The following is a 57,671-nucleotide window of genomic DNA, read 5'->3' as shown; positions in this document are numbered from 1 at the left end:
TGATGATTAGCCGTGCAGCAGGAATGCCAAAAATCCGCAAACAATGCTGGACAAACTCATCGACACTTAATGGGGAAGCCAGGTCGCCAACTCGACCCATTCCAACTTTTTCACCCGAAACAGGATCTGAGCCGCAGTCCACTAACGGGACCGTAGAATGAAGTTGCAACTGTTGGGCCAGCCAGTCATTCATCCCCCCGTTAGCGGTGTCCAGGTTAGTATGGGCAGCGTAGACGGTAATGTGGTGGGCCAGCAAATCAGCGTACATTTGATTTTGCGGGTTGCGAACATCTAGGTTCACTGCGGGATGAAACATCACCGGATGATGAGCAAAGATAAAGTCGACCTGACGATCAATTGCCTCTGCAATCACGGCCGGACGAACATCCAGTGTCGTCATCAAGCGATGAATTGGCTTGCTGGGATCGCCCACCTGCAAGCCAACATGATCCCACGATTCCGCCAACTTGGGCGACGCAAATTGTTTAAAACGCGAGATTAATTCTAATCCAGTCGTCATCCTAATACCTCCTCAATTAATGCCAAACGGTGCCGGAACTGTGCGATTTTTTCTGCTGGCGGCTGACTAGCAGTCTTCATCTGCGAAAGAGCCACATTCTCACGTTCGAAAACCTCTTGCCATTTTCGCTTAAAGACCGAACCCTGTTTTTCAATCAGCAACGGCCCAAATACCAGTTCTCGTTCGTCGTATTGAATCGGGATAATTGTCGGCTCGGCAACAATTATTTCATAGATATGCCCGTCTTCTTCCAGAATCTCTTCAGCATTAATCTGAAAGCGGTGGTTAACAAGCCACTGTCGCAGTCGCTCCTCACCAACATTCGGCTGGAGAATTAAGCGCTTGACGCCATCGAACTTATCCTGACCACGTTCAAGAATCGCGGCAATCAAGCTGCCACCCATCCCTGCAATGGTAATTGTGTCAATCTGGTCGTTTCTTTTAATCGCGTCGAGCCCGTCAGCTAACCGCACCTGGATTTGTGTATCTAACCCCTGGGCAGCCACCTCTGCTCGGGCATTCTGGTATGGGCCACGAGCGACCTCACCGGCAACCACGTAGTTAGTCTGGCCGTTTAACACTAATGCTGCTGCCAGGTAGGCATGATCGGCACCAATGTCAGCTACCCTGCTCTGTTTTGGAATGTAAGCAGCCACCCGACTGAGCCGTTTAGACAAATGATGTTCATCCACGCTTTATTCCCCCTTCCCTTTAAGTATACCTGATTACTTAACAACCAACATCTTTTAACAGTAAAAAGCGGTAAGCATTCTCACTTACCGTCGATGGTTTTAAATTAGTCCTTGTTCAACCATTGTTTCAGCGTTTTCAACCGTATTCCAAGCTGCACCCTTAAGCAAGTCGTCAGCCACAATCCACATGTTAAACGCACCTGGATTCTCGTAGTCCGGGCGAATCCGTCCAACAAAAGTCTCCCGCTTGCCAGTAGCCGTCAATGGTTGTGGGTAAAGCTGGTGCTTAATATCGTCTTGCAAAACAACCCCCGGAAAATCGGCAACAACGCGTTTGATGTCGTCAGCAGTAGCATCGCGGTCATCAACCGTGACGTAGACGCTTTCCCCGTGAGAAATTGGCACTGGCACGCGGACACAGGTCGCGGTAACCTTGATTGCCGATGCGTCCATGTCGTTTAGCAAAATCTTCTTTGTTTCGTGAATCATCTTCCACTCTTCGTGAGAGTATCCTGAATCTTCTAAGACATCAATTTGCGGCAAAAGGTTGAACGCAAGTGGGTAATGCTTCTTGTCACCCTTTGTTGGCAAAATCTTGGCGTCCTTTTGCATGTCTTCCCCGTTAATGTAGTCCTGGCTTTCAGTCAATAATTCATCAATTGCGCTTTGACCAGCACCACCAGCAGCCTGATAAGTCGACACAATGACCTGGTTTAAGCCGAAGTGGTCGTAAATCGGCTTAAGTGCCATCACCATCTGGATAGTCGAACAGTTAGGGTTGGCGATAATGCCATGGTGGTTTGCTAACTCCTGCGGGTTAACTTCCGGCACAACCAGCGGTACGTCTGGTTCCATCCGAAAAGCACTGGTGTTATCCACGCACACGGCACCACGCTTAACAGCTTCTGGTAATAGCTTCTTGGAGACAGAACCGCCTGCTGATGAGAGAACAATGTCAACTCCGTCAAAAGAGTCAGGAGTGGCTTCTTCAACCGTCACTGGTTGACCGTTGAATTCCAGAACCTTCCCGGCGGAACGCTTTGATGCCAGAAGCTTAATTCCCTTTACCGGGATATGGTCCAACTCCATCTGCAACTGCTCAATCATCCGCGTTCCGACAGCCCCGGTAGCTCCCAAAATCGCAACGTTATATTGCTTTGTCATAACTCTTCACTCCTGTTTAATTCAAATTATTCATAAAAGTCGTCAGGCGGCTGATGAACTCGTGCAAGTCTTCATCAGAAGCCGCGTAAGAAATTCGGAAGTAACCTTCACCACCCGGGCCAAAAGCGCTGCCGGGGATAATGCCCACCTTAGCTTGATGAGCCAGGTCAAGCCCGAACTGCCAGTCATCTTGATGATACTGAGCTGGTACCTTCACAAACATGTAGAAGGCTCCATTAGGCGTTGCCAAGTCAAAGCCCAACTGAGTCAAAGCGTTTTGTAAAAAGTCGCGACGCTTCTTGTACGCGGCTCGGAATGCTACTGGGTCGTCATCGCCATTGTTAAAAGCTTCAATGGCAGCGGCTTGTGACGTGTCAGTAGCCGTTGCAACTAAGAACCCATGCGCTTTGCTGGCCTGCTCCACGAAGTTTGCTGGGCCAGCTAAAAAGCCCAAGCGGTAACCAGTCATGGCGTGAGACTTCGACAGTCCATCGATAATGACCGTTCTTGACGGGATCATCGTGGCAATAGAAGCAGGTTCAACACCATCATAGGTGAGCGTCCGATAGATTTCATCGGCAATGACCATCAAATGGTGATTTTCAATGACGTCAGCCAGTGCCTGCAGCTGGGTAGCAGAATAGTTTCTGCCAGTCGGGTTGGTTGGGTAGTTGAGCATAACGGCCTTCACACCGTCCCCGGCACGATTAATTTCTTCTTCGAGCCGGTCTGGAGTAAGAACAAAGCCGTCATCACTAGTATCAACCAATACTGGCGTGGCCCCGGCGAGTTCAACAATCGGAAAGTACAAGGAAAAGGCTGGCGTTGGAATAATTACTTTGTCACCAGGGTTGAGCAGTGCCAGAATGGTCGCCGTCAGAGCTTCAGTTGCGCCGATTGTTACCACGATTTCATTTTCTGCCGAATAATCAAGTCCACGGGTTCGTTGCAGGTAACCGCTAATTGCTTTTCGCAACTCAAGTTTTCCCCTAGTCGTCGAGTAGTGAGAATCGTTGTTTTCGATTGACGCTACTGCTGCTTTTTTGACGTGTTCGGGGGTGTTGAAATCTGGTTCGCCTAGCGTCAATTTAAGGATGCCGGGAATTTGGCTAACTTCCATGTCAAACGCCCGGATCGCACTTGGCTTCATCTTTGTGATATCACGGTTAACCGTGTTGTGTAGGTCTGCTGCTAGTTCTGGCATCTGAACCAATCCTTTCCAGTACTTACAGAATGTTTTCTAAACCAACTACTAAACTGCCTAACTGCTGATATTTTTGCAGTGCCACTTTCACCCCGCTCATGAAGGAGTGACGATCAAAGGAATCCTGACGAATAGTCAATGCTTCGCCAGGCCCGCCAAAGAGCACTTGCTCGTGGGCAACGTATCCTGGCAAACGAACCGAATGAATATGAATTCCGTGATAATCACCACCGCGAGCATGATCAAGCGTGGAAACCTTGTCGGGGCTGCTCTCGTGTTCAGGTCGGTTTTCGTCGATCATCTTAGCAGTAGCCAGGGCCGTCCCCGACGGTGAATCAGCTTTATCGGCGTGGTGCATTTCAATAATTTCAACATCAGGGAAATATGTGGCAGCTTCCTTAGCAAACTTCATCAGGAGAACAGCTGACATGCCAAAGTTTGGGGCAATCAGGCCGCCAACCCTTTTTTGAGTAGCAAGTTCCTTCAGAGAAGCCACTTGCTGGTCGTTGAGGCCGGTTGTGCCAATAATCGGCACCATCCCATTATTGATTGCCGCCTGGGCGTTAGCAAACACCGCCGCCGGGACAGTAAAGTCCACCCATACGTCGGCAACCGGCCCGTCAACCTCGACAGCATCGTGGTAAAGCGTGGTTTGGCTGGATAAACCCTGAGCTGCCAAGTCGTCTTGACTAGCCGAAGGATCCAACACTGCACTGATTTCAAACCCAGCTAGTGAACGGACAAGGTCAACCACCTGGCGACCCATTGATCCGGTAAAGCCAGCAACTAATACTCTTGTCATAATTATTCCCCCAAATTTAATGGCAGTCCGATATCCAGCGAGCCACTTGCCAGTGACAACGCATTTTCAAGCTGCCGCTTTTCCTCATCATTGAGCGTCAAGATTGGCAAGCGACAACCACCGGTCGCAAATCCCTGCGCATTTAAGACGGCCTTCACTGGTGATGGCGACGGGAACATGAATAAAGCTGCCATTCGGGGAGTGAGCCACCGCTGAAGCTGGCCGGCCGCCGCTACCTTTCCAGCGTGCAGGTCATCAAGCATGGTCCGCAACTGATCACAATAGCAATGCGAAGCAACTGAGATCACTCCCGTGGCACCAAGTGCTACTGCCGTAAGCGCCTGAGCATCCTCACCGGTGAATACACAGAAGTCGTCGGCCTTATGATCAACAATGTATTCCAACTCAGGCAGTGACGCACACTGCTTAACTGCCGCAATATTATCGTGGTGTGACAGCTGAACAATTGTTTCCTGGTCCATCTTGACCCCGGTGCGTCCCGGAATGTTGTACATCACAAGCGGAATGTGGGCAGCATCAGCAATCGTCGTAAAGTGAGCAACCATCCCCCGCTGGTTTGGTTTGTTGTACGGAGGGACAACAACTAGGGCGTAATCAATCCCGTCGATAGCAGCCACTTCATTGGTAAAGGCTAGCGTTTCGGCAGTATTATTACTGCCAGTACCCGCGATGACTGGTACCCGCCCACCAACAATTTGGGCAAAGTGACGGTACAAATCTAGCTTCTCATCGTGAGTTAGTGTTGGCGTTTCTCCCGTTGTTCCACCAATGACAAAGCCATTGCTCCCGTGTTCAATAAGGTAGTTGGTCAGCTTGGTTAAAGCATCATAGTTAATTGTGCCGTCATCGCCAAACGGGGTGACGATGGCAGTTAGTAAGTCAGCATCTTGTAGTGCAACCATTTTCATCGTCCTTCTTTACTTGTTATTCTTAACGTAACTTTCGTGCATCCGGTACTCTAGAAACCCGGTAATTGCGTCGATACCCCGGCTAATCGAATTCTCCTTCGGTGTCAGCGTTGCCGAGTGGAGTTGTGAGTCGTCATCCACTCCCAACCAGAACATGGTTCCCGGAAACTTGGCTAACAAGAAGCCAAAGTCTTCGCCGGTCATTGCCGGTGGGGTCTCGACAAAGTTAACTGCCGGGGTTTTCTTCATGTACTGGATAAAGTGTTTAGTTAAAAGCGGGTTGTTTTCTACTGGCCAGTAACCACCCTGGTTAAGTTCCAGTTTTACCTGACAGCCAAAACTAGCCGCAATCCCGTCGCAGACTTCCTGGAGACGTTGGTCGATTTTTTCAATCATTTGCTGGGTCAGCCCACGAATAGTTCCTTCAATCCGCGCATGACCCGCGATAACGTTACGAATTGTCCCCGCTTCAACTTTGCCAAGGGTAATCACCCCGCTAGCGATCGGATCAATACTCCGCGAGATGATCGTCTGTACTTGCATAATCAGACTAGCAGCAGCGACGACCGTATCATTAGCCTGCTGCGGATAAGCCGCATGTCCGCCCTTGCCCACAATATCAATATTAACTTCGGTGGTCCCAGCAAAAAGGGTCCCCATTCGGCAGCCAATTGCGCCGGCTGGCAAGTGCGGGTTGTCATGCAAACCATAAAACTCGTCCGGTCGCCACTGACCATTAAAGAGTCCCAATTCGTAAGCCCGTTTGCCACCGTACTCTGCTTCCTCAGCCGGTTGAAAGAAGAAGAGAAGGTTATCAATTGGTTGGTGTTCACTGAAATAAGAGAGTAACCCGAGGGCAACCGTCATGTGAATATCGTGGCCGCAAGCATGCATGATTCCCGGATGTTGGGAAGCGTAGGATAATCCCGTCTTTTCCTCCACCGGAAGCGCATCGATGTCCGTCCGGTAGCCAATCGTCAGACGCGGCGCTTGACCCTCAACTAAAACCATCAATGCAGTTGGCAACTCCGGCATCTCGCGAATAGTCAAGTACTGCTGGTTAAACCCACTAATTACCTGTTTGAGGAAAGCGTGGGTCTCTGTTTCATGCAAGGCCAATTCTGGAATTTGGTGAAGGTGGCGGCGAATCCGAATTAGTTCGTCATTACTTAAGGTCATACCATCACAACTTTCTTAAGGAGTCTTCTAGTGCGGTCTTTCCCGTCGTCTTCTCATCAACGTTTTTGATAAACCGCGCCGGCACCCCAGCAACAACAGTATGTGGTGCTACGTCCTTAGTTACAACCGCGCCGGCTGCTACAACAGCTCCTTCACCGACGTGTACGCCTTCAATGACGACGGCGTTGGCGCCGACCAACACGTTATCATCGATCCGGACTGGCTGAGCAGACGCTGGCTCAATAACCCCCGCCAATACGGCGCCGGCACCAATGTGACAGTGCTTACCGACAATTGCACGGCCGCCCATGACGACTCCCATATCAATCATCGAATCGTCACCGATCACGGCACCAATGTTAATCGTCGCGCCCATCATAATTACCGCGTTATTACCGATTTCAACTTGGTCACGGATAGTTACTCCCGGCTCGATCCGGGCATTAACTTCCTTCATGTCCAATAACGGCACGGCAGAGTTGCGGCGGTCATTTTCCAGCCGTACTCCCGTCAATTGCTGCTGGTGTTCATCGAGAAATGGTTTCAACACGGCCCAGTCACCAAACAATACCCCGCTGTGCTCCTCAACGAAGGCTTCGATTCCGTCAGGGTACTTTAACCCAGACAAATTACCCTTCACATAGGCCTTAACCGGTGTCGCCTTCTTGGCGTTTGCGATGTAATTAATGATTGATTGAGCGTCCATTTGCGTCATTATTATTCACCATTTCCTTTCTTTTGATTCTTACAACGTATATGACTGATCAAGGTGAACCAAGTCGTCCAGTGTTTCACGCTTAACGACTAATTGCGACCGACCATCCTTAACAAAGACAATCGCTGGTCGTGGATTCCGATTATAATTAGAAGCCATTGTGTAACCGTAGGCTCCAGTATCGAGCATCACTAGGACATCGCCTGGCTTTGTTTTTGGTAGCGGCACATCATCAGCAAGGATGTCGCCAGATTCGCAGTACTTACCAGCTAGTCGCACGTGTTCGTCTGCTTTTCGCGCCGGATCTTCAGCAAAGACTGTTTCATACTTGGCCTGGTAAAGTGCGGGACGAATGTTATCACCCATTCCCCCATCAACACTCACGTAGGGCTTTAAACCTGGAATGTCTTTGCGCGAACCCACCGTGTAGAGGGTGTAGCCAGCTGGCCCAACGATGGAACGACCCGGTTCAATCCAGATTGCCGGGAGTGGCAAGTGCCGTCGAACAGCCTCTCTTTTAACTGTTTTGACAATGGCGTCAACAAACTCTTCCGGCCTGAGGGGATGATCACCACTGACGTAACGGATCCCAAATCCTCCGCCGACATTAATAATCTGCTCCTGATAACCGAAGTCCTGCTGCCAGTGATCTATCACATCCATCAGTTTCTCAGCAGCCATTTCAAAACCCTTCAGTTCAAAAATCTGTGAACCAATGTGGGCGTGAATACCGCACAGGTCCATGCGGGGGGTCTTGAGAACTTTTTGAAGTGCCCGGTCAGCCTGCCCCGATTCAAGGTCAAAGCCGAACTTACTGTCTACTTGTCCGGTCGCCGTGTACTGGTGAGTATGGGCGCTGATTCCCGGAGTAATCCGCAACATAACGCGGGCAGTGGCGTCATGATCTTGCAGAATTTTTGACAGAAGATCGATCTCATAAAAGTTATCCAGGACAATCATCCCAACGTGATGGTCAACCGCCATCACTAATTCTTGCTTTGATTTATTGTTGCCGTGAAAGGTTAAACGCGCAGCCGGAAAACCCGCTTGAAACGCGGTTTCCATTTCTCCCGCCGAAACGACGTCAGCATGAACGTGGTCGCCGGCTGGTTTGAGCAGTTGGTAGATTGCTTTGATTGCCAGTGCTTTGCTAGCGTAACTGACAACGTAGTCAACGTTATTTTCTTCAAAGACTTTTTTAAACCTGGCCACCTGTTCAGTAATCTGATTAACGTCGTAAACCATCAACGGTGTCTGGTACTGAGCTGCCAATTTCAGGGTGTCGACCCCGCCAATTGTCATGTGCCCAGCAGCGTTAACCTGCGATGGTTGCAGCTGTGCATTCATTTCCAACAACCCTTCTTTCTTCATTAATTGCTAATCAGTGTAAATATTTATCACGATCACGTCAAGAGATTTTTAATGATTTTCTCATTTTAGTTAGACGTTCAGCGGTTTTAACCCGTTTATTTTCTCATTTTAGGCTTGCGATCAATTCAAAAAATGATAAAATCCTTAGTAACTTAAATATACGGGTCCCGTCTGGGAGCCGCTTAATAAAGGAGGATGTTTTATGAAGGTCGTAAAGTTTGGCGGCAGTTCACTAGCTGATGGGGAGGCTTTTGCAAAAGCAATCAACATCATTAAGGCCGACCCCGAACGGTGGGTTGTGGTCACCTCAGCTCCCGGGAAGCGTAATTCCGCTGACCGCAAAGTCACTGACTTGCTGATTCAATACGCAAACGAGGTGATTGCCGACAAACCTGTCGACCAGACAGTTGCTGCCATTTTTCACCGTTATCAGCAGATCGGCGCTTTCTTTAACTTACCAGCTAGCGGTCTCGCACCTATCAAGGAAGCGCTGATCAACCTGCCACATGGTAATTATCCGGATAGTAACTATTTGATGGCAGCCTTTAAGGCCCACGGTGAACGACTCAATGCCCAGTTAATGGCCAAGATTTTAAACCACCTCGGACTACCGGCCCGGTACGTCGACCCGTCTACGGCTGGGATTGTCGTTAGTGGTACCCCAAATAATGCAACTATCTCACCCATTACTTATAAGAATCTTTCCCACCTCAACGTCAGTGACGATGAACGTTTGATTTTCCCAGGTTTCTTTGGCTTTACCCCTACCGGCCACATTGCCACTTTCTCACGGGGCGGTTCCGATATCACTGGCGCAATGCTCGCAAAGGGCCTCGGTGCGCGAATCTATGAAAACTTTACCGATGTTGACGCCATCTATTCTACTAACCCGCATGTTGTTGACCATCCGCGGGCAATTCACCGGATGACGTACCGAGAAATGCGGGAACTATCTTACGCTGGCTTTTCGGTTTTCCACGACGAAGCCTTAATTCCGGCAATTGAAGGGCAAATTCCAGTCAACGTTAAGAATACGAATAACCCAACGGCACCAGGGACAATGATTGTCCCGGAAAATGGTTTTGCCGCTACCCACGTGGTGACCGGTGTCGCCAGTGCTAAACATTTTTCAGCCCTCTACCTGCATAAGTACCTAATGAACAAGCAGTCGGGGTTCACCTTCTCTATCCTGCAGATTCTTGCTAAGTATGGCGTTTCTTATGAACACATGCCTTCGGGAATTGACGATATTACGATTATTTTTGATCGTGACAAGCTGACCGATGCTGTTATTGACCAGTTCTGTAATGAAATTCAATACGAAATTGATCCCGACAGGCTGGAGTGGATTGACGACTATGCCATCATTATGGTTGTTGGTGAAGGGATGGTTCACCGTGTCGGGACAATGGAAAGGATTGCCAACGCTGTTGCAAACGATGGTCTTTCACTGACGATGGTTAACCAGGGAGCATCACAGATCTCAATCATGATCGGTACCCGGCGGGCAGATGCGGATCAGGCAGTACAAAGTATCTATCGCGAATTTTTTGACAAGGAGGACGACTAATGGCTGAATTATTAAAGGTTCACGGTTCAATGAATCAGTTCTTCATCCTGGACCAGGACGAACTAGCAAGCCCCCTCACTGATGACCAGCTGACCAAGCTAGCTATTCAATTATGCGACGAAAATAATCATATCCTTGGCGGTGCCGATGGTCTGCTGGTTGTTGACCACGGAACCCATACTGGAGTGCGTGGCCGAATGCAGGTCGTCAATGCTGACGGTAGCAGGGCCTCAATGTGCGGTAACGGCCTCCGCACCGTCAGCCGTTACCTCAGCGAAAAGTACGGCAAAGATGACTTTGTAGTTCAAACGCGCGATGTTGACCTGCACGTTCGCCGCCAACCAGAATTAGCACCTGGAATACCAGCATTTGCCGTGGAAATTTCACCAGTGAGCTTCACTCCCGAGTCATTGCCTTACGCCAACCTTGGCCACCAGCGGCTACTGGAAACAGCGGTCCCGGAATTAGCACCACAGTTAAAGTTTACGGCACTCTCAATTCCTAACCCTCACCTGATTTCTTTTGTTTCGCAAGATATTCTGGACGGACCAACATTAGGTCAACTCGGGCAATTCCTGAACGGTGATAATCCTTACTTCCCAGACGGGGTCAACGTCAACTTTGCGCACATTGATGGCGAAAATCAGCTATTTGTGCAAACATTTGAACGGGGAGTGGGCTTTACTAATGCCTGTGGGACGGGAATGTCAGCCACCTCCCTCGCCTTTGTCCTTACCCACCCTGAGGATGGCCACTTTGATACTCCAATCAATGTTTTTAATCCGGGCGGGATGGTTAAAACAATTGTGCACCACGACCGTCAACGATACTGGGTTGAACTTATTGGTAACGCGACGGTGACTGCAAAACTAACAGTCGGTGACAGTATGCTGCAGTCTGATCAACTGACCGCTACTGATTTTAAAATTGATCAGACTAATGAGCAGGATTATTACGATCAATTTGTTAAAACTGTGGTGTCTCAACGTCATCAGTAAAAACTGCTCTTATCTACGCCTCCTCGCGATTCATTAGAAAACAAATGCAAAAGACCGTCGAGAACAATTATCTCGACGGCCTTTTAGATTTTGATTATTAGTTTTATTCCAAGAAATCCTTCAGTTGCTTCGAACGTGATGGGTGGCGAAGCTTCCGGAGTGCCTTGGCCTCGATCTGCCGAATCCGTTCCCGGGTAACCCCGAAGACCTTCCCAACTTCTTCCAGAGTCCGGGTCCGTCCGTCATCAAGACCGAACCGGAGACGCAGAACGTTTTCTTCACGGTCCGTTAGCGTGTCCAGCACGTTTTCCAGCTGTTTTTTCATCATTTCGTTAGCAGCATGGTCTGCTGGACTAGTGGCATCATGGTCCTCAATAAAGTCTCCCAAGTGACTGTCATCTTCTTCACCAATCGGTGTTTCCAGAGAAACAGGTTCCTGAGCAATTTTCAAAATATCACGGACCTTGCTCGTTGGCATATCCATTTCCGCGCCAATTTCTTCCGGAAGTGGTTCCCGGCCGAGATCTTGCAGAAGTTGCCGTTGAATTCGGATCAGCTTGTTAATGGTTTCAACCATGTGAACCGGAATACGAATTGTCCGGGCTTGGTCAGCAATCGCACGGGTAATAGCCTGACGAATCCACCAGGTAGCATAAGTGGAGAACTTAAATCCCTTGCGGTAGTCAAACTTTTCTACCGCCTTCATCAGTCCCATGTTCCCTTCCTGAATCAGGTCCAAGAACTGCATGCCACGACCAACGTAACGCTTTGCAATAGAAACAACCAGCCGCAAGTTAGCTTCAGCTAGTTCCTGCTTTGCTTCTTCATCCCCCTGCTCAATCCGTAGCGCTAATTCAACTTCCTGATCAGCCGTTAGCAAAGGAACCCGCCCGATTTCCTTGAGATACATCCGTACCGGGTCGTTAATCTTCACATTTGTTGGTGCCTTGGTATCCTTCATAGCCTTTTGTGAAAGCTTTTCGGTTGCTTTCAACGCCCGTGGGTCAGGATCGCCGTTGTCGTCCACAACGCTAATTCCAGCATCTTCGACGTTTTGGATTAAGTTGTCCATCCCGTCGGCATTTAACTCAAAAGGTTCAGCCAGAGCCTTGGTCAGATCATCATACTTGATTTGCTTTTGCTTCTTAAACTTGCGAATCAGCTTACCGACGGCGGCTTCATACTTCTTCTGGTCAAAGTCCTCCATGTTGGAAATTACGATTTCTTTTTTCTTTGCCATATCTAGCCAATCTCCTCCGTTTTGAGTTTTTCTCGCTGAGAAAAGAGGTCAATGAGTTCATTAACCAGTTTACTCTCTAAGTCATCATTGTGCACAGCACTAGCTTCTGCCAATTCTGCTTTTTTTTGCCTAATCCGCTCTTCAATTGGTTGCTGCTGGGTAACTACCTTCAGACAGTCAGTAATTCCCTGGTCATTCAGCACCTGTCCGCCCCGTCGTGACTCAATCTCCGATAACTGGGAAGCTAATCGTTGATCCGATAACCGTCCCATTACCCGGTCGACCGTCAGTTCTTTATCTGGTTCGGCCGCCTTGATTTTTGCAGCAACCTGGTAGATTTCCTGAAAGGCGGTCGTGACAAAGCGAAAGTTTGGGTAACGAACCACGGTTGCCCACGCTTCTGGATCGTGAAGCATCGTATGCAGCAGCAATTGCTCCGCTACTTCCAACCGGGTGAGCTTAACTCCCACCGGCGCACTCGGCTGATATACCTGCTGACTTGCGCCCGTTGTCAGACGACGACCATCCCGCTGTTTTCGCTGGTAAGGACGTCTATTAAGTCGTTTAAGTCGTTGAGGTTTGCTGGCAAGCAGCTCGCCTAACTGTTGGTTAAGCGCCGCACGGTCAAGGTTAAACTCAGATGCCAGCTGCCCAACATACATATCACGCGCCAGTGGTTCATTTACTTCAGCAATGACTGTTAAAGCCGTATTCAAGTAGTTGAGCCGGTCGTTTTGGTTGCTTAAGTCAACTCCTTGGCGAAGATAACGTAGACGGAATTCAGCTGGTGTTTCCTCGTTCTTCTGCAGGTACTCACGAAATTGCTCCCCACCATATTGCTGGACATACTCATCAGGATCAATGCCAGCAGGCAGCTGAACCACCCGTAGCTGTAATTCACGCTGACTCTCGTCTTCAAAGAGCTTCAGTGCTCGTTCAATTGCCTGCTGACCAGGACGGTCACCGTCATAACAAATATTAACCTGATTGGTGACCCGGCTAATAATTTCGACTTGCTCACCAGTCAAGCTGGTTCCCAACGAAGCAACACCATTATGAACGTTCGCTCCAAAGGCAGAAATGACGTCCATAAATCCTTCAAAGAGGTACAGCTTCCCGCTTTTTCGTGCCACCGACTTGGCCTGATCAAGGTTAAACAGAGTCGTACTTTTTTGGAAAAGCAGGGTTTCAGGACTGTTAAGGTATTTCGGCAAGTTCGCGTTTTTGGTCAATAGTCGCCCCGCAAAGGCAACTGGTTTACCACGTGAATCAAGTAGCGGGAACATTACCCGCGATGAGAACCGGTCGCTCAATCCATTCTGGCCATTGATAAAGAGACCTGACTGCTGCATCAGCTGAGGATCCACTTTCTTATCAGTCAAAAAAGCCTTAAGGACATGCTTTTGCGGCGCAAAACCAATATGAAACTGTTCGATTAGTTCCCGACTCATCCCACGACGGGCAAGGTATTTACGCGCAGGTTCTCCCGCTGGAGTATTCATCAAAATATGGTGATACAGGTTCATTGCCAGTTGGTGAACTTCAATTAGCTGTTGCTTTCTCTGCGCTTGTGGATCAGTAACCTGCTGACGGCTAACCGTCTTATCGGCCGCCGGCAGCTCAATGTTAGCCATTGCCGCCACTTCGCGAAGAGCGTCGAGAAAGCCCTCATTTTTGAGGTCTTCAAGGAAGTGAAAGACGTTTCCACCACGATGACAGCTAAAACAATAAAATAACTGCTTTTTTTCATCAACGGAAAAAGACGGTGTTCGTTCATCATGAAAGGGACATAAGCCCATCAGGGACTTCCCAGCAGGACGAAGCTGAACGTACTGGCCAATGACATCAACAATGTCGACAGAATGACGGACCTGGTCGATCAGTTCTCGCGAAATTTTGGCCAATTTGCTCCCTCCCTTTCAACAGCAAACAAAGGTCGCCTTCTTGTTTCGAACGCGACCTTTGTCCAATATCACTAATTGCAGATAGTTAACGCAATTATAATTAACTCAACGTTTAATTATTTTACTACTTGACAATTAATTCGTCAAGATTCCCGAACTCGTTAGTCATCGCAGCAATAATACTTAATTGCGATAAACGGTTATGCTTAACCGCTTCATCCTTAGCCATGATCATGTTTTCTTCGAAGTAATCGCTAATCAAATCATGGAGTGCCAATAACTCAGCAAAGTGTTCATCCAGCGTTTGCCCGCTGAATTCCTGCTGGAGTTCTGTCGTTTTATCCCATAATGACTTTTCAGACGGGTTTTCAAATAGTTGCGGGTCTACCTGCCACTGGTCAGCAGGTAGGTCCCCCTTCCTTGCCAGGCGGACAACCCGGGTGAGCGCTTCAACTGCTTCCTTAAATTGATCGTTATCCTTACGTTGGTCAATGGCAGCAGCAGCTTCAATTACATCTGCAATGTCGTTTTGCTTAGTATCACACACGGCATCAACGATATCGTGACGAAGGTGCTCTTCATGGAAAAGCTGCTTGAGCCGGTCCAAGAAGAATGAGCGAACTTCTTTAGCATGACGGCTAAAATCCAATTGGTTGTCAATTCCAGCAGCTTCTAACGCCTGACTATACTCTGCCGCCATCCCCATCAGCGGCAGGTGCCACTGACGATCAGCGATAATCCGCACAATTCCAAAGGCCTGACGCCGCAGAGCGTAAGGGTCATTGGAGCCGCTCGGTATCATTCCAACGGCAAAGAAACTCATAATCGAGTCTAACTTATCGGCAATTGCCAGCACTGTCCCAACCGGTGATTGTGGCAGTTTCCCTTCGGCGCTGGTTGGCATGTATTCTTCCGCAATCGCCTTCGCAACTGTAGGGCGTTCACCCTGCAGCTGGGCATAAATTTCACCCATGATCCCCTGTAATTCAGCAAATTCTCCGACCATCTGGGTCGTCAGGTCAAACTTATAAATCTGGCTGGCGCGCTTGAGGTCATTCAGTTGCTGATCGTCTAGGCCGACCTTTTTACCAAATAACTGAGCCAAAACAGTTACCCGTGCTAGTTTTTCAGCCATCGAACCAATCTTATCATGGAAGCTAACCCGCTTTAGCCGTTCAACGTAATCGGCGATCGAAATTTTTTGGTCTTCTTCAAAGAAGAACTTAGCGTCTTCAAGGCGCGGAACCAGGACCCGTTCGTTCCCCTTGATCACGTTGTCCAGGTAGTCGCGGTTACCGTTACGGACCGCAATAAAGTACGGAAGTAGCTTGCCCTGGTGATCACGAAGGTAGAAGAAACGTTGATTATCCTTCATCGAGGTAATCAGGACTTCATCTGGCAAAACAAGGTACTTCTGTTCAAACGAACCGGCAAAAGCTGTTGGCCACTCAACCAGATTGTTAACCTCTTCCATCAGGTTCGGATCCTTATCGATGACCCAGTCATGTTCTTCAACAATCTGGTCAATTTGTTGATTAATTACTTGCTTGCGCTTGTCCTGGTCAGCAATGACAAATTGTTGGTGGAGATCCTCTTCATAATCATCTGCTTCTTTTAAGTCAACATCATGACCCAGGAAGCGGTGGCCGCGTGTTGTCCGTCCCGCTTCAACGTCTAAGATCTTAAACGGTACTACCTGGTCGTTGAGTAACGATACCAGCCAGCGGATTGGACGAATAAATTGCAGGTTATGGTAACCCCACTTCATCTGTGTTGGGAAGTTCATTGAAGTGATGACATCCGGGAGGCCCTTCAATACTTCAGCTAATGGCTTACCTTCAATGTGCTTTTCAACGAAGACGTAGGCAGTCCCTTTGACGTCTTTGAACTCAATATCGTCAACGGAAGCTCCCTGCCCGCGACTAAAGCCGATCGCTGCCTTAGTCCAATTACCATCGGCATCCTGGGCGATTTTCTTTGCTGGACCCTTAACGGATTCATCAATGTCTGGTTGTTTAGCATCAAGTCCGCTAATAAGCAACGATAAACGCCGGGGTGTTGCGTACTCCTTAATGTTGTCAAAGCCAATCCGTTGATCTTTTAGGTAGTCAGCTACCCGTTGATGGAGTTGCTGGATGCTTGGCGTAACCACGTGCGCTGGCATCTCTTCAACGCCGACTTCTAGTAAATATGTGTTAGCCATGTTACTTCTCCCCCTTTTGTGCTTTGCGTGCTTTCTTCACTTTCTTTGCTGCGCGTTGCTTAGCCTTTTCAGCTTTTTTCGTGTACTCCGCTAAGGTCTTTTGCCGGAGTTGTTCATCATGAATCAGTGGGAAACCACGCTTGCGTCGCTCTTCGACAAACGCCTTTGCTACCGACTTAGCCATAATTCGAATCCGGTGCAAGTAGCCGGCACGTTCAGTAACCGAGACCGCCCCGCGAGCGTCCAAGAGGTTAAAGGTATGGCTGCACTTGAGGACGTAATCATAGGCCGGGTGAACTAATCCCAATTTAATGAGCCGTTTTGCTTCACGTTCGTAGTCGTTAAAGGCCGAAAGCAGCATTTCCTGGTCGCTTTCCTCGAAGGCATACTTGGAGTGTTCATACTCGGGTTCCTTAAAGATATCACCATAAAGAACACCATCAGCCCATTCCAGGTCATAAACGGAGTCAACGTTTTGAATGTATTCAGCCAGCCGTTCCAAACCGTAAGTTACTTCTGACGCCACCGGGTTCATTGGCAGTTCGCCGACTACTTGGAAGTAAGTGAACTGGGTGATTTCCATCCCGTCCAGCCAAATTTCCCAACCAACACCGGCACAACCCATGGATGGGTTTTCCCAGTTATCTTCGACAAAACGGATGTCATGTTCCAGCGGGTCGATCCCTAGTTCCTTGAGACTGCCCAGGTAGAGATCCTGGATTTTATCCGGGGAGGGTTTCATAATTACTTGGAACTGGTGGTGTTGGTAAAGCCGGTTAGGGTTTTCACCGTAACGACCGTCTGCCGGACGCCGAGAAGGCTCAACGTAAGCGGCATTCCACGGTTCTGGACCTATTGCCCGCAAGAAAGTATACGGGCTCATTGTGCCGGCTCCCTTTTCAGTATCGTAGGCCTGCATCAGCATGCAGCCTTGTTTTGCCCAATATTGTTCAAGCGTAAAAATGATGTCTTGGACACTCAATTTTTGTGCCATATTAACTCTCCCTTTCAAAAAAATCCCCGTAATCACTAGACTTCGCCAGTGATTACAGGGACGAATGATATTCGCGGTTCCACCCTGCTTTTCCGTCAAGACGGAACAGCTTAATTAACGCAGCTGTAAGGTGCCCACCCGGACCTGACAAGTGACTTTCACTATCCCACTCTCGCTGAAGTCAGCACACCGGTTAATTCCTCGTCATTGCTGCAGTTATTTTCTTAATGAACGTCATCATCATAGAAAAAAAAAGAATAATTGTCAATCCTTACGGCCAGTTAATTTTAGTTGGGAATCCCAACTATTCATCTGCCGAATGAAATTCTTACTCTTCAAATGAAGTCCCACCTGGTTGTTATAAATGGTGTCAATCAGTTTCTGTAAACGCTGTTTGATATAGTCAGAAACGTCAACCGACTTAACCTTCGTCAAATCAACTGTCGAAAGTAATTGGAGATAGCCAGTAGTGCGCCGGTCTAGCCTAATCCTGTAGGGATCGCGGTCAAAGTGGTTAGCACAGAGCATCCCGCCACTTTCTTCCGAGTAGTTCAGCGGCAGGTCACTCCGCCCACAAATAACACAGCGGTCCCAGGTGGGCTGGACGCCAAACTGACCGAGCAGCTGAAGCTCAAGTACGTTAACGACGATCTGCGGATCCATTCCTTGATCCATCAAGGAAAGCGCACTACTAACTTGCGTAAACCAACGCCCTAACGGTTGACCATCGTCAAATGCCGTATCAACCAGCTCAAATAAATAGGTGGCATAAGCATTCGCCGCTAAATCAGTAGTAATGTGTTGGTACTGCTGAACCTGGTTAGCAGCAGTTAGCAAACTGAGTCTTTGTCCATGGAATACCCCCAGGTATGAGCCATGGCTAAACGGCAAGACAGCCGCCGCTAACTTAGCCCTTGGCCGTTTGGCTCCACGAACGAGAAACATGAGCGGCCCCCGAGACTCTGTTAGGAACTTTACCAGGAGGTCGCGTTCGCGAAAATCCCGCCGCGACATTACCAGCCCCGTAAAGCGGCTGACCTGATTTGCCATGGCAGACACCCCCGTTGCGATTAATAATCCTTATTGCGGTACCCGTACTCCTTCAGTAGCGAGCTCTTATCCCGCCACTTTGGCACTACCTTAACCCACAACTGCAGGTAGACGTGGCTACCAAGCAACGCCTCAATGTCCTTGCGAGCCAGGATACCAATCTTCTTTAGCATCGCACCCTTTTTCCCAATGATGATGCCCTTTTGTCCCGGACGTTCTACCACAATATTGGCACTAATCTGAACGTGATTATCACCCTGGTCCTTGACGGATGTAACGTCGACAGCGACTGAATGCGGCACCTCATCACGGGTTAAGTGAAAGACCTTTTCGCGAATGATTTCAGCAATCACAAAGCGTTCCGGGTGATCGCTAACCTGGTCTGCAGGATAATATTGCGGCCCTGCTGGCATTGCCGCTACCAGTGTTGATAATAACTGGTCGACGTTATTACCATTTAATGCTGACACTGGAATTACACCGGCGTATTGGCGTCCACCCTTGTACTCGTCAACAATTGCCGGCAAATCATTCGGGTGAACCTGGTCAATCTTATTAACCACCAGGTAGACCGGCTTATCCACGTGGTCGAGAACATGGTCCACAATAAATTGGTCGCCCATTCCCCGTTTATCTACCGCACTAACAACGTAGAGAACAGCATCTACTTCGCTTAGTGCGGAGTACGTCGACCGTTCCATAAAATCACCAAGCTTAGTCCGTGGTTTGGTCACCCCGGGTGTATCAACAAAGACTAACTGAGCGTCTTTGGTTGTGTAAACACCCTGAATTTTGTTCCGGGTGGTCTGGGCAACATTGCTCATAATGGCCACCTTTTGGCCAACGACCTGGTTAAGCAAAGTAGATTTGCCGACATTAGGCCGACCAATCATTGCGACAAAACCAGAGTGAAAGACTGGTTGTTTTTCTTCTGTCATGACTTACCTCCCGAAAAGATCTAACAATGCTGGGATAAAAACCAGCAAACCGACAATGGCCGCCAACCATGACGTCAGCAAAACGACTCCGGCCGCGATATCCTTGATGTGCTTGGCAACTGGCGAATAGTGGTGACCAACAAGGAGGTCAACCAGCTCTTCGACACCAGTATTTGCCATTTCCGCAATTAGCACCGCAAAAACTGCCACCATTAACCAACACCAGCCTTCAAGCGAGATATGAATGAGTAAACCACAAACGACCACTAAAACAGCGGCAAAAATGTGAAAGCGGAAATTTTGTTCGCGTCTGGCCACGTGGACAATGCCATCCACTGCATGACGGAGTGCTTGTGTAAAGTGGCGGTTACGGCTAATCTGGTGCTTATCTGGTGAGGCCATAAGAATCTAAAATCTCTCGTTGCAAGGCAAACATCTTTTTTTCATCAGCGGGTTCTTCGTGGTCATAACCGTTTAAGTGGAGGAAACCATGGACGACTAGGAAACCAAGTTCACGCTCCGCCGAGTGCCCAAGAAAACGGGCCTGTTCGGGAACTTTATCAAGACAGATGAAGAGGTCACCCAGATTTTCCGGTAATTCAGCCCGTAATTCTGCGGGGATTTCAAAAGCACTTTCGTCACCGTTTTCTTCGGCAGCAAAGCTAATAACATCTGTCGCACGGTCAACTCCGCGGTACTCCTTATTTAGTTGGCGAATTTCATCGTTTAAAACGAAGGTCAATGACATTTCGGCACTCGCGTCCACGTGAAGATAATCAGCTGCGTAATTCAGCAGCTTGGTCGCCAATTGACGTTGGTCATCAGTTAACTGTCCATCCGTGTGGTCTAACAGTGTTAATTCCATTATTTCTTCCCCCGCTTGCTTTCTTGGTTTTCGTAAGCAGTAATAATGCGAGCTACAACCGGGTGACGAACAACGTCATCGGCACTAAAGTGGACAAAGTCAACTGACTTAATCCCCTTTAAAATCTGCTCAGCACTGACCAAGCCACTAGCATTATGGTGCGGCAAGTCAATCTGTGAAATATCACCGTTCACCACCATCTTCGAACCAAATCCTAACCGCGTCAGAAACATTTTCATCTGCGGGTTGGTCGTATTTTGCGCCTCATCAAGGATAACAAAGGCTGCGTCAAGGGTCCTTCCCCGCATATAAGCCAGTGGAGCAATTTCAATCGTCCCCCGCTCAACGAGACGTTCAACGTGGTCGGCTCCCATAATCTCATTCAATGCATCATAAATTGGCCGTAAATAGGGATCAACTTTCTCTTTAAGGTCACCCGGCAAAAAGCCAAGACTCTCTCCTGCTTCAACAGCTGGCCGGGTAAGAATAATCCGTTCGACTTGTCCCCGTTTCAAGGCAGCCACGGCCATCGCCACCGCCAAATAGGTTTTCCCGGTCCCTGCCGGTCCGATCCCAAAAGTAATATCATTTTCCTTGATTGCTTGAATATACTGGCGCTGACCAAAATTTTTCACCCGGATTGCCCGGCCGCGACGATCCTTAATAATGGTTTCACTGTACAGGTCGCCAAAGTACTCGAGGGTTCCACGGTGGGCCATCTTCATCGCGCTGACAATATCAGTACTGCTTAGCATAATACCCGCTTTAATCAGTTTCACTAACTGATCAATGACGTCCGTCGTTAGCAAGACATCATCTTTGTCCCCGCTGATCTTCAATTGGTCGCCAAACGGGTTGATAGTTACTGACATCCCCGATTCAAGTAGTTCGACGTACTTATCCTGGGTACCTAGCAACCCCACTTCGACCTGCTGATCGGCGATCTGGTAAGCTTGTTCAAACTTTCCTGATTGTTTTTCAGTCAAAAAGTAATCCCCTTTACCTGTATTATTTCTTACTGGAGTAACGACTTGACAGTCTTGTTAACCAGCTGACCGTCAGCTTGCCCCTTCAAGGCCTTCATCGCAGCGCCCATGACTTTACCAAAGTCCTTCATGCCGCTGGCATTCTGTTGTTTGATAACTTCTGTCACCCTCGCCTTGACCTCGTCAGCTGATAACTGCTTTGGCAAGTACTTCTCAACAACCTTCATTTCAGCCGTCGTTTTTTCGATTAAGTCGTCACGACCAGCTTTCTTAAACTCTGCCAGTGACTCCTTGCGTTGCTTGTATTCACGGTTCAAAACGCTGATTTCTTCGTCAGGAGTCAGGTCATGGCCTAATTCGATCTGTTCATTTTGGACAGCAGCCTTCAACATCCGGACAACACTCAACGTGTCTTTGTCCCGGGCTTTCATTGCCTTAATCATATCCGACTTTAACGTCTCAAGTAAACTCACGATATTTCCTCCTTTAAAAAAGCTCCTGTCGAATGCGAAACATTCGTCCAGGAGCTATCCGACTAAAGCTTAGTAACGACGGCGACGCTTATTCTTGCGCTTGCGAGCCGCCTCTGATTTCAACTTGCGTTTGACACTTGGCTTTTCGTAAAATTCACGTTTGCGGTATTCGCGGAGCGTCCCGTTGCGTGAAACCGAGCGTTTAAAGCGTCGAAGAGCGTCGTCTAAGGATTCATTCTTCCGAACGACAGTTTTTGACATCAGTGATTCCCTCCCTCCGAGCTTAAAATGCGTATTGCCGTGGCCAGGAAAAGTACCCGGCCTTACCACTACGAGAATAATTATAACTACTGATTTTTCAAGCGTCAACTACCGAAAAGGTTTTTTTCCTTTTTTTACCGCTTTGGCTCATAAAAGTTACCGACAACTGCTGTTGCTTCAGTCATTGAGACAAAGGCATGGGGGTCTGCACGAAAAATTGACTCGCGAACCGAATAGAGTTCGTAGACAGTAACGACTGTAAAAAGAACATCTTCGTGACGATGACGGTAAGCCCCTTCTGCATTGCGAATAACGGTAATCCCCCGTCGCAGGTTGCGTTGAATCTCATTCGCGACCTCATCGGGTTTATTAGTCACAATCATTACCTGACGTAACTGTTGTCGTGTATAAATCAGGTCAATCATCTTAGCATTGATCACCAACCCGATCGTCGTATCTAAAGCGTTAGGCCAGCCAAAAACGAATCCAGCCGCCATGACAATAAAGATATTAAAGATAACGTTAATCGTCCCGATCTTCATGCTGGTCTTCCGCTGCATTAAAATCCCAATAATATCGAGACCACCTGTTGAGATTCCATACCGCAGGCAAAGACCAGTTCCGCACCCATTAAGGACCGCCCCAAAAATTGAGCAGATCAGCGGGTCGTTGGTAATCGCTACCGGATGAAAAACGTGAATCATAATACTAGAAAAGCCAACCGCCATCACCGTAAAAATAGTAAAGCGGTGACTAATCTTAAACCAGGCAATGATAAAAAGCGGCGAATTAATAACAAACAACATGATCCCGGTCCCCAGATGAACCGGGGCGTGCATGGTCAACGTCGAAATTAACTGGGCAAGCCCAGTGATTCCTGAAGAGTAAATGCGACCAGGAGTCCAAAAAAGGTTAACTGCCGTGGCAACCAGGACAGCATAGACAATCGCAGTCCCAAAGCGGCCAATATAACGGTGTCGTTCGACAATTCGCTGAATTTCTTCCATTTCAGTTGTCTTCCTCCACTAAATAAGTAGACCCTTCAAGCAGCACTTACTTGTCAGACTTATCGTCATCAACTGTCAGGTGCAGTTCTGCTAACTGCTCATCAGTAACCGTACCTGGCGCAGCAGTCAGTGGCTCAACCGCCTTGGAGTTCTTCGGGAACGGGATTACATCACGGATATTATCAGCGTGGGCCAGCAGCATCACGTACCGATCAAGCCCGAAGGCCAACCCACCTTCTGGCGGCATCCCCATTTGCAGTGCATGAATCAGGAAGCCAAAGTTCTGTTCCGCACGTTCCTTGGTGAAGCCAAGCGCCTTGAGCACCTTCTCCTGGACATCTGGACGGTGGATACGAATGGAACCACCACCAATTTCGTTCCCGTTTAAGATGATATCGTAACTCTGGGCGTGGGCTTTGTGAGGGTCCTCACCGTCTTCCAGGTAGTGCAAGTCTTCTTCATTGAGCATGGTGAATGGGTGGTGGGCAGCGATCCAACGACCACGGCCTTCGTCATATTCAAACATTGGCCAGTTAACAACCCACAAGTAGTTCCACTTGCTACTATCAATCATTCCCATTTCATTGGCGATGGTTTCCCGCAACCAGCCTAGGGAGTCACAAACGACGTGGAAGCTGTCAGCGACGAACAGCAGTAAATCGCCAACCTTGGCCCCTAACCGTTCGTTGAGAGCTGTCGCTTCATCGCCGATAAACTTGGCAATCGGTCCAGAGTAACCGTCTTCTGTGACCTTCACCCAGGCCAGTCCCTTAGCGTGGAAGCGTTTGATGTAGTCTTCAAACTTGCTGATTTGTTTCCGGGAATAGTGATCAGCTCCACCAGGAACACAAATCGCGCGAACTAACTTGCCATCTTTCACCGTCCCAGAGAAGACCTTAAATGGCGAATCCTTGACGATATCAGAAACATCAGTAATCAGCATTCCAAAGCGAGTATCCGGTTTGTCGGAACCATAACGGTCCATTGCCTCTTGCCATTCCATCCGTGGGAACGGTGTTTTGACGTCGACATCCAGGACATCCTTCATGATCTTCTTGATCAAGCCCTCGGTAACGTCTTGAATATCTTTAGCGGAGGCAAAAGACATTTCCGTATCAATCTGGGTAAATTCAGGTTGACGGTCACCCCGGAGGTCTTCATCACGGAAGCAACGAGCCAGCTGGTAGTACTTGTCAACCCCGGCAGCCATTAACAGTTGCTTAAAGAGCTGTGGCGACTGTGGCAGAGCGTAAAAGTGTCCCGGATAAACCCGCGACGGCACAATGTAATCCCGCGCCCCTTCCGGTGTGGAACGGGTCAGATCAGGCGTCTCCACGTCCATGAATCCCTGTTGGTCATAGTAGTGGTGAACCACTGACGTAACCTTGCTGCGAATCTTTAAGTAGCGCATCATTTCTGGCCGACGCAGGTCAAGATAACGGTACTTCATCCGTAAGTCTTCACTAGCGTCAACCCCGTCAACAATCGCAAACGGTGGCGTTTGTGACTTGGCAAGAATGTTGATCGTGTCAACCACTACTTCGACTTTCCCGGTCTTCATCTCCGGGTTAGGGTCCTTCCGGAGACGAACTTTCCCCGAAACTTCAATGACATATTCACTCCGGCACTGGTCAGCAGTTTCAAATGCCTCTTTATTCTCGCTTTCGTTAAAGACTAACTGGACAATGCCTTCCCGGTCACGTAAGTCAATAAAGACCAGTCCACCGAGGTTTCGTTGCTTAGCAACCCAACCCTTTAAGACGACGGTCGAACCGACCATCTCCTCATTAGTGTTGCCAGCATAGTTTGTTCGTTTCATCAAAAATGCTCCTTTCAATTGTTCGTTTGGTTGCGTTCCGCATTAAAAAAGCACCCCTGCAGCTGCAAGGGTGCTTTTGGCACGGTACCACCTTGGTTTTACTCATTGATAACGTCGATAACGTCAGCATCAACGCTGGCGGGGAAAACTCCCGGCCTCCAAAGTGTCAGCACCAGCATTTCGACCACAGGCTTTCAGCAACCCCTGCTCGCTGTAATTGCGTCCTGCTGGTGCCCTCTTTTTCAACGGCTCAAACGATTCATTTCGCCCTTAACAGTAACCAAGTTTATCGCAGAAGTCAAGGTCCTTTTTAAGGGTTAAAACCCAGCCAAAATATTATCGACCGCACCACCATACATTTCACCGAACAAGATCAAGTGCATGCAGAGATAGTAAAAGCGATACCAATAGAGACGATCATCAAGGCCGTCAGCTAACGGCAAAACACTCGCGTACCCTTGGTAAAAAGCTGGTTCAAAGCCGCCAAAGACAGTCGTCATTGCCAGGTCAAATTCCGGATCGCCATAGACAGCATCCGGGTCAATTAACGCCGGGGTCCCATCGGTCAAAAACATGTAATTGCCCGCCCACAAGTCGCCATGAAGGAGACTCGGGACTACCTGATGAGCTGAATAATACTGGCTAAACCGGTCACACATCGCATTAAAGTGTTCCTGCCGCCAACGATTCCACCGGCCAGCTTCACTGGCAGCAGCCACTTCTGGCTGCAGTCGCTGGTGGAGGTAAAAGTCAACCCAACTATCGTTCCAGGAGTTGTCTTTCTTAATAGTTCCCGTTTCGTGGTTGTCAACAAAACCGAAACGTTCCTGGTGTTGCGAATGCATCACTGCAACGGCCCGCCCGAGATCGTACTGTGAGCCCCGGCCACTATCTAGCCAGTTCAAGACCAGGTAAGCATCGCCGTCAATTTGTCCCTGGTACTGTGGTGTTGGTGTGTCAATGACCGCACCAATCGCCTTCAACCCCAAAGCTTCGTGGTTGAAATAAGCTGCTTCATGGTTTGGTTGTACCTTCATAAAGTAACGTTGACCAGCCGCTGTCAGTTGGAAGGCTTCGTTAATATCGCCACCGCTGACAGGTCGACATTCCGTCACATCAGGTAACGGGAGTTGCTGAATCCACTGCTTTGCTAACTTCATCATTTGCGTCATTTCCTTTACTGAGCAAAATAACTATCTAAACCCTTCACCACGTCATGAGCCACCTTCAGCTGGTAGCTTAATCGACGAATTTGATGAAAGTCTTTCCTCGTATTGATATACCCCATTTCACACAGCACTGCCGGCCTTGTATTATCGCGAATAACCAGGAAGTCACCAAAATCAATCCCCTTATTGGTTAGCGGCAAATTACTGTATTGTTGTGAAAGACAGCGTGCTAGCTTCTTCGACGCGCCATCATGATAGTAGTAAGTGGTAATCCCACTAGCTTGGTTTCGTTCCGGCGATGAATCATAGTGGAAACTGATAAAAGCATCCGCGTGGACACTTTCTGCTAATGCGGGGCGTGGTTTCAACCCCACGTAACGGTCATTATCGCGTGTCATGATCACGTGCGCACCATGCAGTCGCAATTCATCAGCCACCCGGTTAGCCATTTGCAAAGTGTAGGTCTTTTCCATGTACTTGGCTGTTTTACTGTCACGGTGATATTCAGCGCCAGAGTCGGACCCACCATGGCCCGCGTCAATGACGATCGTCGCCTCAGACAAGCGGGTAACTTTTTTGAGCGGTTTCTTGCGGTTAACTAACCAGCTTGCTACCCAGCCAAACTGGTTATCGGCCAACCTAATCTTGTACCAGTCATTCCGTTGCGCAACAACATGGTAACGCTTTTTGGACTTCGTCTGAGCAATGGCATCATAGTCTAACCCGGGACCTTGCCGAACGTTAATCCCCCCGGTACGAATCACGACCGTTTTCTGCCTGCTAATTCCCCAGACCAAGCCCAGCGTGACCCCAACGATGATCACTGTCAGCCAAACAGACCGAGGCGGCTTTTGATTAAACACGATTAACTTTCCTCCTCAAGTGAAAAAGACCGCTCAACCTCCCTGGGTCAGCAGTCCTCTTCCCTACTTCTCGTAAATAATGGTCGTTGGACCGTCGTTTTCCAATTCCACCTTCATGTCGGCACCAAAATGACCTGTTTCCACGTGGACACCATGTGATGCCAACTTAGCATTAAACTGTCGGTAAAGCGGCTCAGCAATTTCTGGCTTGGCAGCCTTGCTGAATCCAGGGCGGTTACCATGCTTGGTGTCAGCATAAAGAGTGAACTGAGAAATAGACAGAATACTGCCGTCAACGTCTGCCAGTCCCCTGTTCATCTTGCCCTCTTCATCTTCAAACACCCGCAAGTTGCATATCTTGCGCGCAAGGTAATCAAGTTTAGCTTCGTCATCGTCAGGGGCAAAACCAACCAGCAACAGGTAACCCTTTTGAATTTGTCCCACAACCTCACCATCAATTGAGACGGTAGCATGATTTACTTTCTGCAGTACAACTCTCATGAAATCCTCCTATGAAATTACCCGTTTAACAACGTAAACGTCAGGAATATTTTTCAAGGCATCCATAATCAGTTGCAAGTGCTGCTTATTGCGGACACCAACAGAGGCGTGAATGACCGCCATTTTATTATGGTCTACCTTCCCGTTAATCGACGTCAGGTAACGGGTATTGTTGTTAATTGATCGCAGCACATCATTCAGCAGGCCGTTGCGGTTGTATCCTTCTACTTCGATATCGGCGTTGTAGTTTGTCTTATCACCAGCCGGGTTATCCCAGTAGACGTTAACGATTCGCTGGCCGCTTTCGGCAGCGTGCTTGATGTTCGGACAATCAGCCCGGTGGACTGAAACACCGCGGCCCTTGGTAATATAGCCGACAATATCGTCACCAGGAACCGGGTTGCAACAGTGGCTTAAGCGGGTCAGGAGGTTGTCAACTCCTTCGACAACAACTCCCCCGTTACCTTTCGAGATATGGGCGCTATCGTGTGGACCCCTCGTATCGACAGTCTGGTGTCCTTCCATGACGGCTTTTTCTTCCGCTTTCTGCTTATCGTCACGGCGTTGCTGACGAATATCGGAGGTCAGCCGGTTAGCAACCCCCTTTGCCGAAAGGTCCCCAAACCCGACGGATGCAAACATGTCCTCAGCACTATGGTAATTAAGTTTAGCTGCGACCTTAGCAGTATCATCAGCCGCCATGAGGCTCGTCGGGTCAAAGCCAGTTTCGGAAAGTTCACGTTCAACTAATCGTAAGCCTTCTTCAATGTTTTGCTTACGGTCATGGCTGCGGAAGAATTGGCGAATCTTGTTACGAGCCCGCCGCGTGGAAACCAACTCCAACCAGTCCCGGCTCGGACCCGCGGACGAGGAAGAGGTCATAATGTCGACAATGTCACCGTTTTTGATCTCATAATCTAGCGGGACAATTCGCCCGTTAACCTTGGCACCAGTAGCGTGGTTACCAACCTCCGTGTGAATTTGGTAGGCCATGTCCAGCGGGCCCGACCCCTTTGGCATTTCAATGACGTCGCCCTTCGGCGTAAAGGCGTACACTTTATCGGAAAAGACATCACTTTGGATACCCTGCATAAAGTCGTCATTATCCTTCGTTTCTGAACGTAACTCCAAGATTTCCTTGACGACATTCAGTTTCCGGGCATCCTCACTTTGCTTGACCCCGTTGAAATTACCTTCTTTGTAGGCCCAGTGAGCCGCAACCCCGTACTCAGCAACTTCGTGCATGTGGTGCGTCCGAATCTGAATCTCTAATGGCCGACCGCCAGGGCCGATGACGGTCGTATGTAGCGATTGGTAGCCATTGCTCTTTGGCATGGCAATGTAGTCTTTAAAACGCCCTGGCATCGGTTTCCAGTTAGTATGAATAGCCCCCAGTACCGCATAGCAGTCACGGATGGAATCAACCACCACCCGCACAGCCAGTAAGTCATAAATTTCGCTAAACTGCTTATGCTTTGTCACCATTTTGTGGTAAATGGAGTAAATATGCTTCGGCCGCCCGTAAATCTCTACATTATCGCCTAGTTCAAGATCACTGATCGCGTCCTTGATCATCTTAATCGCGTTATTGATGTATTCAACTCGCTGGTCACGCCGCGAATTCATTAGGTGAACGATCCGGTAATACTGCTGCGGGTTAAGGTAGCGAAGAGACAAGTCTTCTAATTCCCACTTAATCGTGCTGATCCCCAGCCGGTCTGCAATTGGCGCATAAATTTCCAGTGTTTCGTTGGCAATCCGCCGTTGCTTGTCTGGCCGCAAGTGCTGGAGAGTCCGCATGTTATGCAAACGGTCAGCTAACTTGACAATCATCACACGAATATCTTTGCTCATCGCTAGTAATAACTTCCGGTGAGTAGCCGCCATCTGCTCTTTATTGGACTTATAGTGAATTTTGCCAAGCTTGGTATCACCATCGACAATCAGGGCGATGGTCGGACCAAAGAGTTCCTGAATGTCCTCCAGAGTCGCCCCCGTATCCTCTACAATATCATGCAAATAACCCGCACAAACAGAATCAGGATCCATGTGCAGGTTGGCTAGAATACCAGCGACCTGGATCGGGTGGATAATATATGGTTCGCCTGATTTGCGCCGCTGGTCATGATGGGCAACAGCAGCAAAGTGGTAGGCCTTTTCCACCTTTGCCACGTGTTCCTCATTCATATAAGTACGACAAATATTAGCGACATCTTCGTGGCTTAATTCACGTGCTTCTTCTTCTCGACTAACTGCCATCTGTATTCCTCCCTCCTGGTCACCTTATTCTAAGTAATGGTTGGTCATCGACCAGCTGAGGTAACTGACACCAAGGTAAAATAGGGCAAAGTAACGGGTGTACTTTGGCAAAAACTGAAAATCAATGATGAAGAATAAAACTGGCATAAAAAAGATCCACCAGCCAGATAGTTGGCGCTTCGCAAGTGACGTCCCTAGCCACCAGCTGATCAACCCGTTAATAATAAACAGCACCCAACCCACTAGCTTTGCCTTATTCATGAAAGGTAAGAAGCGGCCGAGGAGCGGTAGAACCAATGCGCCCATCATCGCAGCCAGCCACCAGCGCCAGCCTAATTCGGTAATCCGTTGTTTGACCCGTTTTAACATCCCAATCAAGTGCTCCTTTGCTCCTGTTAATGATGAATATTTTACCACAACCCACCAGTTTAGCCATTTAATTCCGTCTGGTAGGACACCGAGGACAAAAAGTAAAGTGGCGCCGTTTCTGTCCGCAAAATACGTGGTCCAAGCCCCACAGAAAGAACTCCCTGGGCATTCATGGCTTCAACCTCAGTACTCGTCAGCCCACCTTCGGGACCAAAAAAAGCCGTTACCCGTGCGCCCTCTTTTAAGCTTGCGAGCGCTGACTTTAAGCGGCTGACTTCTCCCCGCTTGGCCGATTCTTCCCAAGCAACGACGGCGCTATCAGCAGGAAAATCGTTTAAAACTTCCTGCCAACTCTCGCGGTACAATACCTGCGGTTGTGTTGTGCGGTGGGATTGTTCAGCTGCATTATTAGCAATCTTTTGTAAACGCGCCAATTTTTTCTCGCGTCGTGGCATAGTCCAATGGCTAATTGAGCGTTGACAATTGAAGAAGATGATTCGCGTTGCTCCCAGTTCGGTCCCCTTTTGAACAATCAATTGCGGCTTTTCCTTAGTCTTCGGCAATCCGCAGGCAATTGTCACCTCCACTGGCATTTCCGCGCCACTGTTCAATGGCTGTTCCACCTTTACCAGGGTCGGTGCAAGATTAACAATGGTTGCCAGGTAAACTTGGTGGTCTGCACAGACAATTTCGATTTGATCGCCGACCTTTGCCCGCATAACATCCACAAGGTGGTGGCTGATGTCAGCTGGCAGCTCAACCTTGTCATTTGGTAGCTGGTCGGTAACGAAGTAGCGTTGCACTAGTAGTCTTCCTCCTTTGTTGGCCGGTGAGCGATAATTCCAAACCAGTCGTCAATTCGCATTGTTTCATCAATAATGAATTCGTGTTGTGTCAGTGTCTCAACAATCAGTGGCTCCTTATCAGCAATGATTCCTGACAAGAGTAATTTACCGCCCGCCTTCAGGTTACTTTTCGCTTGGGGGATCAGTGGAACAATAATCTCTGCCAAAATATTGGCAACGATCAGGTCCACTTTTGTCGCTATTCCATCAAGTAAACTATTAACCCCTAGCTCAATCTCACCGGCAGCCGGGTTCAATTTTAGATTTTCGCGGGCGGACTTAATTGCCACTTTGTCAACATCATAGGCAGCCACGTGACCAACACCTAGCAGTTTGGCGGCAATGCTTAACACGCCAGAACCAGTCCCCACATCAATCATTGATTCACCGCCACGAACGACCATTGAAAGTGCCTGAAGCATTAACTTAGTTGTCGGGTGGGTTCCCGTACCAAAAGCCATCCCAGGATCAAGGGTAATCAGCTTTTCACCCCGCTGCTGGGGTTGATAGTCTTCCCATTGGGGAACAACGGTCAGCTGGTTAGTGATGCGAACCGGATGGTAGTACTTCTGCCAAACTGTCGCCCACTGTTCGTCCTTGATACCCTCGACTGAAACATTGGCTGGTGATGGGTCCAGACCAAACTCACTCAACTTCTTTACCCGTTGCTGAATTTGCGGGACTAGTTCAGGTAAGAACGTGTGGGGTGGAAAATAACCGGTTAAGGCCGCACCTTTTTTCTGGTGAGGCAATGTACTGGGATCAACGATTTCCCCGTGCTTACCAAAACGGCCAGCCTTTAGTTCCTGATAGTCAGCGGCGTTATCGATTTGCACACCGTTAGCTCCTGCCTCAGTTAAAATGTTTGACACAGCCGCAACTGCCTCGTTACTCGTTTCGACCTTAATTGCTGTCCATTCCATATTGTTTCCTCGTTTCTGTGTTTGAAAGAAAAAGGGGCCATGACGTCAACGTCGTGTGCCCCTTTGTATTAATTATCAGCGCTCTTCTTATCATCTTGCTTACGCAAACGCTTTGCCCGCTTCTTCTCCATGTGGTGCTGAAGGTAGTCAATCATTTCCGTTTCCGTCTTAAAAATACGGGGATGTTGCTGGTGATGCAAGCGCACATCAATTTCATTGATCTTCAGCCTTCCCGTCCAGGTATGGGAGTAGCGAATGATTACCCGGTTGTTAAGCCGGTGCTTACCAAAGCGGAAGACGTAAATATGCTGCGGCGTCATCATTGGCCGAATATATTCCTTGTGGTACGTCAAGTCGTTCTCCCGCATAAAGCGTTTAGTCCGATTAAGCATGTAACCATCTCCTCCTTTCATATCTTGAAGTGCCGGTCGTCAATTTCGACAGGTCTTTAATATCTGTCATATTGTATCATAATTCACAGTCTTTGCCAAAGTAAGCGTCCCACTCAGCAAACCGCGAAATTTGTGTTTTAACCTTATTAAATAATGATATAATTGTGGCGTTAGTAATTGACAAAGCTAACCATTTGGTTTAAAGAAAGGGAGAGTAACACATGTCTAAGAATCACCAAAAAGTTGTCTTAGTCGGTGACGGTGCCGTTGGCTCAAGCTATGCCTTTGCCATGGCCCAACAAGGACTGGCAGAAGAATTTGCCATTGTTGATATTGTTAAGAAGCGGACTGAGGGTGACGCCCTCGATCTCGAAGACGCTACTGCCTTCACCGCCCCAAAGATTTTCTACTCAGCAGATTACGACACCTGCAAGGATGCTGACCTGGTAGTTATCACTGCCGGCGCACCACAGAAGCCAGGTGAAACTCGTCTGCAACTGGTTGACAAGAACTTGAAGATCATCAAATCCGTTGTTGAGCCAGTTATGAAGAGCGGTTTCAACGGCATCTTCCTGGTTGCTGCCAACCCGGTTGATATTTTAACTTACGCCGTTCAAAAGATTTCTGGCTTCCCACGGAACAAGGTTGTCGGCTCCGGCACTTCACTGGACTCCGCTCGTCTCCGGGTTGCCCTGGCCAAGAAGTTCAACGTTTCACCAGTAGATGTTTCTGCTAACATCATGGGTGAACACGGTGACTCCGAATTCGCCGCTTACAGCAGTGCAACTATTGGCGGGAAGCCAGTACTTGACCTGGCTAAGGAACAAGGCGTTTCAATGGACGAACTGTTGAAGATTGAAGATGACGTTCGGAACAAGGCTTACGAAATCATCAACCGTAAGGGTGCCACCTTCTATGGTGTCGCAACTGCCCTGATGCGGATTTCACGGGCAATCCTTCGTGACGAAAACGCTGTTCTGCCAATCGGCGCACCAGTTAATGGTGAATACGGTCTGAAGGGTCTCTACATTGGCTCACCAGCTGTTGTTAACGCTTCAGGTGTTGCTTCTGTACTGGAAGTACCAATGGATGACCGTGAAAAGAAGGCCATGGCTTCCTCAGCAGCAACGCTGGAAAAGGTTGCCAAAGACGGGATGGCTAAGTTAGGTTACTAAACTTAAACTCCATCAAAAAAGCAGCGAAGATTTTTCATCCCCGCTGTTTTTTCTTTGCTTTTATTTACTAAAGTACTGAGCTGCCTTAATCGCTCGTTGCCAGCCAGCATAATTAATATCCGCCACCTCACGTTCAACTTGCGGCGTAAATGACGCACCAATCTTACTGTAATTACGTAGTTCTTCCTGGTCTTCCCAGAAATCAACGGCCAAGCCCGCCAGAAAGGCAGCCCCTAGGGCCGTCGTTTCTTCCATGGCTGCTCGCTTAATCGGTGTTTGCAAGATATCTGATTGGAATTGCATCAGGAAGTTATTCCGTGACGCCCCACCATTGACAGTCAGGCTGTCCAGCTTCAAGCCCGTATCTTTCACCATCGTATCCACGACATCCCGCGTTTGGTAAGCAATTGCCTCCAGGGTTGCCCGTGTGATTGACCCACGCGAACTACCACGAGTAAGGCCAAACATGGCCCCCCGTACCTCTTGGTCCCAGTACGGCGCACCTAAGCCGGTAAATGATGGCACGACGTAAACACCACCAGTGCTCTGAGCGTCCACAGCCATTTTTTCTGATTGACTAGCGTTATCAAAAAACTTGAGGCCGTCTCGTAACCATTGAACAGCTGATCCTGCAACAAAGATGCTACCTTCTAAGGCGTAATTAACTTCGCCATCCAAACCATAGGCAATGGTTGTCAATAAGCCGTTAGCAGATAGGGTTGGTTCCTTCCCCGTGTTCATAACGATGAAAGCACCAGTGCCATAAGTGTTCTTGACGGATCCCTTGGTAAATGCCGTCTGCCCAAAGAGTGCCGCTTGCTGGTCACCAGCGATCCCACAGATGGGGATTTGTACCCCGAAGAAGTGGTAGTCACCCGTATATCCATAGACCTCAGACGAAGATTTTACTTCTGGCAGCATTGCTCGTGGAATATTGAGTAGCTTTAAAATATCTTCGTCCCAATCAAGTTGGTGGATATTAAAGAGCATCGTCCGGCTGGCATTGGTAACGTCGGTTGCGTGAACCTTGCGGCCGCTTAAATTCCACAACAACCAGCTATCGATCGTCCCAAACATCAAATCGCCATTTTCGGCTTTTTGCCGGGCCCCAGGAACATGGTCCAATATCCACTTGATTTTGGTTGCTGAAAAGTATGAATCGATGACTAAACCAGTTTTCTGGTGGATCATCTCTGAATAACCATCAGCAATCAGCTTTTCAGCAATCTCACTCGTCTGCTTAGATTGCCAAACAATAGCATGGTAGATTGGCTTGCCAGTATGTCGGTCCCAAATAATCGTCGTTTCCCGCTGATTAGTAATCCCGATGCCGACAATCTTATAGGGCTTAATTCCTGACTTGATCATCACGTCAGAAATAACCGCCTGGACACTATCCCAAATTTCTAATGCATCGTGTTCTACCCATCCTGGATGCGGGAAATACTGCGGAAATTCTCGTTGCGATATGGCCACCTTTTGTCCCTGGTGGTCAAAGATAATGGCGCGAGAACTGGTGGTTCCCTGGTCAATTGCCATCACATACTGCTGTTCATTCAACTTCGTTCATCCTTTCACACAAATATCGGCCTTGTGATTTTCAATTAATCATACCATAACCGACCGGTAAGCGCTTAATTATCTTTACCTAACGTGGCCTGTAATTCAGCGATGTTGTGATAGTCACTTGTAATAATCAGGTGGTCGCCTGCCTCCAGGACCGTCGTTCCATGAGGCGTAATCCACTTGCCATGACGGTAAATACGGGACACGGTAATCTTATTGATCATCGGCAACGACTGTAATTCAATTCCAGTGTAGCGCCGGTTCTTAAGGACCACTTCAAAGATCGTGTGCTGGTTATCAGTCATCATCTTCATTACGGTTGGTGATTCAATCAATGAACGGAGCATACTCGATAGTGCAGTGTACGGGTGAAAGAGTTCAACTCCAGCAGCAACCAGCTGGTCAAGCTGGGCATAGTCACTCCCATTTCGTTTGCGCATCGCAATCACTCGTTGAACGCCCTGCTTTTTGGCCTCCAGTGCCAACGCAAAGTTCTCTTGTTCATTCAAGAAAGAAACGACCATAATGTCACAATCGAAATAGCCGCTCTTTTCAAGACACTGCGCATTGAGGTTCTCAAAATATTTCAAATCGGCAACTTCAGAATTATAAGTTTCAAAGTTTTCTTGTTGGTTGGTAACCATTCTGACCTGGTAGAGACTATTGGTCAGCTGCTGGGCAATCGGTACAGTCATCACGTTGGCACCAATAAAGACTACCCGTTTCTTAATTAGGTCTTCCGGCGACGGCTGATAGAGTTTGTTAAAGCCGATTGGTCCACAAACGCAGGCAATCAATGCTGCCAGAACAAAGGCGTCTGACTGGGTGCTAGTAATGGCCTTCAAATTACGGGCAACTTCCAGTGTTGGTAAAACAAGCGTGATCGTCGTGGCGCAAAGGAAAGCCCCTGCTAACCCGTTACGGCGTCCATAGTGTCTGCTAAAGACAAGTGCTGGAACGGTTTTGGCGATGAAAAAGCCCACTACTAATGCCGGAATTAACGCCAAGGCCCGCGGGTTCGCGAATAACTCCCGGAGGTTCAACTTGGCACCAGTAGTAATGAAGAAAATCGGAATAAAGAAGCCGTAACCGATTGATGTCAGCTTGTCTTCGGTGGATTCAGACGGGTTGAGCAATTTCATGACCATCCCCGCCAAAAAGGCACCCAGAATATTTTCAGCCCCAACGGTAACCGCAATTGTCACTAAGGTAAAAATTAAGAAAAATGCCAAACGAACATCCAATTGAGTGGTGGACTTAGTGATGTCGTTGAACCACTTGTATGGCTGTTTAAACCGCCGTAGCAGAATGATCGCTGCCAAAAACAGCAGGACAATGAGCCATAGACGACCGGCGTTACCACCGTGCAATGTCGCATAAACAGTTAAAGACAGCATGGGAACAACTTCACCGAAGACCGCCGTCAGCAACAGTGTCTGCCCCACCGGTCGACTCAGAATTTCTTTTTCTTTCAGGGTTGCAATTACAACTCCTAGTGCGACTGATGAAAAGATAATCAATGCCAGTAGAATGCCATTAAAGAGTCCCATCAACTTTAATACGACCCCCACTAATAATGACATTACTAGTATTCCCGCAAAAGCAATGGTTGAAATGGTAACTGGTGAATCACTGTCGCGCTTCTCACCTGGTTGCTTGCGAAAAAGGTCAAAGTTGATTTCCATCCCGGAAAGAAAGATCAGCAAAATCACGCCCAAATTGGAAAGAAATGTTAAGTCGTGATTCATCACGATGAGGTTAAACCCACTTTTGCCGATCACGATCCCAATTAAAATTTCTGCCACCGCGGTGGGTAATGTTGACACCTCAAAGCGCGCCATCACTAATGGCACCAGTAAAGCGGCAAGCATCACAATAAAGATTGAAAGCTGTTCCATTCTCCATCCCTTCTAAACAATTAGTGTAATTTACCTCCAAAAAAGGTTAAAATAGTGTTGTTAACGTTTGTTTGTGAACGCCATGAGGAGGCATTGAAGTAATGACAATGAAATTATCATCCTGTACTAGTATTTTAGTTGGAAAAAAGGCATCTGTCGATGGCACAATCATGATTGGCCGAAACGAAGACTCCAAAGCGGCCTGGCCAAAGCGGGTTATTATCCACCCGCACGGCGACCTCGACACCCGTTTTGAATCCAAGGATACCGGTTTAAAATTACGCCTACCAAAGGACAGCTTTAAGTACAGCGCCACTCCCGAATGGACGAATAAGTATGGCCTGTTTGAAGAAGACGGTATCAATGAGTATAACGTCGCCATGAGTGCTACCGAAAGTGCGTACTGTAACGACCGTGTCCTCGGATACGACCCACTTGTGAAGGGCGGCTTAAATGAAGAAGCCATGGTCACTGTTGTCCTTCCCTTTGTTAAAACTGCCCGCGAAGGTGTTCAACGGCTAGGTGACCTCATTGCTAAATACGGTACTGGCGAAACCAACGGGATCTTGTTTGCCGACGATGATGAGGCCTGGTACTTTGAATCTGGTGCTGGTCACTACTGGGTTGCCCAACGAATTCCGGATGATAGTTACGCGGTGGTTGCCAACCAGTTGGCCATTCAAGAAGTCGACTTTGATGACCCGGATAATTTCATGTTTCACCCACAGTTGAAGCAGTTTGTTGAAGAAAACAACCTCAATCCGCACCCGGGGACCTTCAACTTCCGCCAAATATTTGGGACCGCTACCCGCTCAGACGCCATCTACAGCACTCCACGAGTCTGGTCAGGTCACCAGCAGTTTAGCCCCGTTGCAGCCCGGGATGAAGAACCAGAGTCACAGGACCTGCCATTTATCATGAAACCAGAGAAAAAGATTTCGGTTTTTGATGCCCAACACTACCTGGCTTCACACTTTCAAGGAACACCATACGACCCGATTGGTACTGGCAATGACCATGATAAGCACCTCTACCGGCCGGTCAGTTTGGCAAAGACCCAGGAATCACACATTATGCAGATGAACCGTCCGGGGGCTGATATCCAATGGATTGCCATGGGCGTGGCTGCTGAAAGTGTTTATGTCCCGTTCTTTGCCGGAATCAACGACGTGCCTGCACCGTACAAGCGTGGTAAGTTGCCAGCACAACTAAACTCCGCCTACTGGATTTTCAAGCACGCCGGCATCTTAGCTGATGCAAACTTGCACGACCTCTTGCCACAAGTTGAAGAAGTACAACACCGGCTGAACCAGGAAAGTGTGCGGATGATTAAGGAAACGGATAAGGAGTTACAGTCCATCACTGATCCGGCAGAACGTAGCAAGTTCTTGACAACGCAGAGCGAAAACATCGCTACTGACGCGCTGGACGCCTTTCGTCACCTCTCCTTGCGGCTGATCACGCAACTCACTGACCAGTGTCAATTAAACTTCCACACTGATGAAAACCTATAATCGATTCAGCAACAGATAACGTCTCCTTTGAAATTCCTGACAAATAGAAAACGTCCGACCAAGCTGGCCGGACGTTTTTATTAAGGCATTGTCGCCTTTTTGACTTTTGGATAGTTGCCGTTCTTCTTGTCGACAGTTGGCGCATCATCCAATAGCTCCTGGTTAATGGCTTGAACCACCTGTTCATTTTGTGGCAACGAGGAGTGTTGGGCATCTTCTCCTGTAAGAGTCATCATCGTAAAATGTTTAACCTGCTTTTGGAAGATGTACTTCCCAGCCTCCACACTTTCTTCAGGAACGAGACCGTCGCTGTCATAAGTCTCGGTTCCCATCAGTGAATAAACAATTAAATCTTTTGGTAGTCGTTTCCGGTACTTTAAAAAGTCGCTGAACATCTGTGTCTTGTTCTTGACATTGCGTTCCGAAAAGTTAAATGGCGATCCCAAAGTCATTAACCGTTTCATCGTGATTTCATCATCATAGTCTTGGTAATAATGCTCTAGCCAATAGGTCCAGATAAGGCCACCATTCGAGTGACCAAAAGCCTTGAAGTTGTTAAAACTGTACTCACTGCATAACTGACTAAAAGCCTTGTTAAGCATTTTTGCCTGCTTCTTGATGTTGTTATAACCGTCATGGTTATTTTGAAAGGCAATTACCACAATCGGTTCATTATCGTTTTTCGCAATTGAACCGCTGTACGTAATCTTGCCATTATTGTAGACCTTCATCTTCATGTAGCTGTGACGATGAGGTGCTCCATCATTTAGCTTTTTCACTAAACGGTCAAAACGGTTTGGCCCGGCAGACGATCCCGGTACCATAATTAGCGGTGAACGCGGCGAGTTATGACGTTTGGCAAGTTGTTTATTAAAATCCCTCATCCAGAAAAAAGTCGGGATGGCTAATAATACCGTGAGAACGGTGATGATAAGCAACACCCTGGTCAGCCGTGTTCTTCCAAATGGCGAGATGTGAAATAATTTTTTCATCGCTCAGCCTCCCGTTTGTCGATCAACTGAATCCGTTTCTCCACTGCCACCGCCAGACGAACAAACGGCAAATACATCACCACGTCCGCCAGTAACAATAGCAAAGAAAAGATTAAGGCAGTCGGGTAACCCGCTGTCCCCATAAAAGCCATCAGCGGCCCAGGAGTTCCCGTCAAGATCGGAAAGGCAATTGGCGGTACCAGTTGAAGGTAAATCGCCGTCATCGCCAAAAAGAGGTTGATCAACGGAATCAGCAACATGGGCAATAAGTACAACGGGTTGAGGATCACCGGAATGCCAAACATGGCGACCTGGTCAACGTTAAAAAATAGTGGAGGAATGGACCAAGCAGCTAAACGCTTTGTCCCCTTGCTATGGTCCACGACCAGTAAAGCAATCATCAGTGCCAAAATAATCCCGTCACCACCGAAACGGCAGTAGACATTGTACAAGGAAGAAGATAGGTACGGATACGGGACATGCCAGTGACCGCCATGTGCCAAGACGTAAGAAAGGTTGGCCGCCATTTGTGAAGTTTCATTTTGCCAATTCATCCCGAAAACCCCGTGCAATCCAACCCAGCCAAGGAAAGTCGAAATCAAAGAGAAGAGAAGTTTCATCAACACTGCTACTGATCCATGAAATTGACTTTGAAAACTACTGCTAACCCCATTAAAGAAGGAATAGGCTGAGGCAATGTTGAGGGCGATATCAATCACAATGCCCATCAGCAATGACACCATCAGTGGTTTGATTGTCGAATACGATCGCTGCCGTACGGCAATCACGTGGTCAGCATTGTTAGCTTTGGCCGTTGGCGTACCCAGCCAGTGGAAAAATTGCCCAACGATAAAACCAACTAGGAGGTTAATTAGGAGGAAACGGTAACCAAGCAACCGCCAGTCAAAGCTAACTGCCATCCCCCCACGGTTAAAACGATAGGCCATCAGTCCCATTGTGATGATTCCTGCCAGACCAGCTGCCTGAAAGTCACGATGGTAGTGCATGGCCGTATACTTTGCGGCACCGTAAGAAGATAATAAACCAATCATCCCCATCGTCACCGCCGTGATCCCACTGAGACAATTTTGTGCAATCTGAATAACTGCCTGGTTGCACCAGCGGTCGATGACTAACAAGTTATAGAGAAAACCATCGGCATTCAGTAACGTCAACGATAACACTTTCGCAATGGACCCAATTAAGGCTAGTGGAAAAAGCAGTACTAGCGTCCGGGCAACCACCCGGATAAAGGTTGAATGACGATACTTCACCGTCCATTGTACAATGCGATCAATCATGAGATCCTCCCGTCAGCGACTGCTGATATTGCCGGTACTCATCAGCGTAGTGATATTGCTGGTTGTAGTGGTTCACCAATTCCTGGTCATGGGTATACACCAGGCCGGTTTCCAACTGCTTATGGTAGAGTTCCGGGTACGGTATACCTGCTTTGTTCGCAGCTGGCCATTCCAATTCACGTTGGTAGGCAACATGACGAAATTCGATGTTTTCCAAGCCAATTTCGTCGACAGTTAGTAGTAAATAACGGGCCCGCAAGTCGGATTGCAACCGTGGCCAGTGGTTAAAGGGTTCGCCGACCGAACCAGGGTTTAGTACCAGCCGTTCATCGCTGGCGTACCGCATCAATTCGTGGTGAACGTGGGCATAAATTGCCACGTCTTCTTGTCCCAAAAAAGCATCCATGAAATTGGCCGAATCGTTAGTTGGAAACAGGTGCTGACCCATGTTCAATTTTGGCAAGTTATGGGCCAGCGAAAGTTTCAAGGACCCTGTCGTTACCGTTTGGTGAAGCGGCCATTCAGCAATTTCTTGAAAAACCGTTGATGGCAACTGACCAGCCAGCCACTGTGCCAACCGGGCAAAGTATACGTGCGATGGTTTTTCGAGATCCATTTTGCCAGCCGCACCCCGGACGGCGAGGTCATCCCAGTTACCGCGCACAATGTATTGCGGAGCCATTTTCTTCATTAGATGCCACACGTTGATAGCTCCCGGCCCGGGTAAAAACAGGTCGCCCATAAACCAATACTGGTCAACACCCTGCTGAAGGCTATCCTCATACATTGCTTTCAACGCGGTATAGTTGCCATGGACGTCGGCAAAAACAGCGATCTTTTGGCTCATCTTAATCCCCCTTTAGCGGCTATCAAATCAATCTTGCCACCACAGCTTAACTAGCGCCTGGGTCCCATCATTCCCCAAGCCACGGTTATCAACTAATAATTCGTATAAGTGCTTGGCAGTTTTGGTTGCTGGCAAATCCAGGTCCATCTTTTCTGATTCTTGTAAAGCAATGCGAAGATCCTTGAGGAAGTGCTTAGCAAAGAAGCCCGGTGTATAGTCCCCCTTTAGGATCCGTGGCCCATAGTTAGACAAGCTCCAGTTAGCCGCAGCGCCACCGCCGACAGTTGCCAAAATGTCGTCAAGCTTTAACCTGGCTTTCTTGGCGTAAACCAGCATTTCAACCAAGCCGGTCATCGTCCCGGCAATCATAATCTGGTTCGCCATCTTAGCATGCTGACCACTACCGGAAGTCCCAAAGTAGTGAACATCACTGCCAAACTGGGTAAAGAATTGTCGATACTGGTCAAAAGTCTGCTTATTACCACCGACCATTATCGTCAATGTGCCCTTCTTTGCACCAACGTCACCGCCAGAAACCGGCGCATCAAGCATAGTCGCACCCTTTTTAGTTGCGAGCTTTGCCAACTCAGCGGCTAACGACGGCTGACTGGTTGTCATGTCGATCAGCAGTTGCCCCGGATGGACGGCGCTCATAACCCCATTATCTGCTAGGTACACTTCCCGGACGTCGCGCGGAAAGCCAACCATCGACATAATGACATCGTTATCTTGAGTAAGCTGTGCAGGGCTGTCTGCCCAACTTGCACCATTATTTAGTACTGAAGTGGCGTGAGCCTTCGTCCGGTTATAGACGGTCACTTCATTACCAGCTCTTAACAGATTATTAATAATGCCAGTCCCCATCACACCGGTTCCAATAAAACCAATCTTCATTGAACTTCCTCCTTTTCAACTTACTTAATGATAGCACCAACCACAGTTATTGGTGAAAAATAAAAGCAAAAACAAAACCCTGGGAAATCCCAAGGTTTTGATTAATCTTACTTTTCAGCCTTGTGCTTGTGACGGCTTACGTCAACGTCATAGAAAATCCAGGCAACACCACCAAAGAAGACCGGACCAAAGATCGTCCAGAAGGCAGTCTGGTAATCGTGTTCCAGAATTGGCTGCAAGCAGGTAAAGATAATCCCGAGAGCTAGTACCAGCCAAACCACGATCACAATCAGGTTAGTCCAGAAGTGGCTCTTGTAGATTTCAAATGGCCGTTCAATATCTTGACGCTTCTTGAAAGCCGGAAAAGCTCCAACCAGGAACAAGTATGGAGCCGATGTCGTCACGTTGGCCATGTTTGTCAAAATCTGGTAGAACTTCTGAGCGGCGTTACCACCAAAGGCTACCAGGAAAATGATCATGCAGACAACGATCGCTTGTACCTGCATCGCATTAGCTGGAATACCGTGCTCGTTAATCTTAGTCAACCGTTCTGGCCACAGTTCAGGGTTAGAACCCATGATAAAAGACTTCACTGGTGAGTAAATAACAACGAAAAACGACCCACAGTATGCCAGGAACATGCTCAAGCCGGTGAAACGGGTCAATACGTTACCAATTAAAAGAGCAGTACGGTGACTGGTCCCAAGCGCATTTCCCATTTGAATACCAAGATTGTTCATCAAGATGTAGGAAATATTACCCAAGTTAACTTCGTGACCGCCAAGGACGCTGTGCCAGTTTGTGCTAATCCCCCACATCAGAATCATCAAACTGTATAAAACAGTAATCAAAATCATGGAGATGACACACCCCATCGGGAAGGTCTTTTCTGGCTTATCAATGGAGTCAATCACCCCACTCATCGATTCCAGTCCCCCATACGCGAAGATCGCGTAAACAACGAAGGAAATAATAGCAATTGGCGACTGAAAGGATGGGTTTGGCGACGTAATAAAGCTGCTAGCGTGGATTGGCTCAGCGATGGCTCCCTTATTGCCAATCCAGACAACAATACTTAAAACGATGAACAGTCCGGAAAGAACCATGACGAAGGTCCCACCAATATTGGCGACTTCGGCAATCTTATCCATACCGTGACTAGCAAAAACGGTGACTAAGATAATCCAGGCAATCCCCAACAGACCGATGACTTCGGTAGAGGTTAAACCAAAGACACCCCAAGTCTGGGTCTTATCAGCCCCAAAAAGAAGTGATGATAACGGAATCCAAACCTTGGAAGCGGTGGAAACCATCCAGACAATCCAGGCTGACAACCAAATAAAGGTACCGATAAAGGCAATCTTTTCACCAACCGACTCCTTCAGCCAAGAATAAATCCCACCCTTGGCATCCTTAAAGGCGGCGCCGTATTCGGCAAACATCAGTGAAGATGGCAGAAAGAAGAGCAATGCTGCTACCACATACCAGATGATACTACCGTAACCCATTTGGTCATAGGCCACGGTGGTGTTTGCAAAACCAAACGTCGAGGTGAAAATCATCAAGATCAGGCCAATTAGCGAGATCTTTTTCGTTTTCTCAGACATAAACTGATCCTCCTCTAGAAGAAAAAATAAATAATTGCTCATAATTAAGTATACTAGTTTTTTACTGGCCTGGAGTAATACAAATACGTATTTTTATGCCATTAAATAATCTAATAAAGGAGAAACGCCGCGGCAATAACCTGCCGTGGCGCTTTCTTTTGTATCATTATGCATTGAGTGGCGAAAAATTATTTACCTTCCTCATCAGTCTTCAAAACAGCCATGAAGGCGGCTTGCGGGATGTCAACTTTACCGACCGCCTTCATTCGTTTCTTACCGCGCTTTTGCTTTTCCAACAGCTTAGCCCGTCGATCAGGGTCCCCGGTGTGAATCCGGGCAGTAACATCTTTCCGGTAGGCCTTGATGTTTGTCCGAGCAATGATCGTAGAACCAATTGCCGCCTGAATCGGAATTTCAAAGTTCTGCCGTGGAATGATCTTCTTGAGCTTGCTGGCAATCTCCCGGCCCCGCTCGGCAGCATTATCGCGGTGAGTAATAAAGCTTAGCGCATCCACCTTGTCACCGTTTAAGAGGATATCAATCTTAACCAGGTCGCTAACCCGGTAATCGTCAATCTCGTAATCCAGCGATGCGTATCCGCGGGTACTGCTCTTTAGCTTATCAAAGAAGTCGTAGATGATTTCCGCCAATGGAATGTGGTAGATCACATTGACCCGAGTATCACTCAAATATTCCATCGTATCAAACTGACCACGCTTGCGCTGGCACAATTCCATGACTGGTCCCACATAATCGTTGGGCACCATAATTGATGCCCGCACGTATGGCTCCTTGATATCCTTAATGGCCGACGGATCAGGCATTTCTGCTGGGTTCTCCACCTCCGTCGTTGTCCCATCGTGCAGGTCAACATGATAGGTTACTGACGGCGCGGTAATAATCAAGTCGAGGTCAAATTCCCGCTCCAGCCGTTCCTGAATCACATCCATGTGCAAGAGCCCCAGAAATCCGCAACGAAACCCAAATCCCAGTGCTTGTGATGATTCCGGCTCAAAAGTGAGCGCCGCATCGTTGAGTTTCAGCTTCTCGAGGGCTTCGCGGAGGTCGTTAAACTTGGCGTTATCTGACGGGTAGAGTCCGGCATAAACCATCGGTTGCATCTGCCGGTAACCTTCCATTGGTTTAGCCGTCGGGTTATCAGCGTCGGTGATCGTGTCCCCGACCCGCGTATCCTTAATGTCCTTGATGGCGGCGGTAATGTAACCAACGTCACCGGCCATCAGTAAGTCACGTTCCAGCGGTTTTGGTGAGTTAATCCCCACTTCAGCCACTTCGTAAACGGCACCGCTGTTCATCAGCTTGATGCGGTCACCTTTTTTCACCGTTCCCTCAGCAATGCGGACAGATAACACCACACCACGATAGTCATCGTATTTCGAATCGAAAATCAGCGCCTTGAGCGGAGCCTGCAGGTCGCCAGTTGGTGCCGGAATGTCTTGGACGATTTTTTCCAGCACCCGGTCAACCCCCAAGCCCGTCTTTGCACTGACGTCGACCGCATCGCTGCAGTCCAAACCAATTTCGTCTTCAATCTGCTGACGAGTTCCTTCAGGGTCGGCGGATGGCAAGTCAATCTTGTTGACGACCGGGAGAATTTCAAGGTCGTTGTCAATAGCCAAGTAGACGTTAGCTAATGTCTGCGCTTCAACCCCCTGGGTGGCATCGACCACCAGGATCGCCCCTTCACAAGCGGCCAGTGACCGGGAAACCTCATATGAAAAGTCAACGTGTCCCGGGGTATCAATCAAGTGAAAGATGTAATCCTCGCCATCCTTGGCATGGTAAGTCAGGGCAACGGCGTTGAGCTTGATAGTAATCCCCCGCTCTCGTTCCAGCGGCATGTCGTCGAGGACCTGCGCCTTCATTTCCCGCTTGCTGATGGTGTCCGTCATTTCCAAAATTCGGTCCGCCAACGTCGACTTACCATGGTCAATGTGGGCCACGATCGAAAAATTGCGAATATGTTTTTGACGTTCCTTCATTTCGGCTAAATCCATTATCCCAACTCGCTTTCTTCCGTCTTAATAACTAATTAAGTATACCAAGTCTAACAGTATCCGTGCAATGTTACGCTATTAAGAAATCTTGTTTTTAACGTCCCTTCATTTTCAACAAAAAACACCCTACAGCACGTTGGGTACTGTAGGATGCCTAGATTTACCACTATTTAATCATTGTTGGTGATCTAATGATGATCTACGGAAGGTGCAGGGGTGTCGGCGTTTAATGCCATAAACATCAGATCAACTGGTGAGACGTTACCACTATCATCGTCGTTATTTGATATCCACTGCGATCCGCTACCACCTTGGTTAAAGGAGTAAGACCTGGAAGTTGAATTTGACTCGCTAATTGATTGTGAAATGCTGCCACTCTCGTTCTTGCTATCAACAATCGATTGTGATGTCAACTTCGACTCAGATAGACTTTCCGATGTCGACTTAGAGAAGCTATCTGATAATGACTTCGACACGCTTATGCTGTCCGATAAAGACTTGGATTCTGATGCACTAACCCTCTGTGAATCACTAGCAGATACCGAGTTAGATCTTGATCCGCTCTCTGAATTTGCTTTGCTGAGAGATGCCGACGCTGATTCAGAAACGCTAATACTCATTGAACCGCTTGCTGATACAGATTGAGATTCAGATACGTATACCGAGTTGGATTCGTACTCACTCAAACTCTTCGATCCACTTGCGGATACTGAGTTGGACTCGGATGTACTCATACTATTGGACTCGCTAGCAAATACAGAATTCGACTCACTAGCACCTACTGAATTAGATTCAGATGCAGAAACACTGTTCGATTCACTTGCGGATACCGAATTAGATTCTGAAGCACTAACGCTGTTCGATTCGCTTGCACTTACTGAGTTGGATTCTGAAGCAGATACACTGTTCGACTCAGATGCAGAAACGCTGTTTGATTCACTAGCGGATACTGAATTAGATTCTGAAGCACTAACGCTGTTCGATTCGCTTGCACTTACTGAATTCGACTCGGAAGCACTCACGCTGTTGGACTCGCTAGCACTTACCGAATTCGATTCTGAAGCACTGACGCTATTTGATTCACTAGCGGATACTGAATTGGATTCAGATGCGCTGACGCTGTTCGACTCGCTAGCACTTACTGAGTTAGATTCTGAAGTACTGATACTGTTCGATTCGCTGGCGCTGACTGAGTTGGACTCAGATGCACTCACGCTGTTGGACTCGCTAGCACTTACGGAATTCGATTCAGATGCAGAAACACTGTTCGATTCACTAGCGGATACCGAGTCCGATTCTGAAGCACTGACGCTGTTGGATTCACTAGCAGATACAGAGTTGGACTCTGAAGCAGAAACACTATTCGATTCGCTTGCACGTACTGAGTTCGATTCTGATGCACTCACGCTATTGGATTCACTAGCGGAGACCGAGTTTGATTCAGAAGCGGACACGCTATGCGATTCACTAGCACTTACCGAATTCGATTGTGATGCGCTGACGCTATTTGACTCGCTGGCTGATATCGAGTTCGATTCTGAAGCACTGACGCTATTCGACTCGCTGGCCGATACAGAGTTGGACTCTGAAGCAGAAACGCTGTTAGATTCACTCGCGCTTACTGAGTTGGATTCTGAAGCAGATACACTGTTCGACTCACTTGCGCTTACTGAGTTAGATTCAGATGCACTAACACTATTTGACTCGCTGGCCGATACAGAGTTGGACTCAGATGCACTCACACTGTTCGATTCGCTAGCACTTACGGAATTCGATTCTGATGCACTGACGCTATTTGACTCGCTGGCCGATACCGAATTCGATTCCGAAGCACTGATACTGTTGGATTCACTCGCGCTTACTGAGTTGGATTCTGAAGCACTAACGCTATTCGACTCACTAGCGGATACGGAGTTTGATTCTGAAGCCGATACACTGTTCGATTCACTAGCACTCACCGATCCAGATTCCGAAGCGGAGACAGAACTTGACAGGCTGATCGACGTCGAAAGACTTACTGAATTTGACTCTGAAACAGAAGTACTATTTGACTCACTCACACTGACCGAAGTGGATGTACTGATGCTCAAACTTCCGGAGGAAGACTCAGACAACGAGTCACTATTTGAGTAACTGTTACTTCCACTAGTAGATGTCGAACCGCTGCCACTCGTGCTTCCGCTATTACTGCCAGAAGCTAAACTGGTACTCGTTGATTTAGAATAAGAGTCTGATCCTGATCCAGAACCAGTGTTGCTAGTAGAAGTTTGACTATCGCTAATGGATCCAGATCCTGACTCAACCTCACTGGTACTCTGAGACGGCTGTGCTTTGCTAGTAGACCCAGATGTTGAAGTTGTCCCCGTACTCGAATTCGTATTCGAACCGGTATTACTATTGGTTGTTGAATTCGTTTGAGAAGTCGTCGTATTGCCAGGATTACTATTAGAAGTCTGGCTGCCCGAAGGTTGAACGCTCGAACCAGAATTGGAAACAACCGGAGTAGTGTGAACATAACTGATAGTAGTCGGCTGCTGTTTAACTGCCACGTGATTTACTGCAACTGGTTGTGCCGGTCGGATAGCTGCATTGTTTATTGGCGCACTAGCAACAGGACGAGCTGGTTCGTTCACATGTCCGTATTCAACCTGAACCGTCCCGTGATTCTTAACATGAACAACATTCTTATTAATTAGGTTAAGAATCTGCTTAGCATTTCGACTAGTATTACCATTCGTCAGCTTTACGTCACGTGCACGGTAGTCATTGTGGTTAACAACACTGGTATTCTTATCAATATCCTGAGTTCGCTGAACTTGCTTCGTCAAGTGCTTGTGGTTTGCCTGGTCGCGAGTCCACCGCCAATTAGTTACCTTAACATTGGTGGTATCTATATTGATATGCATCCGCGCGTGGTGCGTTTGGTAAGTGTGGTTGTTAGCTGCATTTAACGTAATGTGACGCGGGTTATGGATATTAACATCAGTATCCATCCCCTGACTAACAATATTAGCTCCGGACTTCAGCACCGTTCCGTTAACTAATGAATTCTTATCAAATGAGACATTAGCATGGTGGTCATTATTTGTTGGGCCCTGAACCTTGATGTTAGCTTGGGCATGACTGGCGACTTTCATGTCTAACTTAGCAGCCCCAACATTCACATTCGGCGTACTATTCTGACCGCTCGTTGACAGGAGAATATTAGCCCCGTGCTTGCTGTTTAATGAAACATTGGCATCTTTGTTAATTTGTAGCAACTGTGACTGATCAGTCTTACCATGCTGTGTCATCACAATGCTGGCATTATTGCTGTCATCAACAGTAAACTGTGCGTTCTGATCAACTTTAAAGTGTTGCTGTCCATTGCTCATCAGGCGAATGGCGTAATCCGCTACCTCCGCCCCATCAATATGAACCTTAGCATCCTTTGCAGTCGTGAAAGAATTATTGATCACGATCAGGTTAGTCTGTCCCTTGTGGAAAGACTTTACCGGCTGGTTGACGAGATGAGTGCGGTACTCATGACCATCCAGGTGATATGACTTGACGGCCTTGATACTAGTTTGTCCAGCGACTTTAAACGACTTATTTCCCTTCGCTTCGGAATTTGACCAGACGGCAGTCCCACCGACAGCGTCAACATCCTGGTAGGTCAGTTTAACATTGCCATCATGAGACATTTCGAAGGCCCCATGCTTATTGGCCGTGAATAACCGTGCATTCTTAAGGGTAATCTCATTGCTAGTTGACCCCTTTGCAGAATCAACTTACAGGCAATAATTGCCAGTATTCAGCTGGTGGCCATTAGCATTGATAGTGACATTGCGGGGAACAACGTTAATTGTCTGGGTCAGCGTGATATCATTGTCAAAATTAATAACACTAACGTTTTTATCCTGGAGAGCATGTTTTAACTGGGCTTGATTAGAGACATCAACATTCTGGTTATTGACGCTTTGACTAACTTGTTGACCATTGACTGTTTGTTGGGAAACCTGTTGCCCCATTGCAGTCCGCGTGATTGCTGACGAGCTACTTGTAGAGCCAATCACTTCAGAACCATTATTAGATATCTGCTTAGCGTGAACCGTTTGAGTATAAGCAGAAGCAGCAGCCCCACCACCAAATAAAGCAGCAATGGCAGTTAATCCCTGGACAAATGGCGATATCCCTGTATCATCATCGTCCTCTTTCAGTGCATCCCGATCAGTAAATTCTTCTTTTGATGAACGATCACGGAAAACAAAACGAAAAATCCGGGTTAAGGAAGTCATCCAACCCCGGTGAGTCTTATATAGCTTAATCCGATCCTTATCATGCTGTTCGCCACGGCTATGTTCATAACGTCTCATAATGCAACAATGCCTCCCAGCTAACCCACTATTCTATTATAAGTAGATAAAATTGCGCAATTAAAAATAAAAAGCTTTTACAATACATGATAATTGTATACCCCAATTATTATATAAACAATAGTTTATAAAAATAACAACTGTATAATAAGACAAATTACCGATAATATTTTCTGCTAACTAATCGCCAAGTAATTCAAGCATCGGCGTTCGTGGATGCTTGAACAATCATTCCCACTCCTTATCATCTGCTATGAGTGTTGCCTAACACAAAAGGGGCTGTGACATAATCTCTCTTATTCACACTAAAAGTTAACAGGCGGTACAACAAGCGCCTCTAACGTTCTGGCAAAGCCGAACACTAGAGGCCTATTGTTGCTCGCTAGGGCGGCAGATAGCCTAGCTGCGCGTCGTGATTAAGAAGTCATAAATGACTTCCGCGTTAGAACCGTTCAAAAACGAAATCATTCTGATTTCTATTTCACGGTTTGTCACGCTTTCTGGAGCTAGGTCAACCGTTATCCAGACTTTATAATTCATTTCCTATACTCGAACTTGTAGTTCCACAACCTAAAAGCAAACTATCAAAGCAAAGATAGCGGAGGTCCTTTTTTAATTCGGACTTGCAGTCCCTGGAAGCATGCTCGACCTTAGCTCTATTTTTAGAGTAACAAAAAAGTTCAGAACGATTGTTTTTCGTTCTGAACTAATCTTAGGTTGTTTACTAGTTATCAGACATCAAGATATTGTTACTTCGTTTCGACCCCCTTACCGTCATATTCATTAATCATGATTTGCTTCAAGTCTGCAATTAACGGTTCCTGTGGGTTAGCTGTCGTACATTGGTCTTCGTAAGCCAGCACAGCCAGGTGGTCAACGACCCGGTCGAAATGCTTCTTATCAACGCCCCAGGCCTTCAAACTTAGGGTAACGTCAACTGAATGTGCCAGGTCGCGAATCTTATCACATAGTTGCTGAATCAGCTCTTCGTTGGTCTTTCCTGTCAACCCAATAGTCTTTGCAATGGTTGCGTAATCATCGGCTGCCCGGAAGGTTTCGTACTTCGGCCAAGTAGTAAACTTCTTTGGTTCGGTTGCGTTGAACTTAATGACGTGTGGCATGGTGATAGCAATCGCAATCCCATGGGTCAGCCCAAACTCACCACCAAGCTTGTGCGCAATTGAGTGGTTAATTCCCAGGAAGGCGTTAGCAAAAGCCATCCCCGCGAGAGTCGACGCATTGTGCATCTCAGCTCGCGCATGTTCATCCCCGTGGTACGAGGCAGTCAAGTTGTCAAACACCAGTTTAATTGCTTGCAGTGACAGTGGACGCGTGTAATCTGAGGCCATGTTAGAAACGTAGGATTCAATTGCGTGACAAAGCACATCCAACCCTGAAGCAGCAATATTGCCCTTCGGTACGGTATCAACAAACTGCGGGTCAACAATCGCGACGTCTGGTGTCAACGCGTAGTCAGTCAACGGGTACTTTACGTGCGTCTTGGAGTCAGTAATCACAGCGAACGGTGTTACTTCTGAACCAGTCCCCGAAGTAGTCGGGATCGCAACCATTTGCGCCTTATTCGGCTTGTCAAAACGGTAAGCCCGCTTCCGGATGTTCAGGAATTTCTGCTTAGCACCAAAGAATGATGCGTCTTCACTCTCGTAGAACATCCACATTCCCTTCGCTGCATCTAGTGGCGAACCTCCACCGAGGGCGATGATAGTGTCTGGTTGGAATGACTTCATCAGGTCAACACCTTTTTTGACCGTGTCAGTAGATGGGTCGGCTTCGACATCAGAGAATACCAGGTACTGAACAGGATTTTGCCGCAGCTTCAACTGATCAGTTACAACATCCACGTACCCATGAGCCTGGATAGATGGACCGGTTACGATAAAGACGCGGTTAATATTTGGCATATCTTTCAGGTAACGTACTGAGTCACGTTCAAAGTAAACACGTGGTAGCTTGATCCATTGCATATTGTTTCGCCTCTTCGCAATCGTCTTAATATTCAACAGGTCGTAGTCAGTAACGTTATGGGAAATTGAGTTGGCACCCCATGAACCGGTTCCCAACGTCAAGGATGGCGTCATCCGGTTATAGAGGTTACCAATTCCCGACAACCCAGCTGGCGCGTTCACAATGACCCGTGAAGCCCTCATTTCGATACCAAACTTCTCGGCGAGTTTCATATCGGTTGTCTGAATGGCTGCCGTGTGTCCCAGCCCACCGTACTCCAAGAGCGCATCGCACTTAGCAAATGCGTCCGCCTGGTCTTCAGCTCGAAAGATGGACAAAACTGGACATAATTTTTCTCCAGACAGTAATTCTTGCTTGCCAATCTTCGTGATTTCCGCAGCTAACACTTGGGTATCCTTTGGTACTTTAATGTGTGCCCGCTCGGCAATCTTTTCTGCAGACATCCCGGCAATTGGTCCGTTGATACTGCCTGTCTCCGGGTTAAACATCGTTTCACGCAGTTTTGACAGTTCTGCTGCCGGAACAAAGTAAACGCGGTTGGCGATCATCAACTGCTTGAAGTCATCATAGACTTCCTGGTCAACAACAGCGGAGTTTTCCGTCGCGCAAATCATCCCGTTATCGAAGGTCTTCGACAAAACGATGTCATTGACAGCCCGCTTGAGGTTAGCGGTCTTTTCAACATAAACAGGACCGTTACCCGGGCCAACACCCAATGCCGGTTTTCCAGTCGAATAAGCTGCCTTCACCATTCCTGGGCCACCAGTAGCCAGCGTACAAGCAACACCAGGGTTGTTAATCAAAGCAGTACTGGTTTCCCGGCTCGGTTTGTCAATCCACTGAATCGCGCCTTCAGGAGCACCAGCAGCAATGGCGGCTTCTGCAACGATCTGCGCCGCGTGACGAGAACATTCTAATGCCTGCGGGTGGAAAGAAAAGATAATCGGGTTCCGGGTCTTCATTGCGATAATGGCCTTAAACAACACCGTCGATGTTGGGTTGGTGACAGGCGTAATTCCTGCCAGAACCCCGAGCGGTTCGGCAACCTTGATCAATTCGTCAGCCTTATCGTCTTCGATTACTCCGACCGTCTTGTCCTTGCGGATGTTGTGCCAGATTTCTTCGGTCGCAAACATATTTTTGATGGCTTTGTCTTCCACCACCCCACGGCCAGTTTCCTTCACCGCTTCAATGGCCAACTCCATGTGCTTGTCCTGACCAGCCTCCACCATTTGATGAGTAATCCGGTCCACGGTTTCCTGGTCAAAGTCATGCATCACCGTTAACGCTTCATGCGCCTTGGTCACCAGATCATCAACCATCTGTTCAGCTTCAGTCTTCTTATCTACCGTCACTTTTTTCGCCATTGCTAAGTTCCTCCTTTGTCGGATTACTAACTTTCGCCTATTAAGATAACCTGTTCTTGTGAAATTGTCAACAAGAGTTAAACGCTTGTTTATAAGTATTTCTGTAAATATTTGATGTACTTTGTGAAGTATAGATCATAGCTAGGTAACAAAAAAGGTTCTACACTATTCGGTACTGATGGAATTTTCCATCGGTACCGTTTTTCGTTTATGATGACAATAAAAAAAACGGACAATCACCCCAAAGCCTAAATCGTGGTGATTGTCCTCCAGAAAGGAAATTAATCCTCATGACTAATGATATCAACTTTTTAACCGGAATCCAAGACCCAGGGCTTCAGCTGGATAANGATGACAATAAAAAAAACGGACAATCACCCCAAAGCCTAAATCGTGGTGATTGTCCTCCAGAAAGGAAATTAATCCTCATGACTAATGATATCAACTTTTTAACCGGAATCCAAGACCCAGGGCTTCAGCTGGATAAAGAAGGGGCTGAGACTATTGATGACCAAACCAAAATCATTCATTTGGTCAAGACTGGTGAATGTCGTTGTCCTGTTTGTGGACGCCCGATGTTGAAGAATGGTTTTCGTCATCGCCCAGTAGTCATTACCGCCCTGTCGGTCGCTGGTGTAAAGACCATTCTCATGATTAAAAAACAGCAGTATATCTGTAAGCCGTCCACTAAATGTCCGCAAACCGTGACGAAAATCGCCACGATTAAAGGCATTAGCCGCGGCTGTCGGATTGCTAATAACGTGAAGCAATTCATTATCAAAGACCTTCACCGTAATATTTCACAGAAAGAGTTAGCCCATAACTATTACGTGTCTGCTAGTACCGTTGCCAGAACCATCGATACGCTAGAAAACACCTTTGTTCCTGAGAAAGATTGGCTGCCGGCAACGATTGCTTTTGATGACTTCAAGTCAGGCCAATTCGCTGATAGTGGGATGAGCATGCTCTTAATGAATCCGACTAATCATCGCACCATCGATATTATTAAATCCCGGAACTCGCGTTATTTAAAGCAATACTTTTATCGTCACTTTACCCGGCGGGCCCGATGTGCTGTCCGTTTGATTGTCGTCGACCTTTATCAACCTTACCGGAGCTTAATCAAGGAACTCTTTCCTCATGCCCGAATTATTGCCGATCATTTTCATATCGTTGCCCAGGCGTATCGGGCACTTCAAGCGGTGCGGATTAAAGTAATGAATCGTTATGGTCATGGCACCCACGAGTATCGCGTTTTAAAGCGTTTCTGGAAGTTACTTTTACAAAAAATCGCTCATTTAGATAATATTCACCACTATCCACGGCGCAACTTTCGTGGCGCCTGGTTGTCTGATAGTGAGGTCATTGATCGGCTTTTGTCCATGTCACCCGAATTGCAAATAGCTTATGACTACTACCAAACTTTGATAGAGGCAGTGGATCAAGGTCAAGCAGCAGAGTTAACGGCACTCTTACAACGCAAACTCACTAATCTGCCTAAACAATTACAAAAAGTCCAGCGGACTTTACGGCAACACCAGGAAGAAATCATCAGGAGCTTTCAATACCAGTTAACTAATGGTCCCATTGAGGGTACTAATAACAAAATCAAAGTAATCAAACGGACGGCTTATGGTTTTCGCAACTTTTTCCGGTTCCGGATTCGCATACTAATAGCATTAAAAAATTCGCACATCATGGTTCAGGCACCCATAATCACAAGAAAAACCAGCCCAAGCAAACTAGTTGCTTGAACTGGTCAAAATTAGCTATCAGTACCGATTGACAAAGAGCCACAAAAAACCACGGTGTCAACCACCGTGGACTGTGTCTAGATAATTGGTCTAGGTTATTTGTCATCAAAGGCTTCTCGCAACTTGTCGAAAAAGCCGGGCTTCACACCCTCAGCTGCTTTTTCACCACTTGCTGCCGCATACGCCATCAAGGCTTCACGTTGCCGCTTATTAAGGTGGGTTGGCGTCTTAACGTGAACGCGTACGTGTTCATCGCCGTTGCCATTAACGTGCGGAACCCCCTTATTTCTTAAGCGGAAGTTGGTTCCTGACTGCGTCCCGGCTGGGATCTTCAAATCAACATCGCCGTGGACAGTCTTGACCTTCACCCTATCGCCGAGTGCCGCCTGAGCAAAAGTGATGTTTTTATCAACATAGATTTCGGAACCGTCACGCTTGAAGTCCTTGCTTGGTGATACTTGGAAGACAATGTAGAGGTCACCGTATGGACCACCATTGACCCCTGCTTCACCTTGACCAGCTAAGCGCATCTGCTCGCCGTCATCGACGCCTGCCGGAATCTTAACCTTGATTTCGTGGCGTTGTTGAACACGGCCGGTCCCGTGACAAGTATTGCACTTATCCTTAATTTCTTTCCCGGTCCCACCACAAACAGGACAAGTTGACTGCTGTTGCATCCGCCCAAATGGCGTATTGCGCATCGTGACAATAAAACCGCTGCCGTCACAACGTGAACACTTCGTTGGACTCGTCCCTGGCCGGGCACCAGAGCCATGACAGGTCTTACATTCTTCCTGCCGGTTATAGCGAATCTTAGTTTGTTTACCAAAAACCGCGTCCATAAAGGTGAGACTCATTGTGTACTGCAGATCACTCCCCTGACGTGGCTGGTTAGGGTTAGCACGGCGGGCACCACCGCCAGTAAACATGTTGAAGATATCATCAAAACCACCAAAACCACCAAATTGTGAACCAGCAGCGCCGGCACCGGCACCAGCTTGGCCATTAACGCCGGCCGCACCAAATTGGTCGTAACGGGCCCGTTTTTCCTTATTCCCTAAAACCTCATAGGCTTCGTTAATATCCTTAAACTTTTGTTCTGCACCCGGTTCGTGGTTAACATCAGGGTGGTATTTTGCCGCCAGTCGGCGAAAGGCCCGCTTAATATCCTTTTCGGATGCGTCGCGGTCAACACCTAAGGTTTGGTAATAATCTTTTTCAGCCATCTGAAACCCCCACATGTAACAAGATTGATTGTGTCTTTTTAGTTATAACATAAGTTGATAAGAAAAGGAAAAACCAAAGCCGCTAAACGGTCTTTGGTTCTTTCCCTTTAACTAGCAGCTTACTTCTTATCGTCGTCCGGGTCTACTTCCTCGAAGTCACCATTGACGGTCTTACCGTCGTCATCATGGTGCTTGTTATCACCATTGTTAGGTTGCCCATTATTATCGGCGTTATTTTGGGCATTTTGCTGCTGAGCCTGCTGGTAGAGCTTGACTGTCAGGTCCTGGACAATCTTGTTCAGTTCGTCCTTCTTAGCCTTCATCTCGTCGTAGTTTTCAGCATCACGGGCCTTCTTCAGGGCGTCACGCGCATCCTGTGCCTTCTTCAGCTCGCTGTCGTCAACCTTGCCCTTCAATTCCTTGAGGGTCTTGTCAGTTTGGAAGATCAGTTGGTCTGATTCATTATTCAGGTCCACCCGTTCCTTCTTCTTCTTGTCTGCTTCAGCGTGCTCTTCAGCGTCCTTCTTCATCCGTTCGATTTCTTCATCGCTCAGGCCAGAATTGGACTTGATAGTGATATTTTGCTTCTTATGAGTACCCTGATCTTCGGCAGAAACGTTAACAATACCGTTCTTGTCAATATCGAAGGTCACCTTAATCTGCGGAACACCACGTGGTGCAGGCGGAATATCAGTCAGTTGGAAGTTCCCAAGCGTCTTGTTATCCGCAGCCATTGGACGTTCCCCTTGCAGAACGTGAATATCAACGGCTGACTGGTTATCAGCAGCAGTTGAGAAGACCTGGCTCTTGGACGTTGGGATAGTGGTGTTACGGTCAATCAGCTTTGTCATGACACCACCCATGGTTTCAATCCCCAGGGACAGTGGCGTAACATCAAGCAGAACAACGTCCTTAACATCACCAGTCAAAACACCACCCTGAATGGCCGCACCAAGGGCAACGGCT

48 protein-coding genes (2 of these 48 only partly in view) are annotated in these 57,671 nt (G+C 47.8%); 6 read left to right on the top strand and 42 right to left on the bottom strand.

Going from position 1 to position 57,671, the window contains the following annotated elements; all coding sequences use genetic code 11:
- From C1710_RS07270 to lysA, 9 genes are all read right to left on the bottom strand, one after another.
- Window positions 1-520 carry the 5' portion of a Nif3-like dinuclear metal center hexameric protein gene (locus C1710_RS07270; RefSeq protein ID WP_102281435.1) on the bottom strand. Its footprint begins 308 nt before the window's first position, so 520 of the gene's 828 nt are visible here — the first part of the coding sequence; it begins with the start codon at window positions 518-520; its stop codon lies beyond the left edge, outside the window.
- Window positions 517-1,212 (bottom strand): tRNA (adenine(22)-N(1))-methyltransferase, encoded by a 696-nt coding sequence (locus C1710_RS07265; RefSeq protein ID WP_102281433.1) that lies wholly within the window; start codon window positions 1,210-1,212, stop codon window positions 517-519. Before C1710_RS07265 ends, C1710_RS07270 begins: the two co-directional genes overlap by 4 nt.
- 99 nt (window positions 1,213-1,311) lie before the next feature.
- A complete protein-coding gene (locus C1710_RS07260; protein WP_102281432.1) occupies window positions 1,312-2,376 on the bottom strand; it encodes an aspartate-semialdehyde dehydrogenase in 1,065 nt (354 codons plus the stop codon).
- A 16-nt stretch (window positions 2,377-2,392) separates the two neighbouring features.
- Window positions 2,393-3,580: an aminotransferase class I/II-fold pyridoxal phosphate-dependent enzyme gene (locus C1710_RS07255; protein ID WP_102281430.1), complete on the bottom strand. Its 1,188-nt coding sequence runs from the start codon at window positions 3,578-3,580 to the stop codon at window positions 2,393-2,395.
- Window positions 3,581-3,602: 22 nt separating this feature from the next.
- A complete protein-coding gene (dapB, locus tag C1710_RS07250; RefSeq protein ID WP_102281428.1) occupies window positions 3,603-4,382 on the bottom strand; it encodes a 4-hydroxy-tetrahydrodipicolinate reductase in 780 nt (259 codons plus the stop codon).
- A 2-nt stretch (window positions 4,383-4,384) separates the two neighbouring features.
- Window positions 4,385-5,305: a 4-hydroxy-tetrahydrodipicolinate synthase gene (gene dapA / locus C1710_RS07245; protein ID WP_102281427.1), complete on the bottom strand. Its 921-nt coding sequence runs from the start codon at window positions 5,303-5,305 to the stop codon at window positions 4,385-4,387.
- A 15-nt stretch (window positions 5,306-5,320) separates the two neighbouring features.
- Window positions 5,321-6,490 carry an N-acetyldiaminopimelate deacetylase gene (locus tag C1710_RS07240; RefSeq protein ID WP_102281425.1) on the bottom strand — a complete coding sequence of 390 codons (1,170 nt, stop codon included), beginning with the start codon at window positions 6,488-6,490 and terminating at the stop codon, window positions 5,321-5,323.
- A gap of 4 nt (window positions 6,491-6,494) precedes the next feature.
- Entirely contained in the window at window positions 6,495-7,205 is a 711-nt protein-coding gene (dapD, locus tag C1710_RS07235) for a 2,3,4,5-tetrahydropyridine-2,6-dicarboxylate N-acetyltransferase (RefSeq protein WP_102281424.1), read from the bottom strand.
- Window positions 7,206-7,235: 30 nt separating this feature from the next.
- Window positions 7,236-8,552: a diaminopimelate decarboxylase gene (gene lysA / locus C1710_RS07230; RefSeq protein WP_102281422.1), complete on the bottom strand. Its 1,317-nt coding sequence runs from the start codon at window positions 8,550-8,552 to the stop codon at window positions 7,236-7,238.
- Between the two features lie 226 nt (window positions 8,553-8,778).
- Between lysA and C1710_RS07225 the strand changes: the two genes are divergently transcribed.
- Both C1710_RS07225 and dapF read left to right on the top strand, forming a co-directional pair.
- Window positions 8,779-10,146, top strand: coding sequence for an aspartate kinase (locus C1710_RS07225; protein WP_102281421.1), 1,368 nt, complete (start codon window positions 8,779-8,781; stop codon window positions 10,144-10,146).
- Window positions 10,146-11,144, top strand: a complete 999-nt coding sequence (gene dapF, locus C1710_RS07220; protein WP_102281419.1) for a diaminopimelate epimerase — start codon at window positions 10,146-10,148, stop codon at window positions 11,142-11,144. Before C1710_RS07225 ends, dapF begins: the two co-directional genes overlap by 1 nt.
- A gap of 103 nt (window positions 11,145-11,247) precedes the next feature.
- On the opposite strand, the gene rpoD is transcribed toward dapF, so the two are convergent.
- From rpoD to C1710_RS07115, 21 genes are all read right to left on the bottom strand, one after another.
- Window positions 11,248-12,384 carry an RNA polymerase sigma factor RpoD gene (gene rpoD, locus C1710_RS07215; RefSeq protein ID WP_408065701.1) on the bottom strand — a complete coding sequence of 379 codons (1,137 nt, stop codon included), beginning with the start codon at window positions 12,382-12,384 and terminating at the stop codon, window positions 11,248-11,250.
- 2 nt (window positions 12,385-12,386) lie between these two features.
- Window positions 12,387-14,288: a DNA primase gene (gene dnaG, locus C1710_RS07210; RefSeq protein ID WP_102281418.1), complete on the bottom strand. Its 1,902-nt coding sequence runs from the start codon at window positions 14,286-14,288 to the stop codon at window positions 12,387-12,389.
- Window positions 14,289-14,412: 124 nt separating this feature from the next.
- The gene (gene glyS, locus C1710_RS07205; protein ID WP_102281416.1) at window positions 14,413-16,491 is read right to left on the bottom strand and encodes a glycine--tRNA ligase subunit beta; all 2,079 of its coding nucleotides are present in this window, start codon (window positions 16,489-16,491) and stop codon (window positions 14,413-14,415) included.
- A gap of 1 nt (window position 16,492) precedes the next feature.
- Complete coding sequence (gene glyQ / locus C1710_RS07200) at window positions 16,493-17,485, bottom strand: glycine--tRNA ligase subunit alpha (protein ID WP_102281415.1); 993 nt, start codon at window positions 17,483-17,485, stop codon at window positions 16,493-16,495.
- 264 nt (window positions 17,486-17,749) lie between these two features.
- On the bottom strand, window positions 17,750-18,535 hold the full coding sequence (gene recO / locus C1710_RS07195) for a DNA repair protein RecO (RefSeq protein ID WP_102281413.1): 786 nt from the start codon (window positions 18,533-18,535) through the stop codon (window positions 17,750-17,752).
- A gap of 20 nt (window positions 18,536-18,555) precedes the next feature.
- Entirely contained in the window at window positions 18,556-19,473 is a 918-nt protein-coding gene (gene era / locus C1710_RS07190) for a GTPase Era (RefSeq protein WP_102281412.1), read from the bottom strand.
- Between the two features lie 3 nt (window positions 19,474-19,476).
- Complete coding sequence (locus C1710_RS07185) at window positions 19,477-19,875, bottom strand: diacylglycerol kinase family protein (protein ID WP_102281411.1); 399 nt, start codon at window positions 19,873-19,875, stop codon at window positions 19,477-19,479.
- On the bottom strand, window positions 19,859-20,338 hold the full coding sequence (gene ybeY, locus C1710_RS07180) for an rRNA maturation RNase YbeY (protein ID WP_102281409.1): 480 nt from the start codon (window positions 20,336-20,338) through the stop codon (window positions 19,859-19,861). Before ybeY ends, C1710_RS07185 begins: the two co-directional genes overlap by 17 nt.
- A complete protein-coding gene (locus C1710_RS07175) occupies window positions 20,338-21,324 on the bottom strand; it encodes a PhoH family protein (RefSeq protein WP_102281408.1) in 987 nt (328 codons plus the stop codon). Before C1710_RS07175 ends, ybeY begins: the two co-directional genes overlap by 1 nt.
- 29 nt (window positions 21,325-21,353) lie before the next feature.
- Window positions 21,354-21,797, bottom strand: a complete 444-nt coding sequence (locus tag C1710_RS07170) for a GatB/YqeY domain-containing protein (RefSeq protein WP_102281407.1) — start codon at window positions 21,795-21,797, stop codon at window positions 21,354-21,356.
- A 69-nt stretch (window positions 21,798-21,866) separates the two neighbouring features.
- On the bottom strand, window positions 21,867-22,058 hold the full coding sequence (gene rpsU / locus C1710_RS07165; RefSeq protein WP_102281405.1) for a 30S ribosomal protein S21: 192 nt from the start codon (window positions 22,056-22,058) through the stop codon (window positions 21,867-21,869).
- A 134-nt stretch (window positions 22,059-22,192) separates the two neighbouring features.
- Entirely contained in the window at window positions 22,193-23,065 is an 873-nt protein-coding gene (locus C1710_RS07160) for a YitT family protein (RefSeq protein WP_102281404.1), read from the bottom strand.
- 46 nt (window positions 23,066-23,111) lie between these two features.
- Entirely contained in the window at window positions 23,112-24,884 is a 1,773-nt protein-coding gene (gene aspS / locus C1710_RS07155) for an aspartate--tRNA ligase (protein ID WP_102281402.1), read from the bottom strand.
- A gap of 317 nt (window positions 24,885-25,201) precedes the next feature.
- The gene (locus tag C1710_RS07150) at window positions 25,202-26,044 is read right to left on the bottom strand and encodes a fructosamine kinase family protein (RefSeq protein ID WP_102281813.1); all 843 of its coding nucleotides are present in this window, start codon (window positions 26,042-26,044) and stop codon (window positions 25,202-25,204) included.
- A 17-nt stretch (window positions 26,045-26,061) separates the two neighbouring features.
- A complete protein-coding gene (locus C1710_RS07145) occupies window positions 26,062-26,916 on the bottom strand; it encodes an N-acetylmuramoyl-L-alanine amidase (protein ID WP_102281401.1) in 855 nt (284 codons plus the stop codon).
- A gap of 63 nt (window positions 26,917-26,979) precedes the next feature.
- Window positions 26,980-27,417, bottom strand: coding sequence for a D-aminoacyl-tRNA deacylase (gene dtd / locus C1710_RS07140; protein ID WP_102281399.1), 438 nt, complete (start codon window positions 27,415-27,417; stop codon window positions 26,980-26,982).
- Window positions 27,418-27,426: 9 nt separating this feature from the next.
- The gene (locus tag C1710_RS07135) at window positions 27,427-29,676 is read right to left on the bottom strand and encodes a RelA/SpoT family protein (protein WP_235857988.1); all 2,250 of its coding nucleotides are present in this window, start codon (window positions 29,674-29,676) and stop codon (window positions 27,427-27,429) included.
- A 24-nt stretch (window positions 29,677-29,700) separates the two neighbouring features.
- Window positions 29,701-30,045, bottom strand: coding sequence for a hypothetical protein (locus C1710_RS07130; protein ID WP_102281398.1), 345 nt, complete (start codon window positions 30,043-30,045; stop codon window positions 29,701-29,703).
- Between the two features lie 59 nt (window positions 30,046-30,104).
- Entirely contained in the window at window positions 30,105-30,848 is a 744-nt protein-coding gene (locus C1710_RS07125; RefSeq protein ID WP_102281395.1) for an RsmE family RNA methyltransferase, read from the bottom strand.
- The gene (gene prmA / locus C1710_RS07120; RefSeq protein WP_102281394.1) at window positions 30,848-31,813 is read right to left on the bottom strand and encodes a 50S ribosomal protein L11 methyltransferase; all 966 of its coding nucleotides are present in this window, start codon (window positions 31,811-31,813) and stop codon (window positions 30,848-30,850) included. The genes C1710_RS07125 and prmA overlap by 1 nt, the downstream gene beginning before the upstream one ends.
- Before the next feature lie 68 nt (window positions 31,814-31,881).
- Entirely contained in the window at window positions 31,882-32,181 is a 300-nt protein-coding gene (locus tag C1710_RS07115) for a hypothetical protein (protein ID WP_102281809.1), read from the bottom strand.
- Window positions 32,182-32,426: 245 nt separating this feature from the next.
- On the opposite strand from C1710_RS07115, the gene C1710_RS07110 reads away from it, so the two are divergent.
- Complete coding sequence (locus tag C1710_RS07110) at window positions 32,427-33,380, top strand: L-lactate dehydrogenase (RefSeq protein ID WP_102281392.1); 954 nt, start codon at window positions 32,427-32,429, stop codon at window positions 33,378-33,380.
- A 60-nt stretch (window positions 33,381-33,440) separates the two neighbouring features.
- Here the strand turns inward: C1710_RS07110 and glpK are convergent, their stop codons facing one another.
- Both glpK and C1710_RS07100 read right to left on the bottom strand, forming a co-directional pair.
- Window positions 33,441-34,940: a glycerol kinase GlpK gene (gene glpK / locus C1710_RS07105; RefSeq protein ID WP_102281391.1), complete on the bottom strand. Its 1,500-nt coding sequence runs from the start codon at window positions 34,938-34,940 to the stop codon at window positions 33,441-33,443.
- Between the two features lie 74 nt (window positions 34,941-35,014).
- On the bottom strand, window positions 35,015-36,844 hold the full coding sequence (locus C1710_RS07100) for a monovalent cation:proton antiporter family protein (protein ID WP_102281389.1): 1,830 nt from the start codon (window positions 36,842-36,844) through the stop codon (window positions 35,015-35,017).
- 101 nt (window positions 36,845-36,945) lie between these two features.
- On the opposite strand from C1710_RS07100, the gene C1710_RS07095 reads away from it, so the two are divergent.
- The gene (locus tag C1710_RS07095) at window positions 36,946-38,358 is read left to right on the top strand and encodes a C69 family dipeptidase (protein ID WP_102281388.1); all 1,413 of its coding nucleotides are present in this window, start codon (window positions 36,946-36,948) and stop codon (window positions 38,356-38,358) included.
- Window positions 38,359-38,438: 80 nt separating this feature from the next.
- Here C1710_RS07095 and C1710_RS07090 read toward each other — a convergent pair whose 3' ends face one another.
- The 6 genes from C1710_RS07090 to lepA all read right to left on the bottom strand — a co-directional run bounded on the left by C1710_RS07090 (window position 38,439) and on the right by lepA (window position 46,017).
- On the bottom strand, window positions 38,439-39,350 hold the full coding sequence (locus C1710_RS07090; RefSeq protein WP_102281387.1) for an alpha/beta hydrolase: 912 nt from the start codon (window positions 39,348-39,350) through the stop codon (window positions 38,439-38,441).
- Window positions 39,347-40,651, bottom strand: coding sequence for a PTS transporter subunit EIIC (locus C1710_RS07085; protein WP_102281385.1), 1,305 nt, complete (start codon window positions 40,649-40,651; stop codon window positions 39,347-39,349). The genes C1710_RS07090 and C1710_RS07085 overlap by 4 nt, the downstream gene beginning before the upstream one ends.
- The gene (locus C1710_RS07080; protein ID WP_102281384.1) at window positions 40,644-41,498 is read right to left on the bottom strand and encodes a metallophosphoesterase family protein; all 855 of its coding nucleotides are present in this window, start codon (window positions 41,496-41,498) and stop codon (window positions 40,644-40,646) included. Before C1710_RS07080 ends, C1710_RS07085 begins: the two co-directional genes overlap by 8 nt.
- Before the next feature lie 27 nt (window positions 41,499-41,525).
- Entirely contained in the window at window positions 41,526-42,392 is an 867-nt protein-coding gene (locus C1710_RS07075; protein ID WP_102281382.1) for an NAD(P)-dependent oxidoreductase, read from the bottom strand.
- Between the two features lie 107 nt (window positions 42,393-42,499).
- Window positions 42,500-43,999, bottom strand: a complete 1,500-nt coding sequence (gene yjeM / locus C1710_RS07070) for a glutamate/gamma-aminobutyrate family transporter YjeM (protein WP_102281381.1) — start codon at window positions 43,997-43,999, stop codon at window positions 42,500-42,502.
- A gap of 188 nt (window positions 44,000-44,187) precedes the next feature.
- The gene (gene lepA / locus C1710_RS07065) at window positions 44,188-46,017 is read right to left on the bottom strand and encodes a translation elongation factor 4 (RefSeq protein WP_102281379.1); all 1,830 of its coding nucleotides are present in this window, start codon (window positions 46,015-46,017) and stop codon (window positions 44,188-44,190) included.
- Between the two features lie 738 nt (window positions 46,018-46,755).
- Here lepA and C1710_RS07055 point away from each other — a divergent pair.
- Window positions 46,756-48,150, top strand: a complete 1,395-nt coding sequence (locus C1710_RS07055; protein WP_146002382.1) for a cell surface protein — start codon at window positions 46,756-46,758, stop codon at window positions 48,148-48,150.
- A gap of 1,637 nt (window positions 48,151-49,787) precedes the next feature.
- Here the strand turns inward: C1710_RS07055 and C1710_RS07050 are convergent.
- Window positions 49,788-50,372 (bottom strand): serine-rich glycoprotein adhesin, encoded by a 585-nt coding sequence (locus C1710_RS07050; RefSeq protein ID WP_102281375.1) that lies wholly within the window; start codon window positions 50,370-50,372, stop codon window positions 49,788-49,790.
- Window positions 50,373-51,121: 749 nt separating this feature from the next.
- Window positions 51,122-53,725, bottom strand: coding sequence for a bifunctional acetaldehyde-CoA/alcohol dehydrogenase (gene adhE, locus C1710_RS07045; RefSeq protein ID WP_102281374.1), 2,604 nt, complete (start codon window positions 53,723-53,725; stop codon window positions 51,122-51,124).
- 428 nt (window positions 53,726-54,153) lie between these two features.
- On the opposite strand from adhE, the gene C1710_RS07040 reads away from it, so the two are divergent.
- Window positions 54,154-55,479, top strand: a complete 1,326-nt coding sequence (locus C1710_RS07040; RefSeq protein WP_102279250.1) for an ISL3 family transposase — start codon at window positions 54,154-54,156, stop codon at window positions 55,477-55,479.
- Between the two features lie 95 nt (window positions 55,480-55,574).
- Here C1710_RS07040 and dnaJ read toward each other — a convergent pair whose 3' ends face one another.
- Both dnaJ and dnaK read right to left on the bottom strand, forming a co-directional pair.
- Window positions 55,575-56,705 carry a molecular chaperone DnaJ gene (gene dnaJ, locus C1710_RS07035; RefSeq protein ID WP_102281372.1) on the bottom strand — a complete coding sequence of 377 codons (1,131 nt, stop codon included), beginning with the start codon at window positions 56,703-56,705 and terminating at the stop codon, window positions 55,575-55,577.
- Between the two features lie 119 nt (window positions 56,706-56,824).
- Window positions 56,825-57,671: the 3' end of a molecular chaperone DnaK gene (gene dnaK, locus C1710_RS07030; RefSeq protein ID WP_102281371.1), read on the bottom strand. 1,031 nt of this gene lie beyond the right edge of the window; only the last 847 of its 1,878 coding nucleotides appear in the window; the start codon falls outside the window, past its right edge; it ends in the stop codon at window positions 56,825-56,827.

Origin of the sequence: [Lactobacillus] timonensis, from assembly GCF_900240275.1 — a bacterium.
GTDB classification, from domain to species: Bacteria; Bacillota; Bacilli; order Lactobacillales; family Lactobacillaceae; genus Limosilactobacillus; species Limosilactobacillus timonensis.
Note: the sequence above shows the minus strand (reverse complement) of the source record. Positions and strands in the feature narration are given on the sequence as shown.

Excerpts from the sequence above, each read along its gene's own strand:
- lysA (WP_102281422.1), bottom strand. The coding sequence starts at position 8,552 with ATGAATGCACAGCTGCAACCATCGCAGGTTAACGCTGCTGGGCACATG.
- C1710_RS07130 (WP_102281398.1), bottom strand. The coding sequence starts at position 30,045 with ATGTTAAAACGGGTCAAACAACGGATTACCGAATTAGGCTGGCGCTGG.
- C1710_RS07255 (WP_102281430.1), bottom strand. The coding sequence starts at position 3,580 with ATGCCAGAACTAGCAGCAGACCTACACAACACGGTTAACCGTGATATC.
- C1710_RS07160 (WP_102281404.1), bottom strand. The coding sequence starts at position 23,065 with ATGGAAGAAATTCAGCGAATTGTCGAACGACACCGTTATATTGGCCGC.
- C1710_RS07090 (WP_102281387.1), bottom strand. The coding sequence starts at position 39,350 with ATGAAAAAATTATTTCACATCTCGCCATTTGGAAGAACACGGCTGACC.
- dnaJ (WP_102281372.1), bottom strand. The coding sequence starts at position 56,705 with ATGGCTGAAAAAGATTATTACCAAACCTTAGGTGTTGACCGCGACGCA.
- C1710_RS07050 (WP_102281375.1), bottom strand. The coding sequence starts at position 50,372 with ATGAGACGTTATGAACATAGCCGTGGCGAACAGCATGATAAGGATCGG.
- C1710_RS07110 (WP_102281392.1), top strand. The coding sequence starts at position 32,427 with ATGTCTAAGAATCACCAAAAAGTTGTCTTAGTCGGTGACGGTGCCGTT.
- prmA (WP_102281394.1), bottom strand. The coding sequence starts at position 31,813 with ATGGAATGGACAGCAATTAAGGTCGAAACGAGTAACGAGGCAGTTGCG.
- rpsU (WP_102281405.1), bottom strand. The coding sequence starts at position 22,058 with ATGTCAAAAACTGTCGTTCGGAAGAATGAATCCTTAGACGACGCTCTT.
- C1710_RS07040 (WP_102279250.1), top strand. The coding sequence starts at position 54,154 with ATGACTAATGATATCAACTTTTTAACCGGAATCCAAGACCCAGGGCTT.
- dapA (WP_102281427.1), bottom strand. The coding sequence starts at position 5,305 with ATGGTTGCACTACAAGATGCTGACTTACTAACTGCCATCGTCACCCCG.
- dapF (WP_102281419.1), top strand. The coding sequence starts at position 10,146 with ATGGCTGAATTATTAAAGGTTCACGGTTCAATGAATCAGTTCTTCATC.
- C1710_RS07095 (WP_102281388.1), top strand. The coding sequence starts at position 36,946 with ATGACAATGAAATTATCATCCTGTACTAGTATTTTAGTTGGAAAAAAG.
- glyS (WP_102281416.1), bottom strand. The coding sequence starts at position 16,491 with ATGGCTAACACATATTTACTAGAAGTCGGCGTTGAAGAGATGCCAGCG.
- C1710_RS07135 (WP_235857988.1), bottom strand. The coding sequence starts at position 29,676 with ATGGCAGTTAGTCGAGAAGAAGAAGCACGTGAATTAAGCCACGAAGAT.
- C1710_RS07075 (WP_102281382.1), bottom strand. The coding sequence starts at position 42,392 with ATGAAGATTGGTTTTATTGGAACCGGTGTGATGGGGACTGGCATTATT.
- C1710_RS07080 (WP_102281384.1), bottom strand. The coding sequence starts at position 41,498 with ATGAGCCAAAAGATCGCTGTTTTTGCCGACGTCCATGGCAACTATACC.
- dtd (WP_102281399.1), bottom strand. The coding sequence starts at position 27,417 with ATGAGAGTTGTACTGCAGAAAGTAAATCATGCTACCGTCTCAATTGAT.
- C1710_RS07225 (WP_102281421.1), top strand. The coding sequence starts at position 8,779 with ATGAAGGTCGTAAAGTTTGGCGGCAGTTCACTAGCTGATGGGGAGGCT.
- C1710_RS07100 (WP_102281389.1), bottom strand. The coding sequence starts at position 36,844 with ATGGAACAGCTTTCAATCTTTATTGTGATGCTTGCCGCTTTACTGGTG.
- C1710_RS07185 (WP_102281411.1), bottom strand. The coding sequence starts at position 19,875 with ATGGCCTCACCAGATAAGCACCAGATTAGCCGTAACCGCCACTTTACA.
- C1710_RS07150 (WP_102281813.1), bottom strand. The coding sequence starts at position 26,044 with ATGAAGTTAGCAAAGCAGTGGATTCAGCAACTCCCGTTACCTGATGTG.
- adhE (WP_102281374.1), bottom strand. The coding sequence starts at position 53,725 with ATGGCGAAAAAAGTGACGGTAGATAAGAAGACTGAAGCTGAACAGATG.
- C1710_RS07240 (WP_102281425.1), bottom strand. The coding sequence starts at position 6,490 with ATGACCTTAAGTAATGACGAACTAATTCGGATTCGCCGCCACCTTCAC.
- C1710_RS07085 (WP_102281385.1), bottom strand. The coding sequence starts at position 40,651 with ATGATTGATCGCATTGTACAATGGACGGTGAAGTATCGTCATTCAACC.
- ybeY (WP_102281409.1), bottom strand. The coding sequence starts at position 20,338 with ATGGAATTAACACTGTTAGACCACACGGATGGACAGTTAACTGATGAC.
- glyQ (WP_102281415.1), bottom strand. The coding sequence starts at position 17,485 with ATGGCACAAAAATTGAGTGTCCAAGACATCATTTTTACGCTTGAACAA.
- era (WP_102281412.1), bottom strand. The coding sequence starts at position 19,473 with ATGACAGAAGAAAAACAACCAGTCTTTCACTCTGGTTTTGTCGCAATG.
- aspS (WP_102281402.1), bottom strand. The coding sequence starts at position 24,884 with ATGAAACGAACAAACTATGCTGGCAACACTAATGAGGAGATGGTCGGT.
- rpoD (WP_408065701.1), bottom strand. The coding sequence starts at position 12,384 with ATGGCAAAGAAAAAAGAAATCGTAATTTCCAACATGGAGGACTTTGAC.
- yjeM (WP_102281381.1), bottom strand. The coding sequence starts at position 43,999 with ATGTCTGAGAAAACGAAAAAGATCTCGCTAATTGGCCTGATCTTGATG.
- dapB (WP_102281428.1), bottom strand. The coding sequence starts at position 4,382 with ATGACAAGAGTATTAGTTGCTGGCTTTACCGGATCAATGGGTCGCCAG.
- recO (WP_102281413.1), bottom strand. The coding sequence starts at position 18,535 with ATGGCAAATCAGGTCAGCCGCTTTACGGGGCTGGTAATGTCGCGGCGG.
- C1710_RS07115 (WP_102281809.1), bottom strand. The coding sequence starts at position 32,181 with ATGCGGGAGAACGACTTGACGTACCACAAGGAATATATTCGGCCAATG.
- lepA (WP_102281379.1), bottom strand. The coding sequence starts at position 46,017 with ATGGATTTAGCCGAAATGAAGGAACGTCAAAAACATATTCGCAATTTT.
- C1710_RS07260 (WP_102281432.1), bottom strand. The coding sequence starts at position 2,376 with ATGACAAAGCAATATAACGTTGCGATTTTGGGAGCTACCGGGGCTGTC.
- dapD (WP_102281424.1), bottom strand. The coding sequence starts at position 7,205 with ATGACGCAAATGGACGCTCAATCAATCATTAATTACATCGCAAACGCC.